This window comes from Bradyrhizobium sp. SZCCHNPS1003 (assembly GCF_032381555.1).
Classification (GTDB): domain Bacteria; phylum Pseudomonadota; class Alphaproteobacteria; order Rhizobiales; family Xanthobacteraceae; genus Bradyrhizobium.
On sequence record NZ_JAUHIU010000033.1, the window covers coordinates 1 to 40,729 of the forward strand.

Here is a 40,729-nt window from a genome sequence, read left to right on the forward strand (position 1 = left end):
CGACGCTCGTGACGATCGCGAAACGTCCCTCTTCAGCGAGCCGGGATGCGCGGAAATGTGGAGGTGATTTGCCCGACGTGGCAAGTGATGAGTCCGCGACAAACTGGCTCGACGGGCAGTTGGCGCATGCGCGCCATGCAGAGATTGCCCGTCGTGCAACTCGGGATGGCGTGAGCTCATCGGGTCATAGCGGCCAGCATCATCGACGCCCTTCAAACGTATTCAGTTGTTGGAATGCACCGTCACGGTGATGAGTTGGCTCCGGGCTGCCGGGTCGGCAAAGCATGAGCCATTCCCCTCCTCCGCGTGCCCAGCGGCACCGGTCCGATCGCATGGAAGTTCGGGCGGGGCCGGAACTCCGAAGCGCAGCAGCGGTTCTAGTGTGGTGGACCTGACATTCGCTTTGGACTGTCGCCAGCTCCTCGAGCGAGGTCGGATCAAGAACCGCAATCGATCATCCGTTTGCCGGCCTTGTTCGGCTCTGACATTCGTCAACCGTTCTTGGCAGAGCCGGACACCGGAGACATCCGCCGATCACGGCGCACTTCACTGGAGGCCTGATATGTCGACCAAAACAGCTCTGCTCGGCCGCACGGCCGCAATTGCTTCATTGACTGCACTCGCGATCGGCGCCCTGGCCCCGACCAGTGCCGACGCGCGAAATGGGCGCTGGCACGGCGGCGGCGGCGCTGCGGTCGGCGCGGCGCTTGCGGCGGGTGCCATCGGCACCGGTCTTGCGATCGCCGCGAGCCGCGACGCCTATGATTACTATGATGGTCCGGTCTACGGCGGCCCGGCGTATTACGAGGCGCCCGCCTACTACGGAGTGAACCCCCACGCCTATGGCTATTACCGCAAAGGCGAATACCCCTATCAGATCTATGGTGGTGACAGCCCGAACGCGGTTTGCGCGCAAGGAACGACCTGGAATTGCCGCTGAGCCGCTTCTGATTGAAACCGCGGCGTGGCACCGGGCGAGGTCTCGCGGCGCTCGCCCGGCGCTGGACTCCCTTCTCTGCCTCCGTGACCAGTCCCGTAGCCCGCCATGAGCGCAGCGACATGCGGGACAGGTCTCTCCCCGGCGTCGCTTCCCCGAAGCCCGTTGAGCCTCGTCGCGTTGAGCCGGCGAAGTCAGTTTCGCGCGCTGTCACCCCCCGCAAACGGATCGCTCGAAGGGCGACACCCAGCGGCGCGAGCGACCGAAGCTGCCATCCGCTTCAGCGCGCGTCACCCACCAGGCGAAGATCGATCCTGCCGATCAGGTCGGCGCGAAACGTCTCGGCGGCGGCCATTGCCGCCATGGTCTGTCGCAGTGTGCTGACGTTCGATCCGAGCGACACGATGCCGCCCAGCACCGCGGCAATCGCCCCGAGGGCGACGACCGCATTGGATCCCAGCAGGCCCAGCACCGCGCCGAGCAGCAATCCTGCGCCGACATAGATCACGACCCTCGAGGCTAGGATGATCTTGCGACACCGCTCGGCCATCTCGGCAAGCTCCTCGATCTGCGCCTCGATCCGGGAGATTTGATCGCTCAGGTCGTCCTCGTTCATCAGACCAGCTGTTCTCCATGGTGTTTGCTTTGAGCACTATTCCCTCTCCGCCAGCCAACGTACGGCCAATGACTGGACAATCCGAGAGATGGTTTGCAGCCGTGAGGCATCGACCTTGGTCAGCGAGATAGTCAAGTGCACCGTCAGCGCAATCCCGCAATCGCTGGCGCGAACGCACCGAGAGCGAGCTGGTCATCCTTCATCGAACAGACCACGAATATCGGCCATCGAACGAAACAACTTCATCGGATGGCGCAGCACGATTTAGTGCACTGTCACCCGCAATCTCGCCGCGCCGCATTTCTGCTACGATCTACCCTGAGTCGAGCGGAGGAAAGGCACATCGTGGCTTTGACCATCATTTGCGTAAGCGGACCTGCTAACAGTCCGGCGATGTTCTCGGCATTTTTGAGATGCCTTACCGCGGATATTTGGCGACAGCGTACCGCTTCATATTCACCACAACGAGAACCGTTCGCTGCTGATGGCAACGCAGGCTGGCGAGCCAACCCATAGAGGTCAGAAAGAGCCAAATCGCAGCGAAGGCCCCGAACTCGCGCCGGATTGACTCAGATCAACACAAACGATTGACGTCGAGAGCATGCTGTACATTAGAACTGCGCTCTGCTCGATAGAGACCCCCTGCTCGCTGGAACGCCTACGGAGCCAGCCGACGCGCCGCGGATCAATTCCCGATTAGGAATGAAGATGAAGCACCTTTTCACGGCACTTTTTGCGGCTGCAATCGTCACCTTAGCTTCGGGCGTCTCGCAAGCCGATTCCGGAAAAACTTGGTACGTGAATCAGGCAAGTAAGAGTGCGGGGGACGGGCACGCCTGGAATGCCCCGTTCCAATCCCTGCAGGATGCACTATCAGCGGCCTCTAAGAACGACGAAATCTGGGTGGCGCGTGGCACGTATTATCCCGATGCGACCGATCAGACCAAGTCATTTGTCCTCAAGGAGGACATCGCCGTCTATGGGGGCTTCTCAGGCAACGAAACGGCGCGGCAGCAAAGGGATTTTCGAAGGAATGTAACCATACTCAGCGGCAATATCGGCAAGGGCGACAAGACGAAAAACACAAAGACCATTATTATGGGCGCTAACCGAGCCATTCTGGATGGCTTCACGGTCTCGGATTCTTACGGGACGGACAAGCCCCGCATGCATCTCGTGCCGGCCGACATTCTCAAGAACGACATGGTCGTTGGCGGCGGCATGAGAAACTTCATGACCAGCCCCATTGTGCGCAACGTCGTCTTCAAGAACAACTACTCGCCCAAGGGCGGCGCCGTTTACAATGTGCACAAGGCGGGTGCGGACCAGGCCGCCTTCATCAATGTCGATTTCATCGACAATGTAGCCGAGCTGCGCGGCGGCGGCGTAAGCAACGATCTCGGCGCTATGCCGCGCTTCATCAACTGCCGCTTCATCGGCAACCGCAGCAACGACAAAGGCGGTGGCCTTTACAACGACTTTGCCGCGTCGCCGCTTGTCTTCAACACGCTGTTCACAGGCAACTCGGCCGTGAGCGCCGGCGGCGTCGGCAACGACGGCGGCTCGGCACCACTGCTCGTCAACGTGACAATCGTGGGCAACAAGGCCAGCAGCGCGTTGGGCCCGGACCTTTATCAGGGGACAGGTGCGAACAGCAATCCGATCCTCATCCGCAGCGTTGTCGGTAAGGTCTATAATTGGCATGAGGACATTGTGTCGGAGGTCGGCTCGCTCGCTCCTGCGGGAAGCACGCTGCCGCTGGCCGACTTCATCCCCATCAGCAACCTCAAGGGGGAGTTGGAACCCGTTGCCCTTAAATCCGCGCCCGCTTATGCGCGCGGTTATCAGCCCGGCTTGGACGGTGCGCTCCTGCTGAAGAACGGCTTGGTCGAGAAACTCGTCCAGATTTACGTGAAGAACAGCGGCGCGGTCGAATATCAGGGCGAGTACATCCGGCCAGCGGTCAGCGCCAAGGCCGTATCCGCGCCGGTCATCTATGTCGTTCCGGACAACCCGGCCAAGGCACAGGACGGACTTTCCTGGGCAACCGGGTTCTCCGACTTACAGGCGGCCATCGACCTCGCCTCGGCCTCGAAGGCGGCGGTTTGGATCAAGGCCGGCACGTACAGGCCTGCCAAGAAGGACGGCCGTATCGCGGCCTTCATTCTCTACGACGGCGTGAAGCTGTACGGCGGGTTTGCCGGCACTGAAACTGCCTTAGAGCAGCGTCGCGCCGCCGGCGCGCGGACAATTCTGAGCGCGAGGGCCGCCAAAGGCGGCTATCGATATGCGCACGTCCTCTATGGCGCCGATGACGCGCTGCTCGACGGATTGATGCTGCGTGACGGTCGCGCGGTCGGCCGGACTTACAACGGCAAGGGCGGCGGGTTGCTTGCCTATCATGCCGGCAAGAAATTTCTGCCGCGCGAGGCCGCGATCGGATTCAAGATGACGCTGCACAATTGCCGCTTCGAGCGCAACGAAGCACTCGAAGGCGGAGCGATTTATGCCTACGGCAAGGCCAATCTCACGGTCTCCGATACCGTCTTTGAAGGCAATCGGGCCGTCTATGGCGGCGCCAACGTCAACCGCGAGGGCGTCGTCGTCACATGTCAGAAGTGCTCGTTCACCGGCAATCGGGCATCGCAGGATGGCGGCGCAACCTACGAGGATTACGGCTCGCATGTGAGCTATGAGCAAGCCCGGTTTACGGCCAATAGCGCGCGCCATCAGGGCGGCGCCATCTATGAGATCAGCCGGGCCTCGCAATTGGAAGCGACAGTCGTCGGCGTCAGCAAGTCGGCATTCGTCAAGAACAAGGCGCGCGACGGCGCCAGCATCTATAATCTCGATGGTAGTACGCTGACGATCACGAACTCGACCTATCCGGCCAAGACGGTCTACAGCCGGACGCCATCCGAGAGCAAATAGAGGCGGCAACGCCGCGCCACTGAAGCCACTCACCCTGAGATGAAGCAAGACGACGACGGCGACTGCGATGGCGCGCAGACCGTCAATATCTGCTCGATACTCGCCAGTGCCCTTCTACGGCCATATCAACATCGATCGAAAAGCCGACACCACAGCGCTGGCTGAGCCTTCAGGCGGCGGCTATGTTTGGCCCATCGCCCAGACGTCATGGGGCCGGCCGCGGCCGGATGATGGGTGATGCAGGACTCGAACCCGCAAAGCCATGAGGGCGGATTTGCCGTCGGTCGGACGTCGTCGCCGTCGATGACGCGGATGATTTCAACGGAGTCAACCGGACCTTCGTCCGTGTCGGGGACGGTTCGGTAAAGCAGCAGGTAAGGCGCCTCGACCAGCATACGCATGGACGGGCGGATCGGAACGGCGGGCGCCCATCCGCGGTTGCGATCTCAGCAGTTCGAATTTCGCTTCGATTCGGTCGAGATGACGCTCAGCGGCGGCTGGCTGATCGACCCCGATCAGCAGGTAGATGTCGAGCAGATCGGACCAGGCCTGGTTGGACCAGACCAGCTCAATCGGCATTGTGGGAGGCTTGCTTCGCTCCCTTCAGCCGTCGCGGGCGTCCGTGCGCAGCTGCTTCATATCGACCTTGGCAGCAGATCCGCTGGCGATGCCTTCGCCCCAGGCCTGCCGCAGGCGCCTGACGTCCTCCCGGCACAGCTCACGCTTCAGCTGCCAGTCGCGCACCGCCTCGCGGACGATCTCGCTGGTGGTGGCATATTCGCCCGACTCGACCGCTGTCTTGAGGGCTGAGACCTGCTCGCTCGTCAGCGCAACGCTGAGTTTTTCGACAGATGCCATCGGATGCTCCAAGACCGGGGAGCATAAATTGCCACCATTTGCTACCGCAAGCCAACAGCTCCCGCCTCCGTGGCCGGTCCGTAGCCCGCCACGAGCGTAGCGACATGCGGGGCCGGCCTCTCCCCGGGGCCGCTCCCGCCGACGACCGTTAGGCATCGGCGGGCGCTCGCCCTGGCGACGCGACGAGAACACGACGCGCATCACCCATGTGAGCGCGGCCAGGAGTATGCTCACTGCGCGTCCGGCGCGATCACGCCCTTGCTGAACAGGAAGCAACCGTAGAACCGGCGCTCGCCGGTCGCGATCACGCAATAGGCGGTCTTGGCTTTTTCATAGAACGCGTGCCGCTCGACGCCGACCAGCGGCCAGGACCTGCCTTCGGCGCGGTCGATCACAGCCTGAACCTCCTGCTGCACCGGCGGCACCACCTCGGGCTCGCCGACGACCTCCATCCTGACCGCGGCATCGTCGACGAAGGTGTCAAGCGGCAGCACCGACAGCACCGCCCGGACGGCCCGGGCCGCGCTGACATTGTCGATGCGCAAGAGCTCGCCGAACACGGTCCGCCGCGCGATCGCATCGGCCGGAAAATTGCTGTCGCAGATCACGAGACGGTCGCCATGCCCCATCGCCCTGACAGCATAGAGCACGTCGGCATTGAGCAGCGGATCGATCCCCTTGAGCATGGTTTACTCCCTGCGTCTTCTTTTTCATTGCTATCGTAGGATAGGTCGGGCGCCGGCGAAACCATCCTCTCACGTCAATTAAGCTGATTGGCTGAGCTGATTGGCATCGCGCGAGGCCGAATCCGCGCTACTTGCCGATCAGAACCCGGACCGCGCCGTTCACGGCAAGTCCGCAAATGGATCCAGCACGGGGACATCCAGCGGCTCGAAATGTCCGAGGTTGCGCGACAGGATCGTCAATTTATGCCGGCGCGCGGTCGCTGCGATGATGATGTCGGCGAAGCCCGGCGCCTGTCCAGGCCCCCTCGTCCGATCCGACAACCGGCCCGCGATCCGCGCTGCCCGCATGTCGAACGACAGAATGCGCTCACCGTACAGATGCATGACCGTCTCGAGCCACTCGGCGAGATCAGCACTCTTGCGCGTTATATATAGCAGCTCGGGCTGCGCACGACAAGGCGATACAGCCTACCTGAACCCGCTTTGCTCGACAGGTCGCGTTGATCCGGTGTAGTCAGTTCGCGCACCGTCACCGCCCCCCGCAAACGGATCGCTCGGAGTGCAACACCCGGCGGCGCGAGTCACCGAGGCTGCAATCCGCTTCGGCGCGCGTCATCAACCAGACGAAGATCGATCCTGCCGATCAGGTCGGCGCGAAACGTCTCGGCGGCGGCCATTGCCGCCATGGTCTGTCGCAATGTGCTGACGTTCGATCCGAGCGACACGATGCCGCCCAGCACCGCAGCAATCGCCCCGAGGGCGACGACCACATTGGATCCCAGCAGGCCCAGCACCGCGCCGAGCAGCAATCCTGCACCGACATAGATCACGACCCTCGAGGCCAGGATGATCTTTCGACACCGCTCGGCCATCTCGGCAAGCTCTTCGATCCGCGCCTCGATCCGGGAGATTTGATCGCTCGGGTCGTCTTCATCCATCAGACCAACTGTTCTCCATGGTGTTTGCTTTGGGCATTATTCCGTCACCGCCCACCAACGTACGGCCAATGACTGGACAATCCAAGAGATGGTTTGCAGCCGTGAGGCATCGACCTTGGTCAGCGGGACAGATCAAATAGCTCGTTCGAGCGCATCGCTGATGAAGCCGCGATTTCCCCTCGACGGAAGGCTGCCATGAATAGAAGACCACCGGTCTCATCTCTTGACCTTATCCGTGCTGCTTCCAACAATGCAGGAGCTCGGATACGAACGGCCGAATGCAAGATCAATAGACTACCGTCAGACCCGGCGGAATTTTGCTCGGGACCTGCGATCCTTTGAGCTGCGACCTCCGCTTGAGGCACATCAATTGCTCATGACGACAAGCTATCAGGCGCGTTTTCCATAGCGATCAATTCGTAGGATGGGTTGAGCAGCAGCGAAGCCCATCTTGACCAACCATCCGATTGATGGGTCTCGCCTTCGGCTCAACCCATCCTACTTACCGAGGCGAGCTCTGCACCGGGAGCGGCCGTTCAATGACGCTTGCTATCATCCGAGACAGTACGGTGTTGGATCACACGAACGAATCGCATGTGGCTTTGTCACAGCGCGACCAAGGCGAGGAGGCTCTTGAGGCTAGGCCGGCACGGGAACCCCGGCTTTCTTCTCCAGCGCGGCCACCCGGTCGCGAAGGCTGCGGATCTCCGCGACCAGGTCAAGGACGTCCGGCGCGGGTTGATGCCCCATCATCCCAACATGGCTCGTTGTCACACGAATGGTCGACGAGCTGATCTCCATGCTGGTGCGGGAGCTCGCAACTGATAGACCCGGTTGCAATGCGGGCGGTGCGGGGACTGCGATCGTAACGCCACCCGCGACAATTCCGTCTGGAGCGGTAACGGTTTTCTCGAACCGCGCGGCGCCTTTAACGGTCACGTCTTCGAGTTTCGCTGCACCGTGAATCGAGACGCCCCCGGCGTAATGCTTGCCATCGTTGAGAACAAGTTCGTCAGCCTGGGAGTGAGAGAGCGCCGCGCGCGCCGCCGGAGGCACTTTCGGGCTCTGGAGTTGCACGGTCTCGACGTTGCATGCCATTATCGCTCGCCCCAACCAAGCCGGGGCTAGCAAGAGACGTCCCGCGTGGGCCTCCGCGCCGTCAAACTCGATTCTGAGCATGCCGGGATAGCCCTGCGCGTCGACGGGAACCCTGACGTTGCCGCTCTGCAGCACAGTCGTTGATCCTTCTAGGATGACCGACGTGTCGGTGAGTTTGATGTCGCTCGTCATGTTCGCTGCCTCACGCTGAAGATGTGCTTTCAAATATCTTCAACTCGGCCGCCGCGGCTTGATTCACGTCAACGGTCGATCGGCTGGCGCCTGCGATCGTTAGCTGCGAGACAGGATGTTTTGGCGCGCGCTAGGCCGCGCTCAGAACATGCGAACTGGCGGGGTCTTGAAATGCCCAATGATCTGCACACCGTCCTGAGCAGCATTCACGGACTGAAGGTAGACGCAGTCGCGAGGTCGGTTCCGGCCTGCGCGGACCACGCCTTCGCCTGGGCAGGCAAGCTGCTCGCCGCCCCCCATCCTCGAGCCCGCGCCGATTTCAGCTCGGCTCATCAGCAGGCCTGGCTCGAGGCAATGGGCAATCTAAGTGCATGGAAGACACGGCAGATCGATGTGAACCTGCCGGCATCGGAGAAGTTGCTGATTGTCGGATGGTACTTCCCGGAGCTTGCGAGCCTGCTCGGCACTGCGGAAAAAAAGCATGTGGTCGTTCTGGTATCGAATGATGCTCCCTGGCTCTCCGAGCTAAAGGACGCAGGCACCACACTGAACTTTCGGGCCGAAGGCGGTGCGTCGGCGCTCGCCGCGTACATGCGCGAAGGCCGCAACGTGTTCGCGATGATGGACAACATTCATCCGGGCACCGAGTTCGTCCGTAGCCCATTCTTCGGGCGCCCCGCCAAGACCCCGGCCGCCATTCTGAGGCTTGCGATCGGCAACGGCTACACGCTGGCGCTGATAGCGCCTAGGGACAACCGTGTGGAAGTGGTGGCGACACTGCCCACCCCCGGCAAGCAGCCGGAGGATCTCGCTGCCTGGGTGAACCAGAAGATCGAACAGGAAGTCAGACGGGCGCCGGAACGCTGGCTGTCCTGGCCAACGCTCGCCTACCGGTTCCAGGCAAGCTGATTCACCAGTCAGGAGGATGCGCGCATGCCCACCACGTCGTTCAATCAACTCGCGCAGCAGGCCGACGCACTTTACCCGCCGCAATCGATGCACAGCCTCTTGTCCAGGCTGCGCTACCCGGGAGCGGCACCGGGAATGACCCTGCCGACGGCTTCGTTTGCCGACGCAGCTTGGCGCCTGTCGGGCCCCTCCACAACACGAATTTCATTCTTGCACTACAACATCTGGTGCCTGCGCGCGAAGGTCGGAGTCAAGGAGCTCGTCGCCGCTGCAGGAGGGGTGGGCCACTTCGTGGCTTGTCTTGGGGTATCGTCGGCTGACTTCATCGGCAAGACGCTGGAGATGATTGGGGCCGATGTCGGAGATGTCTGCGATCGCATCTTCCCGCCGATCGTGGAAATCTGCGGCGTGCCCGCCAACCCGCTGAACGGCACTTGCAAGCTGGTGGGCGACAGCCTCTCGCTCGGCGGATACATCATCGAACATCTCAGTTCCGACCTCGACTGGCTGATAAGCCTCTTCTCGATCCCGGAGGAGGTCGTATTTGAGGCGCTGATGCAGCTGGTCGCGCCGGTGCTTGGCGTGTTCGAAGTAACTGCCAAGGAAGAGCCGGTTATCCCGGAGCGCGCCGACGAAATCGGCCGAAGGGTGTTCGCTTACGACGTCGTATCGCTGATCGAGGCTTGGGACCAGGATACGAGGGATACGATCCTGGCACATGGCAACGCGCAGCATTTAGACGGACCGGCCGGCTCCCTTGCCTACAAGCAGCTGCAGAGTGGGATCCTCGTACTCAGCCCAACGCGGACAATTGAAAATGGGGGCGGGCATGTCTATGCGGCGGACGGCGTGTCGCGAGTCATGCCCGGCGGATGCGAGATGGGCTACATGTTCGATTCCGACAAATGGGCGAACAAAGGGGTGCAACTCACGCGTATCCCGGTTGGCTTCGGTGCGATCGAGCTATATTCGACGCATCTTTATGCCGGCGATGGCGGCCTTCTGCCGCCTGGCCCAACCGACGCGGAGAAGATCGACGTCAGACGCAGGCAGATTGACGAGTTGATTGCATTTATCAAGGCGACGCACCTTCCACCCAACGTGGCCATTGTCGCCGGAGATCTCAACATCGGCGCGGACACCGACGAGTACCACAACCTGGTCGCGGCGATGGGGCAGGCCGGCTTTTATGACCTGCGGACCGTACCGTTTGATACGGTGAAAAGCGATGGCTTGACCGACCGTCACGGCGACGGCGACGAGCCGATCTACAACGACTTCAATACCAACTGTAAGGTCTATCGCGCCAGCGACGCATATCGGCAAGCCTATGATCCGGCCATTGCCACGCCGACGATGTCGGACAATGTCGATTACTACTGCGACGAAATGCAGCCGGACGATGCGAATCCGACCGGATCCAGGATCGACTACCTGTTCATCGAACGTGCGACTGCGGTTCACGGCTTCAATCTCGACGTCTCGCGTGTGCGCCGGCGCGCTTTCAAGTCACGCATCCGCTGGATCGTCACCCCCGGCCCGCAAGACTACCTCTCGGACCACATCGGACTGGAAGCGACTCTGTTCGCCAGCCCAAGGCATTAGCGCACTGGGCGTTCAAGAAGCGCAGCAACAGGCTCCAAGTCACTGAATGGGTCGCTTGCCGTCGACAATGCCGACCTAGCCGTCTGCGCAGCGCTTGACGGCGGGGAGCCAAGTTAAGGCGTCTTGGCACTCTACCTATCGAGGATCGGAGCGGGCTCCTTTTCTCCCGGGTTCGCGGAGGCGCCGCGATCGTGCCGCGTGACGTGGCGTAGCTGGTGTGGCACCAAGTTCACCGGCGCGGGCCGGGACGGTTACGGGAAGGTCAGCCTGATAGCGTGGAGGCTGACGGTGGGATCACCGCTGAAGGGTGCTATGGTTTTCAGCGGCCGACGCCGCCGAGAGTCACGTGTGTTCGGTGAGATCACGTGACGCGCTGACAGCTCAAAGCCCCGCCCCCTTCGCGATCGCCGCAGTGAACGAACGGTCGAGGATGCCGGCCGCGTCGAGCCGCTCCTTGATCAGGCCGGTGCGCCTGTAGAGGTCGATCGTCTTCTGCTCGTCGGCGACGACGGCATCGTCGACCGGCACGATGCGCACCTTCGCACGCTTGAGCCAGTTCAGTGGTACGGAGGACGGAATGTTCATCAGCCGGCCCCAGGTCTCGGCATAGCTCTCGACATTGCCGAGCGACCACGCACGCGCCGCCGCAAGCCGTTGGACGAAGTCCTCGAGCGCCGCGCGCTTGTCCCTGATGGCGGTGGGGGTCGCGACCTGGAAGCTCAGGCCGGGCGTCAGTCCTTCGCCGGTGATGATGCGGCGCGACTTGAACAGCACCTCCTCCTGGCTCACATACGGCTCCCAGGTCGACCACGCATCGACCGAGCCCTGCGTATAGGCGACCTTGGCATCGGAGGGCGGCAGGAACACGAGCTGGATGTCGCTGGTGGTCCAGCCGCGTGACTCCAGTGCCGCCAGCACCAGTTGATGTCCGATCGAGCCGCGGCCGGTTGCGATCTTCTTGCCCTTGAGGTCGTCGAAGCTCTTGATGGCCGAGCTTTCGGGCACAAGCATCGCAAGACCCTCCTGGGTCTGGCGAATGGCGGCGATCGCCTTGACCGGCACGCCCGAGGCGGCAGCGAAGGTAAAGGGCGCGTCGCCGACGAGCCCGGTCTCGATGGCGCCCGCGCTCAGCGCTTCCAGCAAGGGCGCAGCGGCGACGAACTCCTTCCACTCGATGCTGTAGGGCACGTCCTTGAGCACGCCCGCTGCCTCCATGACGGCGCGCGCATTACCCTTCTGGTCGCCGACGCGCAGGGTCGCCTGCGCGAAGGCGGAAGCCGTGAACGCGAGCAGAACACCCGCGGCAAGCAGAACGCGCTTCATTCCGCGGCCACTCCCTTCGCGCCCTGCCGCCGCGCGATCAGCTCGCGCGTCGCGGGGATCAGCTCGCGGCCGTACTCGATGGCATCGATCAGCGGATCGAAGCCACGGATCAGGAAATGGCTGATGCCGAGATCGTAGTAATCGCCGAATACGTCGGCGACCTGCTCCGGCGTGCCGACCAGCGCGGTGGTGTTGCTGTTGGCGCCGGTAAGCTTGGCAATCTCGGTCCACAGCCGCTTGTCGACCCGCTTGCCCTGCTCGGCGATCGCCAGCAGCCGCTTGGCGCCATCCGTGGCATGTCCGTCGGCCGGCTTGCGGTAGCCGGTCTGATCCTGCAGCGCGGTGGCGCGCTCCAAAATCTCCTGCGCCTTGGCCCAGGCCTTCTCCTCGGTCTCGGCGAGGATCGGCCGAACCGACAGCGAGAAGCGCGGCGCCGGCCGGCCGTGCCTGGCGGCGGCCGCGCTGACGCGGGCGACCTGCTCACGCACCTGCGCATAGGACTCGCCCCACAGCGCATAGGTGTCGGCGTGACGGCCCGCAACATCGATCGCGGCATCGGAGGCGCCGCCGAAATAGATCCGGATGCCCTCTTTCCGATACGGCTTCACCTGCGCGAATGCATTCTCGACCTGATAGTGCTTGCCGGCATAGCTGAACGGCTTCTCGCTGGTCCACTCGGCGCGGACGATGTCGAGGAACTCAGCTGTCCGCGCATAGCGCGCCTCCTTGTCGTCGAGCGTGTTGCCGTCCTGTCGCAACTCGGTTGAATTGCCGCCGGTGATCACATGCAGCGCAACGCGGCCTCGCGAGAACTGGTCGAGCACCGCGAACTGCCGCGCCAGCAGGGTCGGTGACGTGAACCCCGGTCGCTGCGCGATCAGCACGTTGAGCCTCGAGGTGACGCCGAGCACATGCTGGGCGACCTGCAGGCTGTCCGGCGAGGTCGAGTGGAACGCGAGCAGCGCGCGGTCGAAGCCGGCATTCTCATGCGCCTTCGCCACCGTCTCGATGTGGACGGGGTCGAGCACCGGTCCCTTGCGGACGATGGTCTCGGACGAGTTGTTGTTGGAAATGAAGCCGATGAATTCGATCTCGGACATGTGTCCTCTCTCCTCAGGTTCTCAGAGTCCAAGCGCCAGACGGCCGGCGGCGATCCGCGTGGCGTCGTCCTGCGGGGTATGCACGCGGCCGCACAGCACGTCGCGATAGTGCCGCTCGAGCGGGTTGGCGCGGCTGAGGCCGTGATTGCTCGACAGCGACAGCGCGTCCTCGACGGCCGCCACCGCATTGTTGGTGACGGTCAGCTTGATGACGTTGCCTTCGACCGGGCTGACGACCCTGCCCTCGTCGAAATCGCGCGCCACGCTATCGATCAGCCGCGCATTGACCTGTAGCCGCGCCTCGATCGCGCCGAGCACCTCCTGCGCCCGGGGCAAGGTCGCGAGCGGTGCACCGAGGCTCGACGGCGTCCGCGTCCTCAGGAAGTCGACGATCCAGTTGCGTGCGGCGCGCGCGACGCCGTCATAGATCGCGCCGACGAAAGCGGCGTGAACCAGCGCCTGCGTCGGGTTCTGCACCCGCCAGCCCTCCGGCTTGCGCAGCTCGATCTCATGGTCCAGCGGGATCACGACGTCATCGAACACGACGTCATGGCTGCCGCTCGCGCGCAGGCCGAGATGATCCCAGGTCTCCAGAATGCTGATGCCGGGCAGTCCGGCCTGGACCAGGAAGAGTCCAAGCCGGGGATCGGCCTCGTCGGTCTTGGCCCACACCGAGTACCAGCTCAGGATCGGCGCACCCGTCGAGTAGATCTTGCGGCCGCTCAGCCGCCAGCCGGTGTCGGTGCGCCGCGCAATCGTTTCCGGCAGGCCGCCGCGCGACGGCGAGCCCAGCGCGGGTTCGACGCGGAACGTGTTGATCAGCGCGCCGCGCTCGACCGACTCCCGCGCGAGCTTGCGCGCAAGCCGCGGCGGATACTCCTGGTGCCGCGCCATCACCAAGTGCTGGATGTAGTGCATCGCCAGCACCAGCGCCGTCGACGGATCGGCTTCGGCAATGATCCCGAGCACGCGCGCGGTGAGACGTGCGCCGGCGCCATGCCCGCCAAGCGCGGTCGGCACGGTCAGCGACAGCAGGCCCGCGTCGAACAGGTCTTGAAAATTCTGAAACGGGAAGCTGCGGTCACGGTCATGCGCCGGCGCACGCTCGGCGAAGACAGGCACGAACCGCAGGGCTCGTGCGATCAGCTCTTCGTCGTCCACTGCACCGGCCGGGCGCGGCGCGATGCTTTCGATGGCGGCTACCATGTTGCCTCCAAGCCGAGGAGCCCAAGGATCTGCCGGCGCAGATCGGCAAGATGCGGATCACCGCGATGCCGCGGATAGGGTCTGTCCACGACGATGTCGGCCTTGATGCGCGCGGGGCGGTCGCTGAGCACGATGACGCGATTGGCGAGCACCAGCGCCTCCTCGACGTCGTGGGTGACCAGCAGCGTCGTGAAACCCTTGCGCTGCCACAGCGCCACGAGCTCCGCCTGCATCGCGATGCGGGTTAGCGAATCGAGCTTGCCGAGCGGCTCGTCCAGCACCAGCACCTTGGGATCGTTGACCAGCGCCCGCGCCAGCGCGACGCGCTGCGCCATGCCGCCGGAGAGCTGATGCGGAAAGGCGTTGCGGAAGTCGGACAGCCCGACCAGGTCGAGCGCCGCATCGACACGATGGCGCTGCTTCTTGAGGATGCCCTGCGCCTCCAGTCCCAGCGCAACGTTGTCCCGCACCGTGCGCCATGGAAACAGCGTCGGGTCCTGGAACACGACGACGCGCGAGGGATGCGGTCCCCTGATGCTGATCTCGTCCTCGCGCAGCACGCCGCTGCGCGGCTTGTCGAGGCCGGCGATGAGACGCAACAAGGTCGACTTGCCGCAGCCCGAGGGCCCGAGCAACGCGACGAACTCGCCGGGCTCGACGATCAGGCTGACATCGTCGAGCACCTTCAGCTCGGCGCCGTCGATGTCGAAGGCATGGTCGACATGGGCGATGTCGATCGCGGCACCCGGGAACGCCGCCCGTCGAGCTTCCGCAACGGCTACCATTTCACGACACCCTTCTGCCAGACCAGCACGCGGTCACGGGTCTTGAACAGCAGCGTGATCGCGCCAGAGCAGAGCAGCGACATCACCAGCAGCGCTGCATACATGTTGGCGTACGCCGCCCAGCCCTGCGCCCATTGCAGGTACCAGCCGAGACCGGCCTTGACGCCGATCATCTCCGCGACGACCAGCACCGCAAAGGAGGCCCCGAGGCCCATGAACAGGCCGACGAACACATGCGGCAGCGCCGCAGGGACTGCGACCTTCAGCACCAGGAACGACGGCTTGGCGCCGAGCGTCCGCGCGACGTCGTAGTACGCGGTTGGCACGCTGGCGACGCCGGACCATGTCAGCACTGTTACGGGGAAGCCGGTGGCGAGTGCGATCAGGAACGTCGACGCGCTCCAGCTGGTCGGGAAGCTGAAGAAGGCGATCGGCAGCCATGCCGTGGCCGGCAGCGGTCCGATGAAGCGCAGCACCGGATGCACCCAGTAGCCGATCCGCGTCGACCAGCCGATCGAGACACCCGTGACGAAGCCGATGGTGGCACCGATGAGGTAGCCGCCGAGCTGCAGCTTGATCGACGCGAAGACGCTGTCGAGCAGCTTCGGCAGATCGTCGGTGTAGACCTCGATGATGGCCTGCGGCGGCGGAAAGAACGGCAGCGGCAGCCAGGCGTATTTCGCGGTGCCAAGCTCCCACAGCGTCAGGAACACGCCGAGCGCGATGAACCAGGGACTTCGCTTGCGCACGCCGACACCCGCACGTCCGAGCAGGTGCGCGGCAAGACTGGCCAACAATAGGATTGCCGCGATGACAAATCCGGCGCCCGCGAGATCGGTCGTGCGCGACCAGTCACCGATGTCCTCGCGGACGAGGCAGGATGCGCCGAAGGCGGCCCAAGCGAGCGCCGCGGCAATGCCGGGCGCCACCTCGCGGAGCTTGTCGGCAAGCAAGCTGCTCCGCGCGAGCTCGCCGGCGGCGACGTCAGACAGAGAAAATGTCGACATAGATCCGCTCGGCGAATTTGCTGGTGTCGGTGCTGGGCTTGAAGACGGAGACGACCTTCAGGTCGTCGGCATAGGCCTTCAGCTCCTGCTTCAGCGGAGCACCATGCGGATGATGATGATGGGTGTGATAGCGCACCATGCCTTCGAGATCGGCGAGCGTCGCCTGCTTCGGCGCGTAAGGCTGGAACGACTTCGCCGCCTCGACCGGGTTCTGCGCCGTGAACATCGCGGCATCGAGCAGCGCTTGCGTGATAGCGCGGCCAACCTGCGGCTCCTCTCGCACGAGGCTGCCACGCAGGCCGAGGATGCAGCAGACGCGGTTCTGATACTCGCCGTCGAGATTGGAGGCGACCTCCTTGTAGGCCGGGTCCTTCAGCCAGAGATAAGCGAGCGGATCGGACGCCAGGAACGCCTGCGTCTCGCCCTTGTCGGCGGCGACGTTGACGACGGCGCCTGGATAGACGCGCCAATCGACATCCTTCACCGGATCGATGCCGAGCCGCGCGAGCTGGATCGAGAAGAAGTTCTTGTCGGGACCACCGAGATCGCCGACGGCGACCGTCTTGCCCTTGAGGTCCGCCAGCTTGGTGATGCCGGAATCGCTGCGCGCCAGCACCCGCATGCAGCCGCCATGGGTGCCGGCGGCGATCTTCACGTCGAACCCCTGCTCCAGCGGTTTCAGCCAACGCAGCGCCATGCCGAGGCCCGCATCGCTCTTGCCGGTCGCGATGGCTTCCAGCAGCTGATCGGTCGAGCCCGAGTAGTTGATCAGCTCGACATCGAGATTGTACTTCTTGAAGAGGCCCTGGTCGATCGCCACCGGAACCGGCGTCAGGCACACCGCGCCGGCATTCCACGACAGTTTCAGCTTGCGCGGCGCGCCGGTGAGAGCTGGCACTTCAGCCGCCGTCCGGCAGATCGGAAACTGCTGAAAGTCGATCTCCGGCGCGGCTCGCAAGGACAGAGCCTGCGCGGCAAGGCCGCCGAACGGCGCCACCAACGCGGCTCCGGCGCCTGCCTGCAGCAGCCGACGCCGGCTCAAAGCGCTTGTCGTCTCCGTGTTATCCATCACCCTCTCCTGCCGACAACGCTCCGCCTATGCGCAGGCGCATGGCGCCCGCACTCCATCCGCGGAATGCCTCGATGTCTCGTTGACCGTGCGCTGTCGTCAGCGCCCCAATGATGAATGGATGATGCGTTCGCCCGTCCACATCGTCAATGAAATGGATTTTCGAATGTGGCGCGACGGTGAGCGAATATCTCCCCGCGCAACGAACTTCACAAAGCAATCAGTTCTTCCGCGCGCTTCGCAGGCGAGATCACCCCGCACGTCGGCCGGAATCGGCCGTCGCGAGACCAAGATCGCGCTGTCGCTGCCGCACGCGCGGAATGATCTCGTCCGCGAAGTGCTTCATCTCGGCCTCGAACGGCTGGAACTGCAGCATGAACAGCTCGATGCCGGCGGCGTGGAAGTCGATGACGCGGTCGGCGACCTCCTCATAGCTGCCGACCAGCCCGGCGGCCGTACCGCCATTGCTGCCGACGCGCGCGCTCTTTTGCATGGTCTGCATCATCACCACCTTGGGGTCGGTGTTCTGCTTCTGGATCGCCTTCATCGGCGCGTCCTTCTCGGCGAGAAGCAGCAGCCGCTGATGCGCAGCTTCCGCCTCCGCCGCGGTCGGACGTGCGATCACGAAGGCCGATAGGCCAAAGCGAAGCGGCGGCGCCGCACCTCTCGGCCGCGCCGCAACGTCGCGGATCAGGCCGGAGACGTCGGCGAGCGGCTGGCCGTTGATGAACCAGACGTCACCGTGACCGGCGACCAACGACCGCGCCGGCTCGGATTCGCCGCCGACATAGATCCGCGGCCGGACCTGGTAGAGATCCTTCGGCCGCAGCGCGTAGTCCTGCACGTCGAAATAGCGGCCCTTGTGCGTGAGGCGCTCGCCCTGCAGCAGCCGCGACACCACCGAGATCCATTCTCGTCCATAGGCGTAGCGCTCGTCATGCTCGGCGAAGCCGATGCCGGCGCGCTCCAATTCGGGCTTGTTCCAGGCATTCACGAGATTGATGGCGAAACGCCCGCGGCTGATGTTCTCGATGCCGAGCGCCATCTTGGCGAGCACCACGGGATGATACAGATACGGCTTGATCGCGGCGATGATCTCGATCCGGCTGGTGAGCGCTGCGAGCGCCGCTGCTGCGCTCCAGGCCTCGAGCTGATCGAGATCCTCCTGGTGCGGATTGATCGTGTGCTGGGCCACCAGCGTCGAATCATACCCCAGCGCCTCGGCCTTCAGCACGAGATCGCGGTTGCGCTCCCAGGAGGCATCATAAGGCTCTTCCGGATCCTGATGCGCCGCGCGCGGGCCATGCACCAAGGCCCAGATGCCGAAACGAAGCGGATGTGTCATGTCGAGCCTTCCGATATCAGCGTCGCGCATCGTCGTCCCAACGCAGCGCGCTCCCCAGAGCACGTACTAACAAATCTCGAAAAGAAGTTCTTGCCGCTTTTGGCCCGCGCGGGAAATCGAAAACCTCCAGGCCTGACAACAATTGGAAAACGGCTCTATTTCGATCAGCCATGTTTCGTGGGACAGTTTGCCGGCGTGCAACGAGGCGGCGTGACACGGCCGCCTGCGCGCATCCGATCTACAGATCTGCCGAGTGATCTCGATCGGCAGAGGCATGACATCGCGAGGACGACGCACTCTTGAGCAATCTCGAACAAGCTGCCGGGACGATCGAGCTGCCGCAGACCAATCGTGACGCCGCGCGCCCCAGCGCGGACAGGCGTCGCGCGCTGAGCTCGGCGACGCTGCAGGCCCTGTCTTGGCTCGCGCCCGCCCTCCTCATCGTGATCTGGGAAGCGGCGGCGCAGGGCGGCTATTTGTCGCCGCAAGTCCTGCCGGCGCCAAGCAAGATCATGCGCACGGCCTTCAAGCTGACGACGCAGGGCACCCTGCTGAACGATCTCGGCGTCAGCCTGCTGCGCGCAGCCGCTGGCTTTGCGATTGGCGGCGCCATCGGGTTTGCGCTCGGCATTCTCGTCGGCTTCTCGCGAATCGCCGAAGCGCTGATCGACCGCAGCGTCCAGATGATCCGCGCGATCCCGTTCCTCGCCATGCTGCCGCTGGTGATCGTCTGGCTCGGCGTCGGCGAGGCCGAGAAGGTGTTTCTGGTTGCACTCGGCGTGACCTTCCCGATCTACATCAACACCACGCTCGGCATTCGCCAGGTGGATCCGAAGCTGCTCGAACTCGGCCGGGTCCAGGCGCTGTCGACGCTGCAGCTGATCCGCCGCATCATCCTGCCCGGCGCCCTGCCCTCGATCCTCACCGGCGTCCGCTATGCGCTAGCGACCGCTTGGCTCGCGCTCGTCGTCGCCGAGACCATCGGCGCGCAGTCGGGCCTCGGCTTCCTCGCCATGGATGCCCGCGAGTTCCTGCGCACGGACGTCATCGTGCTGACGATCGTGATCTACGCCCTGATCGGAGTCGGGGCTGACCTGATCGCACGCTGGCTGGAGCGACGACTGCTCGCATGGCATCCGAACTACGGAGCGGCGCGATGACGGTCCAGTTCGCGCCGCCGCTGCAGGGCGCCACCGCGCCTGCGGTGATCGTCAATGGTCTGCGCCGCGCCTATGGCGAGCGTACCGTCATCGAAGGCCTCGATCTTCGCATCGAACGCGGTGAGTTCGTGGCGCTGCTCGGCGAGAGCGGCTGCGGCAAGACGACCTTGCTGCGCGCGCTGGCCGGGCTCGATCCGATCCAGGCTGGCCGCATCATCGGGCCGCGCCGGCCCGCCGTCGTGTTCCAGGAACATCGCCTGTTGCCCTGGGACAGCCTGTGGCGCAACGTCGCGCTCGGTCTCGATGTGCCCGACGCGCGCGCCCGCGCCGCCGCGGCGCTGGCAGAGGTTGGCTTGGGCGACCGCCTCGACGACTGGCCGCGCAATCTCTCGGGCGGCCAGGCGCAGCGCGTCGCGCTCGCTCGTGCGCTGGTGCAGCAGCCGGAGCTGCTGCTGCTCGACGAACCGTTCGCCGCGCTCGACGCGCTGACCCGCATCCGCATGCACGCGCTGGTACGCGAGCTCGTCGCCAACCATCGTCCCGGCGTGCTGCTCGTCACGCACGACGTCGACGAAGCGATCGTGCTCGCCGATCGCATCCTGGTGATGCGCGACGGCCGGATCGCCTTCGAGCACCGCGCGGATCGCAGCGGCACGGTCGCCCGCGGCGACCTGCTGGCTGAACTCGGTGTGCTCGGTTCACACGCTCACGATTGATTTTCGGAAGGATCGACATGTCTTCGGATGACTTCTCCCGCCGCCAGTTCCTCGGCACCGCCGCCTTCGGCATCGGCGCGCTCGCCGGCTTCACCCTGACGGATGACGCATGGTCCGCGCCCGGCCGCGTCACGGACACGGTGCGTCTCACCTGGGGTCTCTCGGGCCTCAACCTGATCGCCAAGGAGCGCGGCGAGTTCGAGAAGCTGCTCGCCAAGGACGGCATCAAGGTCGAATGGCTCGGCCCGTTCCCGAACCACGCCCCGACCTTGCAGGCCGTCACCGGCGGCACCGCGGATTTCAGCTTCGGCGGCTCGACCACGCCGGCGCTGGCCGCGATCATTGCCGGCTCGCCACTGGTGTTTACGCAATTCGTCGTCTACGAGCCCCGCACGACAGCGATCATCGCCCGCGATGATTCCGGCATCAACAAGGTCGAGGATCTCGTCGGCAAGTCGGTCGCCGTCAACCGCTCCGGCCTCGGCGAATTCCTACTGGTCGCCGCGCTGGAGAAGCACAAGGTCGACCGCTCCAAGGTCAAGTTCGTCTACCTCAATCCGCCGGACGCGGCGCCGGCGCTGGCTTCGGGCAAGGTCGACGCCTGGTCGATGTGGAGCCCGGGCGTCGATATCGCCCGGCTCGACTACAAGGCGCACGACATCTTCCTGGAAGGCCGCGATCTCGAGTTCCAGATCGACTACACGTCCTATCTGACCACCCGCAAGTTCGCGACCGAGAATCCGGCCCTGGTACGCGCCGTCAACGAGGCGTTTCGCGCCGAGGGCAAATGGATCTCGGAGAACAGCAAGGACGCCGAATACATCGCGCAGAAGGCCGGCAAATACAGCGATCAGATCCGCGACCAGTTCATCGCGCTGAACCGCAAATACCGCTATTTCTCCGTCAACGACAAGCAGTTCGTCACTGACCTGCAGAAGGCCGCCGATTGGCTGGTCGAGCGCAAGGTGCTGCCGGAGCCGGTCAAGGTCGCCGACCACCTCGCCCAGATCGACGAGCCGGCGCCGCAACGCTGAGCAGCTCGCTTCCTCTTGTCTCGCTATCGTCCGGGTCCGTCATGAACAAGCCGCTGCCCACCAAATCCTTCACCACCGAGCCGCCCCTTCCGCTCGCTCCTGGCGCGCTCGAGACCCTGCTGGCCGCAATCGCCGAAGGCGAGTCGGACCGCGAGCGCGAGCGCATCCTGCCGCACCAGCAGATTGCGCTGATCAAGCAGGCGCGGCTAGGGGCGCTGCGGCTGCCTGTCGCCGCAGGCGGCGCCGGCAGCTCAATCCGTGATCTGTTCCAGATCGTGATCCGGCTCGCCGAGGCCGATGCCAATGTGGCACACATCCTGCGCAATCATTTCAGCGTCGTCGAGCGGCTGGTCCGCAATCCCCGCGACGACCAGGCGCGCGAATGGCAGAAGTCGGTGGCCGGCGGCGCGATCATCGGACTTGCCACCACCGAGCTCGACAGCCCTCAGGTCGGCAACATCACGCCGAACACGACCTTCACGCCCGACCGCGACGACTATCTGCTGAACGGCACCAAATACTACAGCACCGGCACCTTGTATTCCGATCTCGTGCTGGTGCGCGCGGCCGATCCGAACGGCCGTCCCGGCGCCACGATCATCCCGGTCAACCGCGACGGCATCGAGCTGATCGACGACTGGGACGGCATGGGGCAACGGCTGACGGCGACCGGCACCACCCATTTCCGCAACGTCAGGGTCAAGCGGCAGGAGATCGTGTTCGACGCTCCGGACATCGGCTACGGCGTGCCCTATTCGAACACGTTCGCGCAGCTGTTCCTGACCGCCGCCATCGCCGGCATCAGCCGCGCCGCCCTGCGCGACGCAATCGCGCTGGTCCGCTCGCGCAAGCGCACGTTCTATTATGCGCCGCATGAAAAGCCGACCGAGGACCCGCTGCTGCAGGAGACCATCGGCAAGATCGCGAGCGCGGCGCATGCCGCGGAGACGGTCGTCCTTGTCGCGGCCGAAGCGCTCGACGCGGCCACGGAGGCGTTCGATGCCGGACGCGCCGATGCCGAGGAGCTGGCCCACCGGGCTGCACTGCTGTCGGCGCAGGCCAAGATCATCGCGGATGATGCGGCCATCAAAAATGGCGGACACATCTTCGACGTCGGCGGCGCCTCGTCGACCAAGAAGGCCACCAATTTCGACCGGCACTGGCGCAACGCCCGCACCCTGTCGTCGCACAACCCGGTCACCTACAAGGAGCGGGCGATCGGGCAGTATCTGATCAACGGCACGCCGCTTCCGGCCAAGGGCTTCTTCTGACCGACGGCGCTGCCGCGACGAGGGACACGGCCAATACGGCGCGTGCCCGAGGGAGGCGACGGATGAGCAAGCGTGACCTTCATCTCGTATCTGAGACCGCGTTCGATCCCCAGCACTTCCACTCGGCCCTGCGCCGTGTCGCGGCCGGCGTCAGCGTCGTGACCGCGGGCCGCGGCGAGGAGATCACCGGGGTGACGATCGCCTCGCTGATCTCGCTGTCATCAGAGCCGCCGCGGCTCATGATCAGTCTCGGCAGCCGGTCGTCAGCGTTCCCGCTGATCGCTCGCGACGGCTGGTTCGGCATCAACATCCTCAGCTCGGACCAGCTCGCGCTCGCTGATCGCTTCAGCACGCCGCATCTGTCGGGACAGCAGAAGTTCGAGGGCATCGACTGGTCGCGCGGCCCGGCCGGCGTCCCGCTGCTGCAGCACGCCCAGGCCGCGATCGCGTGCGAGGTCGACGAGATCATCGAGCGCTACGCGCATGCGATCATCGTCGGTCGCCCCGACAGCGTCGAGCTTGCGCCCAAATTGTCGAGCCTGCTGTATTGGAACGACCAGTATGTCGAGGTCGACCGCAATGCGGATCTCGACCTGCTCGCCGAGGTCAGCGTGCCCTTGACCCATGTCCGGTGATGACGCGCATGCGCACGGAGGAAACGGCATGAGCTCTCGCCCCACCACGGGATCGGGCCCGGACAACGCCACCTCTGCAGGCGAACGCTGGGGTCTCGACCGGCTCGTTGCAGAGCTGCGCGTGTCGCGGGAGGAGACGCACAGCATCCGCAAGGACGGCGCCATCCACCGGCCGCCATCGCGCGACAAGCTGGCGCAGATTGTCTCCGCGCTCACCGAAGCGATGTTCCCGCGCCACTATGGCCAATACGATCTCGACGGCGAGAACATCGACTATTTCGTCGGCCACCGGCTCAGCATCGGGCTCGATCTGCTGTCGGATCAGATCCACCGCTCCGCTTTGTTCGTCGGCGATGAGCTGATCCCGGGCTTCCGCCAGCCCGAGGCTGTGGAGCTGACCCGCCGCTTCGCGGCCGGTCTGCCAACCCTGCGCGGTGTCCTGATCAGCGATCTGCGCGCCGCCTTCGTCGGTGACCCCGCCGCCAAGAGCTTCCCGGAGATCCTGATCGGCTATCCCGGGATGACGGCGATCATCCATCACCGGCTCGCCCATCTGCTCTATGGCCTCGACGCTCGCCTCGTGTCGCGGCTGATCGCCGAGATCGCCCATAACAGCACCGGCATCGACATTCATCCGGGCGCCCAGATCGGCTCCGGTTTCTTCATCGATCACGGCACCGGAGTGGTGATCGGCGAGACCGCCGTGATCGGCGACCACGTCCGGATCTACCAGGCCGTCACGCTCGGCGCGCGCCATTTTCCGACCGAGGAGGACGGCACGCTCATCAAGGGTGACGCCCGCCATCCGATCGTCGAGGACGACGTCGTCATCTATGCCGGCGCTACGATCCTGGGCCGCATCACGATCGGACGGGGCTCGACGATCGGCGGCAACGTCTGGCTGACCCACGACGTGCCCGCGAACAGCGTGGTGACCCAAGCTTCTCTGCGCAACAAAGTCGGTGGACCTGCGCCGCAGAGGTCCTGATCGACTCATTGGCGGTGGCGACGACGGCCGCGACGACCGGGCGAGTCCGTCGATCGGCCATCCGCTTCGCATGCGGTGCCACCACATCTGACGCTCCACGTATTGCCCGGTCTCCTTCCACGACGTCATGGCCGGGCCTGTCCCGGCCATCCACGTCGTCCGGCGCCCTCGGAACGGCGTGGATGCCCGGGACGAGCCCGGGCATGACGGAGTCACTCATTGGCAGGCGTTCGTGCTGAGAGTGCCTCATTTGGTCGAATGCAATCGTCCTGCTGAGCAGGGCACGACCGATCGAAATGCAGCTCCTCGGTTCCTGATGAGGACGACGTATTCATGCTCGTGCCGTGGTCAACAATGCAAATCCATTTCATCGACAGCATCGGGACGGAGCCGCTAGATTTTGATCTCACACAGACGGCGCCAGTCATTCTGATGCCTACGGCGTTTCAACGGAACCTGCGATGTTCGACCCTCTCGCCGTGATCAGCCTACAGCAGGATCCCCCCGGGCGCGCCCAAACCGATGAGCCGCTCGGTGGCATTCAGGACCATGCCGGCAAACTGCGCCCGGAAGGTCACGAGCGAGGTCTCGACCTCTGCATCAGCATCAACCGGCTTGCCAGCTACGTAGCCCGGCGCCTGCGACGAGCTCACGGCGCGAGCCACGCATTCGTCCGCTCTCCGCTCCACCAGACGTCAGCAAGCCACAACACGAGCGCCCCATGAGCCAGCGTCGCCAACTGAACCTCAACCTCTTCATCTATCCCGGCGGCCATCACGAGGCGGCCTGGCGCTACAAGGGCTCGGCGACCAGCCGCGCGCTCGACATCACCTACTATCAGCAGCTGGCAAGGACGGCGGAGCACTCCAAGTTCGATGCGATCTTCTTCGCTGACGGTCCGGCGCTCGCCGACAACGTCCGCTACGCGCAACGCTTCCGCTTCGAGCCGATCACCTGGCTGTCGGCGATCGCCGCCGCGACCAGCCGCATCGGCCTGATCGGCACGGCTTCGACCACGTATCACGAGCCGTATAATCTGGCGCGCCTGTACGCCTCGCTCGATCATCTCAGCGGCGGCCGCGCCGGCTGGAACATCGTCACCACAAGCGCGCCACAGGCGGCGCAGAACTTCGGCCTGCCGGAGCATCCGCCGCATCATGAACGCTACGAGCGCGCCAAGGAATTCCTCGATGTCGTGACCGCGCTGTGGGACAGCTGGGAGGACGACGCGGTCGTCAACGATCCCGCCTCCGGCATCTTCGCCGACACCGACAAGGTCCATGCGCTGAACCATGTCGGCAAGTATTTTCGCGTGCGCGGTCCGCTCAACGTGCCGCGCTCGCCGCAGGGGCGGCCGGTCTACGTCCAGGCCGGCTCGTCCGAGGATGGCCGCGCCTTCGCCGCGCGCTTCGCGGAAGCCATCTTCACCGCGCACCAGACGCTTGGGAGCGCGCAGGAGTTCTATGCCGACATCAAGCGCCAGGCGCGCGCGCTCGATCGCAATCCCGATCACGTCAAGATCCTGCCCGGCATCAGCCCGTTCGTCGGCTCGACGCAGGCCGAAGCCGACCGCCTGCAGGAGGAATTCAACGACCTGATCCAGCCGGACTATTCGCTGGTGCAGCTGCGCCAGATGCTCGGTCTCGACCTCCAGGGCTTCGATCTCGACGGCCCGTTCCCGCGTCATCTGATCGAGACCGACGGCGCGCGCGGCGTCGCCAGCCGCTTCAAGCTCGTGGTCGACATCGTCGACCGCGAGAAGCCGACGATCCGGCAGCTGATCCAGCGCCTCGCCGGCGCACGCGGCCATTGGGTGATCGCCGGCACGCCGGAAAAGATCGCCGACAACATCCAGACCTGGTTCGAGAACGGCGCCGCCGACGGCTTCAACGTGATGCCGCCCTGGCTGCCCGGCGGCTTCGACCTGTTCGCCGAGCACGTCGTTCCGATCCTGCGCAAGCGCGGGCTGTTCCGCGAGGACTACACCGGCAAGACCCTGCGCGAGCATTACGGGCTCGACCGTCCGGACAGCGCCTTCAGTCACCAGGTCCAGGCGATTGCCTGAGATCCGTTCCCAAGCGGCGCGGACGCCTTGCAAGGCATCCGCGCCGCTCTTCGTTTGTCGAAGCTTTGGAAGTCCCATGCCTGCATTGACACGATCGCAAGTCCTCCGCCTGCTCGCCGCCTCGACGCTCTCCCTGTTCACCGTCACCAGCGCGTCGGCGCAGTCGGCCGAGAAGAAGGAGCTCAAGGTCGGCTTCGTGCCCGGCCCCTATATCGACGAGTTCAAGATCGGCGTTGCGCCCGAGCTTGCGAAGAAAGGCTATCAGATCCGCTATGTCGAGTTCTCGACCGGCCTCGAGGCCAACAATTCCGTGTTCAAGAGCGAGATCGACGCCAATGTCATGCAGCACACGGTGTTCCTGAACTCCTACAATGAGCGGCAGAAGACCGATCTCACCGGCATCGTGCACGTGCCGACGCCGCCGATGGGGATCTATTCCAAGAAGCACCCGCTCGGCACCAAGATTGCCAGCGGCGCCAAGGTCGCGGTGCCCAACGATCCAGTCAACCTGCAGCGGGCGCTGTGGATCTTGCGCGATCTCGGCCTGATCGAGATCCGCGATTCCAAGCCGGTCGACGTCACCGAGCTCGACGTCATCAAGAATCCCGGCGGCATCAAGATCATCCCGCTCGAGGCTGCGCAGGCGCCGCGGGCGCTCGACGACGTCGACTTCGCCGCCATCCAGGGCAATTTCGCGATCTTCAGCGGCCTGAAGCTGACCAACGCCTTCGCGCTGGAAGAGATGACGACGCCCTACATCAACGTGGTCGCGGTCAAGCGCGACAACGCCGAGACCGCCTGGGCGAAGGACATCGTCGCGGGCTACACATCGCCGGGCTTCAAGGCCGCGATCCTCGCCGACCGCTTCTATGACGGGTTCACTCTGCCCGATTACATGAAATGATCAACGGCGGCGGCCCGCGCTCGTCAGGGGCCGCCGCTGATCTCGGTCGACGCCAGCTCTACTTCAATCCGAAGCCGAGCGCGCGCAGCGCCTCGGTCAGCTTGTCGCGGCCGTTGAGCGCCTTCGCCGAGCCCAGTCGGTTCAGCACGGCTTCTCGCCAGCCGACTGCAGCGATGCCCTGGCTGGTCTGGAAGTCGCGCAGCGTCTCGTCATAGGCGGCGATGCCGTGGATCTCGTCCGTCGGCGCATAGCGCTCGCGATGCAGGATCACGCTCTGGCGCAGCCGCGGCTTGACGTCCTCGTCGGCGGCCCGATCGGCATAGCCGACGCACAGGCCGAACACGGCGAGCACGTTCGGCGGCAGGCCGAGTTCCTCGGCCACTGCCTGCGGGCGGTTGCGGATCGCGCCGATATAGACCGAGCCGAGCCCGAGCGCCTCCAGCGCCACCACGGCGTTCTGGGCTGCGAGCGCGGCATCGATGATCGCGACGAACAGCGTCTCCAGGAAATGAATGCCGTCATCGGGGCGCCCTTCCCGCCGCGCCAGCCGCTCGGCCCGCGACAGGTCGGCGAGCCAGACCAGGAACAGCGGCGCCTCGCGGATATGCTTCTGGTTGCCGGCGAACTCCGACAGCCGCTGCTTGCGCGCGGGATCCTCGACCGCGACGACGCTCCAGGTCTGCAGGTTAGAGGACGACGCGGCCGACTGCGCGGCGGCTACCAACGTCTCCACGGTGTGCGGCGGCACCGGATCAGGCCGATAGCTGCGGATCGAGCGATGCGCCAGCAACTGGCCGAGGATGTCCTCGGCGCCGGCGGCGACCGCAGGGATATGCGCGCCATAACGCTTGCGCAGCGCCGCCGTGACATCGTCTTCCGCCGCGCGCGATGTCCTCGTTTCAACAATCGTCATTCCAGTCCCTCACGTCATGCCGTGCGCTTTTCGCGCCGGCAGCCATCTCGTCCAGCTCGCACTTCGATCCGCAGCAAAGCCGACCTCGCGGACGACGGCAATCCCCATATCGCCCGCGTCGGTCGGCGCTCACGGCTACTCGGCGGCCTCTGCAGCAGCAGGATGAGTCACTGTCTCAATCACGGGTTTACGCAATCCCGCCTGCTCCATCAGCGGCAGCACGCGGCGGCCGAAGAAGTCGAGGTCGGGCTTGAAATCGTAGAACGACAGCTGCAGGCCATCGACGCCGGCCTTCTTGAGCTGGACGAACTGCTCGACCACCTGCTCGGGGGTGCCGATCACCTCGATGTTGCCGCCGATCGCCCGGCGCTTGGGCGCATCGACGCCGACACGGCCGCGCCAGGCATGGGCGTCGCTGTCGAGCCGGTGGAAGTCGCCGACCGGATCGGCATGGGCGACGATGGCATCGTGATAGGTCCAGGTCTCGCGCTCGGTCTCGCGGCAGATCACCATCGGATTGAGCAGCGTCCGCACCTCACGGCCGGTCTCGCGCGCCGCCTGCTTGACCCTCGCCGTATGCGCCGGCAACGCGGGAATGGCGCTCTCGAAGCTCGAGCCTGTCGGGCTGGTGATGAAGACGATGTCGGAATAGCGCGCGGCGAAGGCGATGCCGGCGTCCGAGCCGGTGGCGTTGACCAGCACTGGCCGGCCGTAGCGCGGCTTCGGCGTCACGAAGGCGCCGTTGAGCTTCCAGGACGACTGGCCGGAGAATGAGTAGTTCTCAGTGTCGCCCCACAGCCGCTGCAGCACTTCAAGAAACTCGGCGGCAAGCTCGTAGCGGCGGTCGTGATCGATCCGGCTCCAGCCGAACGCCTCGTGTTCGGCGGCGCGATGGCCGGTCACGACATTGATGCCCCAGCGCCCGTTGGAGATGTGATCGAGCGTGGCGCCATATTTGGCGAGATGCAGCGGATGCAAGGGACCGTAGAGCACGTGGATGGTCGAGACCAGGATGATGCGCCGGGTCAGGCTGGTCAGCGCCGCCGTGGTCATGAACGAGTCGAGCGCCTCGCCGGTGAACACGCCGCCATAGCCGCCCTTGGGCAGCCATTGCGACAGCGCGAACACCAGATCGAAGCCGAGATTCTCCGCAGCCAGCACCAGATCGCGGTTGTAGTCGAAATGCCAGGACGTCGTCCGCGGCAAGGTGGAGGCGCTCCAGCCGCCGGCCTGGATCGGCAGGAACAGGCCGAGCAGCAGCGGCTGCTGCAGCGCTTGCGACAACGGGCTGTCTGGCCGGTCGGCCGGTCCCGGAAAGCCGTCGAGGCCGACAAGGGCTCCTGGCCGGTGGGTGATGATGGTCATGCCGTCCTCTTGTCGTCTGCGACGGCTGCACGCACGGCTTCGCCGGCGCGGCGAAACACCGTTTCCATCAGCCATTGCTCGTTAGGAAACTGCCGGGCCCATTCGTCCCAGCCGGAATTCTTGCGATATTGACCGAGGCGTCCCGAGGCCACCGCCTCGTCCAGCGTGATCGTGACGCGGCGGTCGCAATCGGGCGCGACGTAGATCGCATCCGCGCGGCAATAGAGTTCGCACATGAAGCAGGTCTGACAATCCTCGACCCGCGCCAGAAGCGGCGGCCCCGACGACGCGCGGTCGAGCACGTTGGTCGGGCACACCTCGACGCAGGCGCCACAGTCCGTACAGCGATCGGCAACGATGAGCTCGATCATGACGCGGCTTCCAGGGCGATTGGAGCTGCCGGCACACGGCGCGTGTCGGTTGCGATGTCGACGCGATCGAGGCCGCGGCTCACCAGGCGCACTGCGAGGTCCGGATCGACGCCGGGATGATCGAGCCTGCGATGCATCCCCCTGCTTTCGGTCCGCTGTCGCGCGGTCGCGACCGACCAGCGCGCCGTTGCGACCAGCGCCGCCGTCTCGCGCGACCGCAGCGGATCGCCGCCCGCATGGTCGGCGATCTCGCGCCAGAGCCCGTCGAGCGACCGGAGCGACGCAGCCAGCGTCGATTCCTTGCGGAACAGGTTCTTGTCGAATGGATGCATCTCGGCGCGGACGCCGGCCCTGATCGCGTCGAGATCGCCCGCTCTGCTCCGCACCCCCGGCCGCAGGCCGGCCTGTCCGAGCGGAACCAATGGCGAGGCTTTCGCCCCGATGTTGCGCGCCAGCCGCGCGGCCGCCTGCCCTGCGCGCACGCCCGACGACAGCGCCCAGGCCGAATTGATGTTGCCGCCGCCGGATATCGCACCGGCAACCTTCTCGCGCGAGGCGTTGTCGCCGGCGACGTACAGCCCCGGCACGGCAGTACGCCCGTCGAGATCGTCGACCCTGACGCCGCCGAGACCACGGATCGTGCCGTCATTGTGCAGCGTGACCTCGAAGCGATCGCGCCAGGGATCGATGCCCCAGCGATCGAACACCAGCGGCACGTTCGGCGAGATCGTGCGCAGCCGGGCCTTGATGTCGTCGGGCAGAAGATGGAGCGAGCAGAACACCGGTCCAGCAAGCATAGCCTTGGCCAACCCGATCGTCTGCTGCGGCCCGAACGGCAGATCGAGTTCGTGCCCGTCGGCGTCGTAATAAGTCGCGAACGCATAGGCCATGCTGCGCGTCATCGTCGAATGCGCCGGCGCGATCGTGTAGGCCGCGGTGAATTCCATCCCAGAGAGATCGGCGCCGGCTTCCGCCGCCAGCAGATAGCCATCGCCGGTATTGGTGCGCGACCCCAAGAGATGCGACAGGAAGCTGGTGCCGCCGGCAGCGAGCACAGTCGCACCTGCGGCGATCTGGTAAGGCCGCGCCCCATCCTGACGGCGAAGGCCTCGTGCACCGCCGATCGTGCCGTCACTGCGCGCCAGCAGTTCCAGCACTGGCGAATGGTCAAGGATCGTGACGCCATGATCACGCGCAAAGGCACGCAGCGCCCGCATGTATTCGGGACCGCGAACCGCGCGATAGTTGGTCTGCCCGTCATCGTCGATGCCGAACGCGTAGTGGCTCGCGAGCGTTGGCAATGTCCGCCAAGTCTCCGCGATGATCCCATGCATCCATGCGGCTTCGCCGAGACCGAGACCCGCGATGACACGCTGGCTGACGGCCTGCTCGCGCGCCTGCGGCGGCACCCACCAGTGACCGGGGCCGGCCGCGGCCGTGACGCCGCTGGTGCCGCAATAGCCCTTGTCGACGAGGATCACCCGCGCACCGGCGCGCGCGGCCGAGACCGCAGCCCAGGCACCGGCCATGCCGCCGCCGATGACGAGCACGTCGGCGGTGAGCGATAGTGGATCCGGCCCTGAAGCAGTCACGGCGACACCGGATGTGTCATCCGCAAAGCGCGCGCTCCCGTTCGTTCTGCCGGCGTGGCCTGCGCAACCATGTTCCGAACTCCGCTGCCGTGCGTAAACGACGCACGCGCGCGATCATGGTCAACCAGTGCGGCGCTGCTGGCAATTTCAGAGTTGCGCGATTTTCAAACGCTCTGTTCTCGCCGCGATCCATGACCGGAGAAGATTTCGGTCGAGTGTTCCAGGCCTCCATCGCCGCCCGGCGCGCCAGCCGGCTGCAAATAATAATTCTATCGCAGCGTCGCTCATGACGACACACTTGCGACAGCAATCTGTATGTTCTTGGAACACCATCGGTCGGAACGCGCCAACAAGTAGAATATTCGTCTTTCCGAATCCGGCCGATGTTTTACGTGCTAGACTACAAATGTAGCACATCGTCCGCGCGCGAGAGAAAAGGCATCTTTGCATGGGCCGTTTTCCAGAACGACACGTGATCATCGTCGGCGGCGGCGCATCCGGCGTCCTTCTGGCCTATCAGCTGCTGCAACGCCCGAAGTCCGATATCCGGGTCACCTTGATCGAGAAGCGTTCGGAGGTCGGTCGCGGGCTAGCCTATCACACCGGCAATGCTGATCACCTGCTCAACGTGCGCGCTGCCAACATGAGTGCGCTGCCCGATGATCCCGACCATTTCTGGCGCTGGCTGTCGGCGCACGAGCATGGCCTGCGGCTTTGTCCCGATCCGTTCTGCTTCGTGCCTCGCCGCCTTTATGGCGACTACATCGCCAGCCTGATCGCGCCGTTCCTGGAGACCGAGGACGGCGCCCGGCGTCTCAGCATTATCCGTGGCGAATGCACCGCGGTGAGCGAGGGCGCCCACACCGTCACCGTGAGCCTCGCCGACGGAACGCGACAAGTCGGCGACGTCGCGGTGTTCGCCACCGGCCATGACGCCGCCATCCCGCGCTCGGCCTGGCATGCCGATCCCTGGATCTCGCCGTCCGTTCCCGGCTTCAGCCAGGATTCGCCGGTGCTCATCCTCGGCGCTGGCCTGACCATGGCGGACTACGTGCTGTCGCTGCTGCGTGAGGGCCATCGCGGCCCGATCCTCGCGATCTCACGCCGCGGCCTGATGGCCAAGGGACATCGGCGTATTACTCCCTGCAAGATCAGCGAGGATGAGGTTCCGTTCGGTGCGCGCGGCAGCGTTCTGCTGCGCTGGTTCCGGCAGCGGATCGCCGCCCACATCGCCGAGGGCGGCGACTGGCGCGGCGTCATCGACGCCGTCAGGCCGTTCAGCCATCGGCTGTGGCAGGACTTGCCGCTGGCGTCCAAGCGCAGCTTTCTGGAGCATGCGCGGGCGTGGTGGGATGTGCATCGGCACCGTATGGCGCCGGAGGTCGAACAGCGCATCGCACAGGCGATCGCGGACGGCCAACTTCGCGTCGCCGCCGCCAAGCTCGTCAAGATCGATGGTGGGACGCAAGGCGCCCGGGCGCATTATCGCCGGCGCGGCCGCAGCGAGATCGAGACGCTCGAGGTCGGTGCCGTGATCGACTGCACGGGGATCGTCAGGGACCCCCGCGCCACCGCCAATCCTGCGGTCCGCAGCCTGTTCGATCAGGGGCTGGCGCGTTGCGATCCGCTGCGGATCGGCATCGAGGTCACGGCGGATTGCGCCATCGTCGGTGCCGATGGCACGCCGTCACAGCGCCTGTTCGCGATCGGCCCGCTGACTCGCGCCGCCTTCTGGGAGATCATCGCGATCCCGGACATCCGAAGCCAGTGCGCCGATCTGGCGGACCGGCTATTGCAGGCCCGCCCGATCGTCGGGTCGCCGCGCGATGCGCCGGCGTTGGCGGCGGTTGCCGATCACCAGGTCGCGATGTAGGTGCCCTTGAAGCGCGTCTCCAGGAACGCCTTGACCGGCTCGGAGTGGTAGGCCTCGATCAGCTGCTTGACCCAGGGCTTGTCCTTGTCCTCCTCGCGCACCGCGAGGATGTTGACCCAGGGCCCCTCGGCATTCTCGCGCGCGATCGCATCTTTGGCGGGATTGAGCCCGGCCTGGACGGCGTAGTTGTTGTTGATCGAGACGAGATCGACATCGGCCAGCGCGCGCGGCAGTTGCGCCGCGTCGAGCTCGACGAATTTCAGCTTCTTCGGATTGTCGGTGATGTCGACCACTGTCGAGGCGACATTGCTCGGATCCTTCAGCTTGATGACGCCGTGCAGCGCAAGGATCATCAGCCCGCGCGCGCCGTTCGACGGATCATTGGCGATCGCGACCTTGGCGCCTTCCGGAAGCTCGGCCAGCGCCTTGTATTTCTGCGAATACACGCCCTGCGGCGAGGCGATGGTGGTCGCGACCTTGACGATCTTCCATCCGGTCTTGGAGATCTGGTTCTTCAGATAGGGCTCGTGCTGGAACGAGTTCGCCTCGAGATCCTTCAACGCCAGCGCCTGGTTTGGAATCACGTAGTCGGTGAACTCGACGACCTTGATGTCGAGCCCGCGCTCGGCGGCCACCTTCTTGACGACGTCGATGATTTCGGCATGCGGCCCGGCGGTCACGCCGACGCGGATGGCTTCCGCTTGTGCGGGAAGGATCAACGACACAAGGGCGGCAATGGCAACAAGGGGAAGGCGCATTCAAGTCTCCAACGAAACAACCAAGTTTCGTTGCTCACTAGCGCCGCAATAGCCGGGCCGCAATCGCAGGTGCGAACAAAGCAATGGACGCGCTCTCGCGGCTGATCATTGCGTGCAAATGTTCTTTCTTCTTAGCCATTCTGATCGATTCATTCTCTCAACCTGTAGCCCGGATGAGCGAAGCGACATCCGGGCTCACACGAGGCGTGGAGAAGAACCCGCATGTCGCTGGCGCTCATGCGGGCTACTGATGTCCTTCAGTTGAACAGATCCGGCTCCTGCGCCGTGATCCAGTCCCACAGCGGCTGGAAGCTGAAATAGCCACCCTTGTGGGTGCCGACCTGCCCCGCCGTCAGCTTGGCGATCTCGTGCGGGATCGGCTTGGTGGGACCGGCGGCCTCGGCCAACAATTGCGTGCGCGCGGCATTGTCCATCGCGATGTACCACCACGCTACAGCCTCGATGGTCGGGCCGACAGTCAGCAACCCGTGATTTTGCAGGATCGCGGCCTTCTTCGTCCCCAACGCCTGGGCGATTTTTCTGCCCTCATCGGCATCGAGCACGACGCCGGTGAACGGGTCGAATAGCACGTGATCCCCGTAGAAGGCGCAGGAATCCTGCGTCAGGGGATCGAGCAGTCGGCCGAGCGCGGACCACGCCTTGCCATAGGTCGAATGCGTATGCGCGGCGGCGATCACATGCGGATGCGCCGCATGGATCGCGGAGTGAATGACGAAGCCGGCCTGGTTGATCGGCCTGTCGCCGATCAGGATGTTGCCATCGTGATCGACGAGTTGCAGGTCGGACACCTTGATCTGGCTGAAATGCGCCGACAGCGGATTGATCCAGAACCGGTCGGGGAATTCCGGATCGCGCACGGTGACGTGGCCCGCCAGGCCCTGATCGAAACCGTAGCGGGCAAACAGGCGGAAGGTCGCCGCGAGGCGCTGCTTGCGATGCAGCCGCTCCTCCGCGAACGTGGCGGTGGGCTGGCGCTCGACGAGCGCAAACTTCCTGGGTTTCTCGACGAGCGTATTCATGGCCGTTCACCTCTTGCCTCGAGCGCGCGCGTCCATCGCGCGGTCAGCTCGTTGGGCTGATGGTAGAACGAACCGCGCGAGACGATCTTTTCAAAGATCGAGGCTCACCGGAAATGCCGGCGAGCCCTCGTTTCCCACGTCAACCGAGAACATCTCCGGCGCGCCGTCGCAGCGCAATCTCTGCTCAGCGCTGCCGCAGCCGCCGATTGAGCCGGCGCGCGAGATGATCACCGACGGTCTGCACCGTCTGCACCAGCGCGATCAGGACGACCACTACCGCCAGCATCATCTCCGGCATGAAGCGCTGGTAGCCGTAGCGGATGCCGAGATCGCCGAGGCCGCCGCCGCCGACGGCGCCGACCATCGCGGAGTAGCCGAGCAGGCTGACCACGGCGAGCGTCAACGCCAGCACGAGGCCCGGCAAGGCTTCCGGGATCAGCACCTTGAACACGATCTGCAGCGGAGTCGCGCCGAACGAGGACGCGGTCTCGATCAGGCCGCCATCGACCTCGCGGATCGCCGCCTCGACCAGCCGCGCGATGAACGGCGTCGCCGCCACCGTCAGCGGCACGATCGCAGCCCCCGAGCCGATCGACGTGCCGGCGACGAGGCGCGTGAACGGGATGATGGCGACGACCAGGATGATGAAGGGCGTCGAGCGCGTGGCGTTGACGACGACGCCAAGGATCGCGTTGGCCGCGGGCGCTGCGAACAACTCCCCCGCGCGGCTCGTCGCCAGGAAGACGCCGAGCGGCAACCCGAGCGAGGTCGCGACCAACGCCGCGGTCGAGACCATGAACAGGCTCTCGCCGGTGGCCTGGATGATCAGGGTGATGAGCTCAGGAGACATAGCCGAGACGCTCCGCTGCGAAGTGATGCAGTGAGAGATAGGCCAGCGTCTGCCGCGCCGCCGCCTCGCCGCCGGGAATGCCCAGGATCAGCGAGCCGACATGCTGGCCGCCGATCTCGTCGATCCGCGCCGACAGCAGCGCGACATCGATCGACAGCTCGCGTGCCAGCCGCGCCACCAGCGTGTCGCCGGCATCCGAGCCGCGCACCTGGACGCGGAGCACCGTCTGTCCGATCGGCACAGGCTCCTGCACGAGGCGGCTCGCCAGCGACACCGGCACGGCGTCGCCGAGCACCTCGGCCAGGAAGGTCTGCGTTGTCGGATGCTTCGGATGGGTGAAGATGTCGGCGACATGGCCGCGCTCGACGACGCGGCCGCCATCAATCACGACGACTTCCTTGGCGAGCTGGCGGACCACGGACATCTCGTGGGTGATCAGGATGATGGTGACGCCGAGTTCGCGATTGATGTTGGCGAGCAGGTCAAGAATCGCGCGCGTGGTCTGCGGATCGAGCGCCGACGTCGCCTCATCCGACAGCAGCACGTTCGGCCGCGTCGCCAGCGCGCGCGCAATGCCGATGCGCTGCTTCTGACCGCCGGACAACTCCGCCGGGTAGCGATCATGCTTGTCGGCGATGTCGACCAGCTCCAGCAGCTCGGCGACCCGCGTCCTGATGTCGGCCTTCGACCAGCCGGCGATCTCGAGCGGGAGTGCGATGTTGTCGGAGGCCGTGCGCGACGACAGCAGGTTGAAGTGCTGGAAGATCATGCCGATCGAACGCTGCGCCAGCCGGAGCGCCTGGCCGCGCAGAGCCGAGATGTGGCGTCCATCGACGACCACCCGTCCCGCCGTCGGCTTCTCCAGCCCATTGATCAGCCTGACGAGGCTCGACTTGCCGGCGCCGGACCGTCCGATCACGCCGGTGATGGAGCCCCGCGCGATCGCGAAGTCAATATCCTTGAGCGCCTCGACATCCGGCTTGTCGCGATAGGCGGGATAGATCTTCGACAGTCCCTCGAAGCGAACCATCGGCTCGGCGACGAGAGACGAAGGGACGAGACCGGCCGGCACGACCGGCTCGGCGATCCCCAGGGTTGGGTGGGCATTCATGGACTGACCTTGGACTGACCTTGGCTTCAGATGCTGCAGCGCACTCGAATTGCGCTCACCATCGCCTGCGATCAGTCCAGAGGCAATTTCAGAAAATGCCCCCAAGTTGGACGAAGCTTCTCACGGCGTCACCGTCCGTGAAACGTCATCCTCCTGCTCACGTTCAATCGAAGTGGAACACCAGCATCCGCAATTCGATGCTCTCGCGCGGTGGCGCATCGGCCGGCGTCGTCGGGTCGACGAACGCGGTATGCGGTCCGAACCGCGTGCGCCCGTCGGTCGCCGAATCGTAGCACTTCAGCAGCAGCGCCTCGTCGGGTGTCATGTCCGGGAAATAGAACCAGCGATGAACGGGATTGTACGTGACGGAGTAGATCTCGCCGTTGCGGTTGGGATAGATCAGGTCGGACGCGACCAGATCATCCGGCGCGACCGTGGTCCCGTCGCACATCGCCAGCGGCGTGTCGCGCAACGGCCCGATGATTGGCCGCCACAGGTTGATCACCTGAACCCGCCCGCGCAGCAGGTCCTCCGCCTCGGCGCCGAGATGCTCACGCACCCGGTTGGCACCCGACGTCGCGGTCTGGTCCACATGCACGCGCGTCGCCGGCTGGCGCGGCCCGCCGTCACGGACGACGGGAGCACCGGCCACACGCTTGCGCAGGGTGTGGTCGAAGATCACGACGCGATCGGCGCGCAAGGTCGCACGAATGAAGGCCTCCGCCGCCGGATAATAGATGCTACGGACTTCCTTCTCGTTGGTGAAGTCACGCACGAATGTGGGGTGTCGCACCAGCGCAAAGCCCTCACGGTCGAGCGAGAATGATTGCGCGATCGGGCGGCCGTTGAACACCGGCACCTGACGGGGCTCCGGCAGCGCGGTCGATTTCGGCTCGCCCGGCGGCGGGTCGAACGCATAGGTGCGCGGCTTGCCCGCGGTGGGCGCCAGATAGTTCAGCTCGGCGAGAACGAAGGGCAACGCTTTGATCTTTCTCTCGACCAGGCTCATGGATGTCTCCGGGCAGTTTCATGCGATTGCATGTAGCTTGATCGGCGCCGGCGGTCAGAACAAGCCGGCGCCCGAAATAGCAACGCTCCTGCTTTCGCTGCGGCCCGGCGTAGCAAGGAATTGCTCGTCGAACACAGTGCTAGACCGAAGTTTTCTTCTGTGTGTCGCGTCCTGCGCCAGGACATGGCTGGCATGACATCACCGCAGCCAGACTCGGCGCCATCGGGTCCCTTGCATTCGGGTCACGCCGCCCGCGCAGAACAATTCTTGCTCGATCAGCCTGAAAATCGCGCGACCCATTTTATTGACGGCATGCGGCGTCCTTCTACACTCAGCATCAGAGCACCAACGCGCCCCGCGCCGAACAGACACGATCCGACGCCACCGCATGTCAGCCGCACCTCCGCAGGTCTTCGCCATCGATCTTGGCCGGCGCCCGGCCTTCGTGTTCGCCGCGAATGATCACGACATGGCGCAGAGCCTGGTGCGGTCACCGCGATTGCTCCACGCGATCGACGCTTTCTGCCGGCTGAGGCGTCCTGCCCAGGCCGAACGGCTTGCGCTCCGCGGAGCAACCGACGACGAGGCCGTCGTCTATCGCGACCGCGCCGACGAGCTTGCCGACGCGGCGATCTCCCGCCTTCTCTTGGTTCATATCAGTCCGGACTGACACCGCAGGGAGCGCAGGCCCGTTCGGGCCCGCGCCTGTGCAGCGCGACCGACCTACTCCGCGGCCTCGCTGAGCCCAAGCCGCGCCCGCGGCACCTCGCCGGTCACCACCGACACACGCTCGCCCCAGCGCTCTTCGGGATAGTAGTCCCACACCGCATGATGCTGGCTCGCCCAATTGTCCCAAACCAGCAGCGAGTTCGGCCGCCACTGCACCCGCGTCTGCAATGCAAGCTGGCCTTCGATGTGACGGAACAGGAGCTGCAGCAGCGCATCGCTCTCGCGCCGGGTTAGCTGCACGATGTGCGAGGTAAAGGACGCATTGACGTACAGGAACTTGCGGCCGGTACGCGGATGAGTCACGACCACCGGATGCTCGGATTGCGGATAGGTCTTGCCGGGATCGGGCTTGGCGCCATAACCCGCGGTCCAGGCCAATGATCCATCATGGATGGCCGTGAGGCCATCCAGCAGCTGCTTGATCGGATCCGACAGGAATTCATAGGCGAGATACATGTTGGCGAAGGCCGTGTCGCCGCCGAGCGGCGGCGTCTTGGTCACACGAAGCAGCGAGACCGCAATCGGGCTGGGATCGCAGGACACGTCCGGATGCCAGCCGTCGCCGGCGGTGAAGCGCGAATTCGCATCGGTCTTCCACGACAGGAATTCCGGATCGAACAGCCCGTCGTGCCGGAAGCGGGTCGCGGCCAGCTCGTGCCGGTGCAGCGACTTGCCGAAGCGGCGCGCAAAGCGCTTGTGGTCGTCTTTCGAGATCTCCTGATCGCGGAACACGATCGCAAGATTCTCATCGAGCGCGCGGTGGATTTCCGCGAACTGCTCGTCCGGCAGATCCTTGGTGAGATCGACGCCGCCGATCTCGGCGCCGACCGTCGGACTGAGCTGCCGCACCTTAATCGTGCGATACGGCTCGCGCCGGGCGCTGTTCCATGCCTGGATGGCCAGCTTGTCGTTGAAGTCCCTGTAGAAGCTCATGACTTATCCTTCTCGAAAGTTGCGATGTGGGAGATCAGATGACCGCGCGGCGCAGGCGTCCTCCGCCGGTCGCGACGAGCGCACGGGCCGCGCGTTCGGCCTCGCGCGCGGAGGCAAAGTGCTGTCCCTCCAGGCTGTCGAATGCGCGTTCGGATGAGAAAAAGCTGAAGCCGCGCTCGTCGGCCGTGACGATGCCGGCGGTGCGGTTGAGAACCTCGATGACATAGGCTTTGGACATGACCGGTCGTTCGCCGCGTGCGTGCGGCGCTCCTGTCTGATCTGCAGATGGTTGAAGGCGTTGAATTCGGCTGCAGCGATCAGCAACAGGCCCCGGTCGCCGCAGAGAAACAGCGGCCGGCAAGGCGCTTGCGCACCAGGCGATCGGCTGCGGTTCGGGTTCTCATCTGGCGTTCCGTGGTTGAGCGATGACGACAGGGAATATCGGCGCGAGGCGCTATGCGGTCAATGAAATGGAACTTCAAAGATTGCAAACCAGCGCATCGTTTATTTCAGAACGACACATCTCGACGCAAATAGTCGCTCGCTTATCCGGAAGCTGGGATTGAGACGGACTTGCAGATGACGCGGCGTGGGACATCGTACGACAAAAGCTTTCTCCACGTTTCAAACAGCAGGCATGGCTCGGGGATCTCGCGGCCGCATGCGCCCGAGCTTTGCATTCGTTCGACCTCTCCTTTGAAGAAGAGGCGCAGGGAAGACCGGGTATCGACTGATACCCGCGGTCCGCGTGCAGCAAAAAAGCACGCGGCAGAACCACAGGTTCAGCCCAATATCCGGCCTTCCCTG

Annotated in this window: 40 protein-coding genes; 14 read left to right on the plus strand and 26 right to left on the minus strand. The window is 64.8% G+C overall.

What is annotated here, in order from left to right; all coding sequences use genetic code 11:
• The first annotated feature begins 562 nt into the window (after positions 1-562).
• The gene (locus QX126_RS32415) at positions 563-940 is read left to right on the plus strand and encodes a hypothetical protein (protein WP_315770966.1); all 378 of its coding nucleotides are present in this window, start codon (positions 563-565) and stop codon (positions 938-940) included.
• Between the two features lie 277 nt (positions 941-1,217).
• Here QX126_RS32415 and QX126_RS32420 read toward each other — a convergent pair whose 3' ends face one another.
• Positions 1,218-1,553 carry a hypothetical protein gene (locus tag QX126_RS32420; protein WP_315770964.1) on the minus strand — a complete coding sequence of 112 codons (336 nt, stop codon included), beginning with the start codon at positions 1,551-1,553 and terminating at the stop codon, positions 1,218-1,220.
• A gap of 708 nt (positions 1,554-2,261) precedes the next feature.
• Here QX126_RS32420 and QX126_RS32425 point away from each other — a divergent pair.
• Positions 2,262-4,484: a right-handed parallel beta-helix repeat-containing protein gene (locus QX126_RS32425; protein ID WP_315786505.1), complete on the plus strand. Its 2,223-nt coding sequence runs from the start codon at positions 2,262-2,264 to the stop codon at positions 4,482-4,484.
• Positions 4,485-4,811: 327 nt separating this feature from the next.
• On the opposite strand, the gene QX126_RS32430 is transcribed toward QX126_RS32425, so the two are convergent.
• From QX126_RS32430 to QX126_RS32455, 6 genes are all read right to left on the minus strand, one after another.
• Positions 4,812-5,063 (minus strand): type II toxin-antitoxin system RelE/ParE family toxin, encoded by a 252-nt coding sequence (locus QX126_RS32430; RefSeq protein ID WP_315770961.1) that lies wholly within the window; start codon positions 5,061-5,063, stop codon positions 4,812-4,814.
• Between the two features lie 24 nt (positions 5,064-5,087).
• Complete coding sequence (locus QX126_RS32435; RefSeq protein ID WP_315786507.1) at positions 5,088-5,342, minus strand: type II toxin-antitoxin system ParD family antitoxin; 255 nt, start codon at positions 5,340-5,342, stop codon at positions 5,088-5,090.
• A 230-nt stretch (positions 5,343-5,572) separates the two neighbouring features.
• On the minus strand, positions 5,573-6,028 hold the full coding sequence (locus QX126_RS32440) for an RbsD/FucU family protein (RefSeq protein WP_315786509.1): 456 nt from the start codon (positions 6,026-6,028) through the stop codon (positions 5,573-5,575).
• Positions 6,029-6,187: 159 nt separating this feature from the next.
• Entirely contained in the window at positions 6,188-6,466 is a 279-nt protein-coding gene (locus QX126_RS32445; protein ID WP_315786583.1) for a PIN domain-containing protein, read from the minus strand.
• Between the two features lie 143 nt (positions 6,467-6,609).
• A complete protein-coding gene (locus QX126_RS32450; protein ID WP_315786511.1) occupies positions 6,610-6,966 on the minus strand; it encodes a hypothetical protein in 357 nt (118 codons plus the stop codon).
• Between the two features lie 639 nt (positions 6,967-7,605).
• Entirely contained in the window at positions 7,606-8,256 is a 651-nt protein-coding gene (locus QX126_RS32455; RefSeq protein ID WP_315712575.1) for a hypothetical protein, read from the minus strand.
• A gap of 171 nt (positions 8,257-8,427) precedes the next feature.
• Between QX126_RS32455 and QX126_RS32460 the strand changes: the two genes are divergently transcribed.
• Together QX126_RS32460 and QX126_RS32465 are read left to right on the plus strand one after the other, a co-directional pair.
• The gene (locus tag QX126_RS32460; protein ID WP_315786513.1) at positions 8,428-9,165 is read left to right on the plus strand and encodes a hypothetical protein; all 738 of its coding nucleotides are present in this window, start codon (positions 8,428-8,430) and stop codon (positions 9,163-9,165) included.
• A gap of 24 nt (positions 9,166-9,189) precedes the next feature.
• On the plus strand, positions 9,190-10,770 hold the full coding sequence (locus tag QX126_RS32465) for an endonuclease/exonuclease/phosphatase family protein (RefSeq protein WP_315786514.1): 1,581 nt from the start codon (positions 9,190-9,192) through the stop codon (positions 10,768-10,770).
• 381 nt (positions 10,771-11,151) lie between these two features.
• Here QX126_RS32465 and QX126_RS32470 read toward each other — a convergent pair whose 3' ends face one another.
• From QX126_RS32470 to QX126_RS32500, 7 genes are all read right to left on the minus strand, one after another.
• Positions 11,152-12,093: an ABC transporter substrate-binding protein gene (locus QX126_RS32470; RefSeq protein WP_315739266.1), complete on the minus strand. Its 942-nt coding sequence runs from the start codon at positions 12,091-12,093 to the stop codon at positions 11,152-11,154.
• A complete protein-coding gene (locus tag QX126_RS32475) occupies positions 12,090-13,193 on the minus strand; it encodes an LLM class flavin-dependent oxidoreductase (RefSeq protein ID WP_315739265.1) in 1,104 nt (367 codons plus the stop codon). The genes QX126_RS32470 and QX126_RS32475 overlap by 4 nt, the downstream gene beginning before the upstream one ends.
• 21 nt (positions 13,194-13,214) lie before the next feature.
• Complete coding sequence (locus QX126_RS32480; protein WP_315786516.1) at positions 13,215-14,399, minus strand: acyl-CoA dehydrogenase family protein; 1,185 nt, start codon at positions 14,397-14,399, stop codon at positions 13,215-13,217.
• Complete coding sequence (locus QX126_RS32485; protein ID WP_315786518.1) at positions 14,393-15,184, minus strand: ABC transporter ATP-binding protein; 792 nt, start codon at positions 15,182-15,184, stop codon at positions 14,393-14,395. The genes QX126_RS32480 and QX126_RS32485 overlap by 7 nt, the downstream gene beginning before the upstream one ends.
• Entirely contained in the window at positions 15,178-16,191 is a 1,014-nt protein-coding gene (locus QX126_RS32490; protein ID WP_315786519.1) for an ABC transporter permease, read from the minus strand. Before QX126_RS32490 ends, QX126_RS32485 begins: the two co-directional genes overlap by 7 nt.
• Complete coding sequence (locus QX126_RS32495; protein WP_315786521.1) at positions 16,169-17,260, minus strand: ABC transporter substrate-binding protein; 1,092 nt, start codon at positions 17,258-17,260, stop codon at positions 16,169-16,171. The genes QX126_RS32490 and QX126_RS32495 overlap by 23 nt, the downstream gene beginning before the upstream one ends.
• Before the next feature lie 250 nt (positions 17,261-17,510).
• Positions 17,511-18,605: an LLM class flavin-dependent oxidoreductase gene (locus tag QX126_RS32500; RefSeq protein WP_315786523.1), complete on the minus strand. Its 1,095-nt coding sequence runs from the start codon at positions 18,603-18,605 to the stop codon at positions 17,511-17,513.
• Between the two features lie 299 nt (positions 18,606-18,904).
• Between QX126_RS32500 and QX126_RS32505 the strand changes: the two genes are divergently transcribed.
• From QX126_RS32505 to epsC, 6 genes are all read left to right on the plus strand, one after another.
• Positions 18,905-19,765, plus strand: coding sequence for an ABC transporter permease subunit (locus QX126_RS32505; protein WP_315786525.1), 861 nt, complete (start codon positions 18,905-18,907; stop codon positions 19,763-19,765).
• Complete coding sequence (locus QX126_RS32510; RefSeq protein ID WP_315786527.1) at positions 19,762-20,481, plus strand: ABC transporter ATP-binding protein; 720 nt, start codon at positions 19,762-19,764, stop codon at positions 20,479-20,481. Before QX126_RS32505 ends, QX126_RS32510 begins: the two co-directional genes overlap by 4 nt.
• Before the next feature lie 17 nt (positions 20,482-20,498).
• A complete protein-coding gene (locus QX126_RS32515; RefSeq protein WP_315786529.1) occupies positions 20,499-21,515 on the plus strand; it encodes an NrtA/SsuA/CpmA family ABC transporter substrate-binding protein in 1,017 nt (338 codons plus the stop codon).
• A 41-nt stretch (positions 21,516-21,556) separates the two neighbouring features.
• Positions 21,557-22,786 carry an acyl-CoA dehydrogenase family protein gene (locus QX126_RS32520; protein WP_315786533.1) on the plus strand — a complete coding sequence of 410 codons (1,230 nt, stop codon included), beginning with the start codon at positions 21,557-21,559 and terminating at the stop codon, positions 22,784-22,786.
• A 62-nt stretch (positions 22,787-22,848) separates the two neighbouring features.
• On the plus strand, positions 22,849-23,421 hold the full coding sequence (locus QX126_RS32525; protein WP_315739255.1) for a flavin reductase family protein: 573 nt from the start codon (positions 22,849-22,851) through the stop codon (positions 23,419-23,421).
• 28 nt (positions 23,422-23,449) lie between these two features.
• The gene (gene epsC, locus QX126_RS32530; RefSeq protein ID WP_315786535.1) at positions 23,450-24,409 is read left to right on the plus strand and encodes a serine O-acetyltransferase EpsC; all 960 of its coding nucleotides are present in this window, start codon (positions 23,450-23,452) and stop codon (positions 24,407-24,409) included.
• A gap of 488 nt (positions 24,410-24,897) precedes the next feature.
• Here the strand turns inward: epsC and QX126_RS32535 are convergent, their stop codons facing one another.
• Entirely contained in the window at positions 24,898-25,062 is a 165-nt protein-coding gene (locus QX126_RS32535; RefSeq protein WP_315786538.1) for a hypothetical protein, read from the minus strand.
• 68 nt (positions 25,063-25,130) lie between these two features.
• On the opposite strand from QX126_RS32535, the gene QX126_RS32540 reads away from it, so the two are divergent.
• Positions 25,131-26,474 (plus strand): LLM class flavin-dependent oxidoreductase, encoded by a 1,344-nt coding sequence (locus tag QX126_RS32540; protein WP_315786542.1) that lies wholly within the window; start codon positions 25,131-25,133, stop codon positions 26,472-26,474.
• Between the two features lie 76 nt (positions 26,475-26,550).
• A complete protein-coding gene (locus tag QX126_RS32545) occupies positions 26,551-27,378 on the plus strand; it encodes a MetQ/NlpA family ABC transporter substrate-binding protein (RefSeq protein WP_315786545.1) in 828 nt (275 codons plus the stop codon).
• Positions 27,379-27,436: 58 nt separating this feature from the next.
• Here the strand turns inward: QX126_RS32545 and QX126_RS32550 are convergent, their stop codons facing one another.
• The 4 genes from QX126_RS32550 to QX126_RS32565 all read right to left on the minus strand — a co-directional run bounded on the left by QX126_RS32550 (position 27,437) and on the right by QX126_RS32565 (position 31,619).
• Complete coding sequence (locus QX126_RS32550) at positions 27,437-28,291, minus strand: NADPH-dependent oxidoreductase (protein WP_315786548.1); 855 nt, start codon at positions 28,289-28,291, stop codon at positions 27,437-27,439.
• Positions 28,292-28,426: 135 nt separating this feature from the next.
• Positions 28,427-29,656, minus strand: coding sequence for an LLM class flavin-dependent oxidoreductase (locus tag QX126_RS32555; RefSeq protein ID WP_315786552.1), 1,230 nt, complete (start codon positions 29,654-29,656; stop codon positions 28,427-28,429).
• A complete protein-coding gene (locus QX126_RS32560; RefSeq protein WP_315786555.1) occupies positions 29,653-30,027 on the minus strand; it encodes a ferredoxin family protein in 375 nt (124 codons plus the stop codon). The genes QX126_RS32555 and QX126_RS32560 overlap by 4 nt, the downstream gene beginning before the upstream one ends.
• Positions 30,024-31,619: an FAD-binding protein gene (locus QX126_RS32565; RefSeq protein ID WP_315786558.1), complete on the minus strand. Its 1,596-nt coding sequence runs from the start codon at positions 31,617-31,619 to the stop codon at positions 30,024-30,026. Before QX126_RS32565 ends, QX126_RS32560 begins: the two co-directional genes overlap by 4 nt.
• 448 nt (positions 31,620-32,067) lie before the next feature.
• On the opposite strand from QX126_RS32565, the gene QX126_RS32570 reads away from it, so the two are divergent.
• Positions 32,068-33,492 carry an FAD/NAD(P)-binding protein gene (locus QX126_RS32570; RefSeq protein WP_315786560.1) on the plus strand — a complete coding sequence of 475 codons (1,425 nt, stop codon included), beginning with the start codon at positions 32,068-32,070 and terminating at the stop codon, positions 33,490-33,492.
• Here QX126_RS32570 and QX126_RS32575 read toward each other — a convergent pair.
• The 5 genes from QX126_RS32575 to QX126_RS32595 all read right to left on the minus strand — a co-directional run bounded on the left by QX126_RS32575 (position 33,474) and on the right by QX126_RS32595 (position 38,260).
• Positions 33,474-34,250, minus strand: a complete 777-nt coding sequence (locus QX126_RS32575; RefSeq protein WP_315786562.1) for a MetQ/NlpA family ABC transporter substrate-binding protein — start codon at positions 34,248-34,250, stop codon at positions 33,474-33,476. The two genes, QX126_RS32570 and QX126_RS32575, sit on opposite strands and share 19 nt — an antisense overlap.
• Before the next feature lie 257 nt (positions 34,251-34,507).
• On the minus strand, positions 34,508-35,290 hold the full coding sequence (locus tag QX126_RS32580) for a class II aldolase/adducin family protein (RefSeq protein ID WP_315786565.1): 783 nt from the start codon (positions 35,288-35,290) through the stop codon (positions 34,508-34,510).
• A 184-nt stretch (positions 35,291-35,474) separates the two neighbouring features.
• Positions 35,475-36,140, minus strand: a complete 666-nt coding sequence (locus QX126_RS32585) for a methionine ABC transporter permease (RefSeq protein ID WP_315786568.1) — start codon at positions 36,138-36,140, stop codon at positions 35,475-35,477.
• Entirely contained in the window at positions 36,130-37,251 is a 1,122-nt protein-coding gene (locus QX126_RS32590; RefSeq protein WP_315786571.1) for a methionine ABC transporter ATP-binding protein, read from the minus strand. Before QX126_RS32590 ends, QX126_RS32585 begins: the two co-directional genes overlap by 11 nt.
• A 163-nt stretch (positions 37,252-37,414) precedes the next feature.
• Positions 37,415-38,260, minus strand: a complete 846-nt coding sequence (locus tag QX126_RS32595; protein ID WP_315786573.1) for a CmcJ/NvfI family oxidoreductase — start codon at positions 38,258-38,260, stop codon at positions 37,415-37,417.
• A 388-nt stretch (positions 38,261-38,648) separates the two neighbouring features.
• Here QX126_RS32595 and QX126_RS32600 point away from each other — a divergent pair, with 388 nt between their 5' ends.
• Positions 38,649-38,930 (plus strand): hypothetical protein, encoded by a 282-nt coding sequence (locus tag QX126_RS32600; RefSeq protein WP_315786576.1) that lies wholly within the window; start codon positions 38,649-38,651, stop codon positions 38,928-38,930.
• A gap of 53 nt (positions 38,931-38,983) precedes the next feature.
• Here QX126_RS32600 and QX126_RS32605 read toward each other — a convergent pair whose 3' ends face one another.
• Together QX126_RS32605 and QX126_RS32610 are read right to left on the minus strand one after the other, a co-directional pair.
• A complete protein-coding gene (locus QX126_RS32605) occupies positions 38,984-39,922 on the minus strand; it encodes a TauD/TfdA family dioxygenase (protein WP_315786579.1) in 939 nt (312 codons plus the stop codon).
• A gap of 34 nt (positions 39,923-39,956) precedes the next feature.
• Positions 39,957-40,160 carry a hypothetical protein gene (locus QX126_RS32610; RefSeq protein ID WP_315739236.1) on the minus strand — a complete coding sequence of 68 codons (204 nt, stop codon included), beginning with the start codon at positions 40,158-40,160 and terminating at the stop codon, positions 39,957-39,959.
• Positions 40,161-40,729 lie beyond the last annotated feature (569 nt).

Excerpts from the sequence above, each read along its gene's own strand:
- QX126_RS32415 (WP_315770966.1), top strand. The coding sequence starts at position 563 with ATGTCGACCAAAACAGCTCTGCTCGGCCGCACGGCCGCAATTGCTTCA.
- QX126_RS32420 (WP_315770964.1), bottom strand. The coding sequence starts at position 1,553 with ATGAACGAGGACGACCTGAGCGATCAAATCTCCCGGATCGAGGCGCAG.
- QX126_RS32425 (WP_315786505.1), top strand. The coding sequence starts at position 2,262 with ATGAAGCACCTTTTCACGGCACTTTTTGCGGCTGCAATCGTCACCTTA.
- QX126_RS32430 (WP_315770961.1), bottom strand. The coding sequence starts at position 5,063 with ATGCCGATTGAGCTGGTCTGGTCCAACCAGGCCTGGTCCGATCTGCTC.
- QX126_RS32435 (WP_315786507.1), bottom strand. The coding sequence starts at position 5,342 with ATGGCATCTGTCGAAAAACTCAGCGTTGCGCTGACGAGCGAGCAGGTC.
- QX126_RS32440 (WP_315786509.1), bottom strand. The coding sequence starts at position 6,028 with ATGCTCAAGGGGATCGATCCGCTGCTCAATGCCGACGTGCTCTATGCT.
- QX126_RS32450 (WP_315786511.1), bottom strand. The coding sequence starts at position 6,966 with ATGGATGAAGACGACCCGAGCGATCAAATCTCCCGGATCGAGGCGCGG.
- QX126_RS32455 (WP_315712575.1), bottom strand. The coding sequence starts at position 8,256 with ATGACGAGCGACATCAAACTCACCGACACGTCGGTCATCCTAGAAGGA.
- QX126_RS32460 (WP_315786513.1), top strand. The coding sequence starts at position 8,428 with ATGCCCAATGATCTGCACACCGTCCTGAGCAGCATTCACGGACTGAAG.
- QX126_RS32465 (WP_315786514.1), top strand. The coding sequence starts at position 9,190 with ATGCCCACCACGTCGTTCAATCAACTCGCGCAGCAGGCCGACGCACTT.
- QX126_RS32470 (WP_315739266.1), bottom strand. The coding sequence starts at position 12,093 with ATGAAGCGCGTTCTGCTTGCCGCGGGTGTTCTGCTCGCGTTCACGGCT.
- QX126_RS32475 (WP_315739265.1), bottom strand. The coding sequence starts at position 13,193 with ATGTCCGAGATCGAATTCATCGGCTTCATTTCCAACAACAACTCGTCC.
- QX126_RS32480 (WP_315786516.1), bottom strand. The coding sequence starts at position 14,399 with ATGGTAGCCGCCATCGAAAGCATCGCGCCGCGCCCGGCCGGTGCAGTG.
- QX126_RS32485 (WP_315786518.1), bottom strand. The coding sequence starts at position 15,184 with ATGGTAGCCGTTGCGGAAGCTCGACGGGCGGCGTTCCCGGGTGCCGCG.
- QX126_RS32490 (WP_315786519.1), bottom strand. The coding sequence starts at position 16,191 with ATGTCGACATTTTCTCTGTCTGACGTCGCCGCCGGCGAGCTCGCGCGG.
- QX126_RS32495 (WP_315786521.1), bottom strand. The coding sequence starts at position 17,260 with ATGGATAACACGGAGACGACAAGCGCTTTGAGCCGGCGTCGGCTGCTG.
- QX126_RS32500 (WP_315786523.1), bottom strand. The coding sequence starts at position 18,605 with ATGACACATCCGCTTCGTTTCGGCATCTGGGCCTTGGTGCATGGCCCG.
- QX126_RS32510 (WP_315786527.1), top strand. The coding sequence starts at position 19,762 with ATGACGGTCCAGTTCGCGCCGCCGCTGCAGGGCGCCACCGCGCCTGCG.
- QX126_RS32515 (WP_315786529.1), top strand. The coding sequence starts at position 20,499 with ATGTCTTCGGATGACTTCTCCCGCCGCCAGTTCCTCGGCACCGCCGCC.
- QX126_RS32520 (WP_315786533.1), top strand. The coding sequence starts at position 21,557 with ATGAACAAGCCGCTGCCCACCAAATCCTTCACCACCGAGCCGCCCCTT.
- QX126_RS32525 (WP_315739255.1), top strand. The coding sequence starts at position 22,849 with ATGAGCAAGCGTGACCTTCATCTCGTATCTGAGACCGCGTTCGATCCC.
- epsC (WP_315786535.1), top strand. The coding sequence starts at position 23,450 with ATGAGCTCTCGCCCCACCACGGGATCGGGCCCGGACAACGCCACCTCT.
- QX126_RS32540 (WP_315786542.1), top strand. The coding sequence starts at position 25,131 with ATGAGCCAGCGTCGCCAACTGAACCTCAACCTCTTCATCTATCCCGGC.
- QX126_RS32545 (WP_315786545.1), top strand. The coding sequence starts at position 26,551 with ATGCCTGCATTGACACGATCGCAAGTCCTCCGCCTGCTCGCCGCCTCG.
- QX126_RS32550 (WP_315786548.1), bottom strand. The coding sequence starts at position 28,291 with ATGACGATTGTTGAAACGAGGACATCGCGCGCGGCGGAAGACGATGTC.
- QX126_RS32555 (WP_315786552.1), bottom strand. The coding sequence starts at position 29,656 with ATGACCATCATCACCCACCGGCCAGGAGCCCTTGTCGGCCTCGACGGC.
- QX126_RS32560 (WP_315786555.1), bottom strand. The coding sequence starts at position 30,027 with ATGATCGAGCTCATCGTTGCCGATCGCTGTACGGACTGTGGCGCCTGC.
- QX126_RS32570 (WP_315786560.1), top strand. The coding sequence starts at position 32,068 with ATGGGCCGTTTTCCAGAACGACACGTGATCATCGTCGGCGGCGGCGCA.
- QX126_RS32575 (WP_315786562.1), bottom strand. The coding sequence starts at position 34,250 with ATGCGCCTTCCCCTTGTTGCCATTGCCGCCCTTGTGTCGTTGATCCTT.
- QX126_RS32580 (WP_315786565.1), bottom strand. The coding sequence starts at position 35,290 with ATGAATACGCTCGTCGAGAAACCCAGGAAGTTTGCGCTCGTCGAGCGC.
- QX126_RS32585 (WP_315786568.1), bottom strand. The coding sequence starts at position 36,140 with ATGTCTCCTGAGCTCATCACCCTGATCATCCAGGCCACCGGCGAGAGC.
- QX126_RS32590 (WP_315786571.1), bottom strand. The coding sequence starts at position 37,251 with ATGAATGCCCACCCAACCCTGGGGATCGCCGAGCCGGTCGTGCCGGCC.
- QX126_RS32595 (WP_315786573.1), bottom strand. The coding sequence starts at position 38,260 with ATGAGCCTGGTCGAGAGAAAGATCAAAGCGTTGCCCTTCGTTCTCGCC.
- QX126_RS32600 (WP_315786576.1), top strand. The coding sequence starts at position 38,649 with ATGTCAGCCGCACCTCCGCAGGTCTTCGCCATCGATCTTGGCCGGCGC.
- QX126_RS32605 (WP_315786579.1), bottom strand. The coding sequence starts at position 39,922 with ATGAGCTTCTACAGGGACTTCAACGACAAGCTGGCCATCCAGGCATGG.
- QX126_RS32610 (WP_315739236.1), bottom strand. The coding sequence starts at position 40,160 with ATGTCCAAAGCCTATGTCATCGAGGTTCTCAACCGCACCGCCGGCATC.